The 55,390-nt window shown below is 64.1% G+C and carries 56 protein-coding genes (2 of these 56 cut by a window edge); 23 read left to right on the top strand and 33 right to left on the bottom strand.

Annotation, left to right across the window (positions count from 1 at the left end):
* Positions 1 to 15, bottom strand: partial view of a uroporphyrinogen-III synthase gene (locus tag VM94_RS05250; RefSeq protein WP_046682541.1) — the start only. Its footprint begins 768 nt before the window's first position; only the first 15 of its 783 coding nucleotides appear in the window; the start codon lies at positions 13 to 15; the stop codon falls past the left edge of the window.
* Positions 8 to 1,012, bottom strand: a complete 1,005-nt coding sequence (hemC, locus tag VM94_RS05245; protein ID WP_082127566.1) for a hydroxymethylbilane synthase — start codon at positions 1,010 to 1,012, stop codon at positions 8 to 10. The genes VM94_RS05250 and hemC overlap by 8 nt, the downstream gene beginning before the upstream one ends.
* A gap of 243 nt (positions 1,013 to 1,255) precedes the next feature.
* Here hemC and ppc point away from each other — a divergent pair, with 243 nt between their 5' ends.
* The 3 genes from ppc (at position 1,256) to VM94_RS05230 (ending at position 7,278) form a co-directional block, all read left to right on the top strand.
* The gene (gene ppc / locus VM94_RS05240) at positions 1,256 to 4,111 is read left to right on the top strand and encodes a phosphoenolpyruvate carboxylase (protein WP_046682488.1); all 2,856 of its coding nucleotides are present in this window, start codon (positions 1,256 to 1,258) and stop codon (positions 4,109 to 4,111) included.
* Positions 4,112 to 4,286: 175 nt separating this feature from the next.
* Positions 4,287 to 6,083, top strand: coding sequence for a PAS domain-containing sensor histidine kinase (locus VM94_RS27135; RefSeq protein WP_052755528.1), 1,797 nt, complete (start codon positions 4,287 to 4,289; stop codon positions 6,081 to 6,083).
* 55 nt (positions 6,084 to 6,138) lie between these two features.
* Positions 6,139 to 7,278 carry a hypothetical protein gene (locus VM94_RS05230; protein ID WP_046682487.1) on the top strand — a complete coding sequence of 380 codons (1,140 nt, stop codon included), beginning with the start codon at positions 6,139 to 6,141 and terminating at the stop codon, positions 7,276 to 7,278.
* A 57-nt stretch (positions 7,279 to 7,335) separates the two neighbouring features.
* On the opposite strand, the gene rpoD is transcribed toward VM94_RS05230, so the two are convergent.
* Positions 7,336 to 9,894 (bottom strand): RNA polymerase sigma factor RpoD, encoded by a 2,559-nt coding sequence (rpoD, locus tag VM94_RS05225; RefSeq protein ID WP_046682486.1) that lies wholly within the window; start codon positions 9,892 to 9,894, stop codon positions 7,336 to 7,338.
* 569 nt (positions 9,895 to 10,463) lie between these two features.
* On the opposite strand from rpoD, the gene VM94_RS05220 reads away from it, so the two are divergent.
* Genes VM94_RS05220 through VM94_RS05210 form a run of 3 tightly spaced genes read left to right on the top strand, consistent with a single transcriptional unit; the run spans position 10,464 to position 12,076 of the window.
* Positions 10,464 to 10,973, top strand: a complete 510-nt coding sequence (locus tag VM94_RS05220; protein WP_034758713.1) for a ProQ/FINO family protein — start codon at positions 10,464 to 10,466, stop codon at positions 10,971 to 10,973.
* A 9-nt stretch (positions 10,974 to 10,982) separates the two neighbouring features.
* On the top strand, positions 10,983 to 11,630 hold the full coding sequence (locus VM94_RS05215) for a 3'-5' exonuclease (protein WP_046682485.1): 648 nt from the start codon (positions 10,983 to 10,985) through the stop codon (positions 11,628 to 11,630).
* Positions 11,631 to 11,650: 20 nt separating this feature from the next.
* Positions 11,651 to 12,076: an SMI1/KNR4 family protein gene (locus tag VM94_RS05210; protein ID WP_046682484.1), complete on the top strand. Its 426-nt coding sequence runs from the start codon at positions 11,651 to 11,653 to the stop codon at positions 12,074 to 12,076.
* Positions 12,077 to 12,097: 21 nt separating this feature from the next.
* Here the strand turns inward: VM94_RS05210 and VM94_RS05205 are convergent, their stop codons facing one another.
* On the bottom strand, positions 12,098 to 12,445 hold the full coding sequence (locus VM94_RS05205; protein WP_046682483.1) for a DUF4870 domain-containing protein: 348 nt from the start codon (positions 12,443 to 12,445) through the stop codon (positions 12,098 to 12,100).
* Positions 12,446 to 12,535: 90 nt separating this feature from the next.
* Complete coding sequence (locus VM94_RS05200) at positions 12,536 to 13,957, bottom strand: aminotransferase-like domain-containing protein (RefSeq protein ID WP_046682482.1); 1,422 nt, start codon at positions 13,955 to 13,957, stop codon at positions 12,536 to 12,538.
* Positions 13,958 to 14,109: 152 nt separating this feature from the next.
* Between VM94_RS05200 and VM94_RS05195 the strand changes: the two genes are divergently transcribed.
* On the top strand, positions 14,110 to 14,811 hold the full coding sequence (locus VM94_RS05195; protein WP_235432832.1) for a c-type cytochrome: 702 nt from the start codon (positions 14,110 to 14,112) through the stop codon (positions 14,809 to 14,811).
* Positions 14,808 to 16,082, top strand: coding sequence for a c-type cytochrome (locus VM94_RS05190; RefSeq protein ID WP_046682480.1), 1,275 nt, complete (start codon positions 14,808 to 14,810; stop codon positions 16,080 to 16,082). The genes VM94_RS05195 and VM94_RS05190 overlap by 4 nt, the downstream gene beginning before the upstream one ends.
* A gap of 52 nt (positions 16,083 to 16,134) precedes the next feature.
* Here the strand turns inward: VM94_RS05190 and VM94_RS05185 are convergent, their stop codons facing one another.
* Positions 16,135 to 16,770, bottom strand: coding sequence for an SAM-dependent methyltransferase (locus tag VM94_RS05185; RefSeq protein ID WP_046682538.1), 636 nt, complete (start codon positions 16,768 to 16,770; stop codon positions 16,135 to 16,137).
* A 186-nt stretch (positions 16,771 to 16,956) separates the two neighbouring features.
* Here VM94_RS05185 and VM94_RS05180 point away from each other — a divergent pair, with 186 nt between their 5' ends.
* Complete coding sequence (locus tag VM94_RS05180) at positions 16,957 to 17,748, top strand: head GIN domain-containing protein (RefSeq protein ID WP_046682479.1); 792 nt, start codon at positions 16,957 to 16,959, stop codon at positions 17,746 to 17,748.
* A gap of 61 nt (positions 17,749 to 17,809) precedes the next feature.
* On the opposite strand, the gene VM94_RS05175 is transcribed toward VM94_RS05180, so the two are convergent.
* The 3 genes from VM94_RS05175 to VM94_RS05165 are packed head-to-tail and all read right to left on the bottom strand — an operon-like array spanning position 17,810 to position 19,530.
* Positions 17,810 to 18,352, bottom strand: a complete 543-nt coding sequence (locus VM94_RS05175) for a YaeQ family protein (protein ID WP_034786185.1) — start codon at positions 18,350 to 18,352, stop codon at positions 17,810 to 17,812.
* 39 nt (positions 18,353 to 18,391) lie between these two features.
* On the bottom strand, positions 18,392 to 19,273 hold the full coding sequence (gene purU / locus VM94_RS05170; RefSeq protein WP_034786194.1) for a formyltetrahydrofolate deformylase: 882 nt from the start codon (positions 19,271 to 19,273) through the stop codon (positions 18,392 to 18,394).
* Between the two features lie 38 nt (positions 19,274 to 19,311).
* Positions 19,312 to 19,530: a hypothetical protein gene (locus tag VM94_RS05165; RefSeq protein WP_046682478.1), complete on the bottom strand. Its 219-nt coding sequence runs from the start codon at positions 19,528 to 19,530 to the stop codon at positions 19,312 to 19,314.
* 102 nt (positions 19,531 to 19,632) lie between these two features.
* Here VM94_RS05165 and VM94_RS05160 point away from each other — a divergent pair, with 102 nt between their 5' ends.
* The 3 genes from VM94_RS05160 (at position 19,633) to VM94_RS05150 (ending at position 21,250) form a co-directional block, all read left to right on the top strand.
* Positions 19,633 to 20,130, top strand: a complete 498-nt coding sequence (locus tag VM94_RS05160; RefSeq protein WP_235432830.1) for a phasin family protein — start codon at positions 19,633 to 19,635, stop codon at positions 20,128 to 20,130.
* 48 nt (positions 20,131 to 20,178) lie between these two features.
* Positions 20,179 to 20,559, top strand: coding sequence for a KGG domain-containing protein (locus tag VM94_RS05155; protein ID WP_046682476.1), 381 nt, complete (start codon positions 20,179 to 20,181; stop codon positions 20,557 to 20,559).
* A gap of 178 nt (positions 20,560 to 20,737) precedes the next feature.
* Positions 20,738 to 21,250 carry a YgjP-like metallopeptidase domain-containing protein gene (locus tag VM94_RS05150; protein WP_034758768.1) on the top strand — a complete coding sequence of 171 codons (513 nt, stop codon included), beginning with the start codon at positions 20,738 to 20,740 and terminating at the stop codon, positions 21,248 to 21,250.
* 198 nt (positions 21,251 to 21,448) lie between these two features.
* On the opposite strand, the gene VM94_RS28850 is transcribed toward VM94_RS05150, so the two are convergent.
* From VM94_RS28850 to VM94_RS05090, 12 genes are all read right to left on the bottom strand, one after another.
* Complete coding sequence (locus tag VM94_RS28850) at positions 21,449 to 22,045, bottom strand: PEP-CTERM sorting domain-containing protein (protein ID WP_052755526.1); 597 nt, start codon at positions 22,043 to 22,045, stop codon at positions 21,449 to 21,451.
* Positions 22,046 to 22,392: 347 nt separating this feature from the next.
* Positions 22,393 to 22,938, bottom strand: coding sequence for a TIGR00730 family Rossman fold protein (locus tag VM94_RS05140; protein WP_046682536.1), 546 nt, complete (start codon positions 22,936 to 22,938; stop codon positions 22,393 to 22,395).
* An 11-nt stretch (positions 22,939 to 22,949) separates the two neighbouring features.
* Entirely contained in the window at positions 22,950 to 23,723 is a 774-nt protein-coding gene (locus tag VM94_RS05135; RefSeq protein ID WP_046682475.1) for a hypothetical protein, read from the bottom strand.
* Between the two features lie 41 nt (positions 23,724 to 23,764).
* Complete coding sequence (locus VM94_RS05130) at positions 23,765 to 24,436, bottom strand: TetR/AcrR family transcriptional regulator (RefSeq protein ID WP_034758777.1); 672 nt, start codon at positions 24,434 to 24,436, stop codon at positions 23,765 to 23,767.
* Positions 24,437 to 24,574: 138 nt separating this feature from the next.
* Positions 24,575 to 25,180 carry a phasin family protein gene (locus VM94_RS05125; protein ID WP_046682474.1) on the bottom strand — a complete coding sequence of 202 codons (606 nt, stop codon included), beginning with the start codon at positions 25,178 to 25,180 and terminating at the stop codon, positions 24,575 to 24,577.
* Between the two features lie 151 nt (positions 25,181 to 25,331).
* Positions 25,332 to 28,970, bottom strand: a complete 3,639-nt coding sequence (locus VM94_RS05120) for an EAL domain-containing protein (protein WP_046682473.1) — start codon at positions 28,968 to 28,970, stop codon at positions 25,332 to 25,334.
* A 301-nt stretch (positions 28,971 to 29,271) separates the two neighbouring features.
* Entirely contained in the window at positions 29,272 to 30,228 is a 957-nt protein-coding gene (locus VM94_RS05115) for an esterase/lipase family protein (protein WP_046682472.1), read from the bottom strand.
* The gene (locus tag VM94_RS05110; RefSeq protein WP_046682471.1) at positions 30,225 to 31,865 is read right to left on the bottom strand and encodes a GMC family oxidoreductase; all 1,641 of its coding nucleotides are present in this window, start codon (positions 31,863 to 31,865) and stop codon (positions 30,225 to 30,227) included. The genes VM94_RS05115 and VM94_RS05110 overlap by 4 nt, the downstream gene beginning before the upstream one ends.
* Positions 31,866 to 31,872: 7 nt before the next feature.
* Positions 31,873 to 32,400, bottom strand: a complete 528-nt coding sequence (locus tag VM94_RS05105; RefSeq protein ID WP_046682470.1) for a hypothetical protein — start codon at positions 32,398 to 32,400, stop codon at positions 31,873 to 31,875.
* 72 nt (positions 32,401 to 32,472) lie between these two features.
* The gene (locus tag VM94_RS05100; RefSeq protein WP_046682469.1) at positions 32,473 to 33,669 is read right to left on the bottom strand and encodes an MFS transporter; all 1,197 of its coding nucleotides are present in this window, start codon (positions 33,667 to 33,669) and stop codon (positions 32,473 to 32,475) included.
* 91 nt (positions 33,670 to 33,760) lie between these two features.
* On the bottom strand, positions 33,761 to 34,663 hold the full coding sequence (locus VM94_RS05095) for a LysR substrate-binding domain-containing protein (RefSeq protein ID WP_046682468.1): 903 nt from the start codon (positions 34,661 to 34,663) through the stop codon (positions 33,761 to 33,763).
* Positions 34,660 to 35,424 (bottom strand): RNA methyltransferase, encoded by a 765-nt coding sequence (locus tag VM94_RS05090; protein WP_046682467.1) that lies wholly within the window; start codon positions 35,422 to 35,424, stop codon positions 34,660 to 34,662. The genes VM94_RS05095 and VM94_RS05090 overlap by 4 nt, the downstream gene beginning before the upstream one ends.
* A gap of 195 nt (positions 35,425 to 35,619) precedes the next feature.
* Here VM94_RS05090 and VM94_RS05085 point away from each other — a divergent pair, with 195 nt between their 5' ends.
* Positions 35,620 to 36,402 carry an inositol monophosphatase family protein gene (locus VM94_RS05085; protein WP_046682466.1) on the top strand — a complete coding sequence of 261 codons (783 nt, stop codon included), beginning with the start codon at positions 35,620 to 35,622 and terminating at the stop codon, positions 36,400 to 36,402.
* Positions 36,403 to 36,454: 52 nt separating this feature from the next.
* Here VM94_RS05085 and VM94_RS05080 read toward each other — a convergent pair whose 3' ends face one another.
* The 4 genes from VM94_RS05080 to VM94_RS05065 all read right to left on the bottom strand — a co-directional run bounded on the left by VM94_RS05080 (position 36,455) and on the right by VM94_RS05065 (position 39,393).
* Positions 36,455 to 36,613, bottom strand: a complete 159-nt coding sequence (locus VM94_RS05080) for a XapX domain-containing protein (protein WP_046682465.1) — start codon at positions 36,611 to 36,613, stop codon at positions 36,455 to 36,457.
* The gene (locus tag VM94_RS05075; protein WP_046682464.1) at positions 36,610 to 36,801 is read right to left on the bottom strand and encodes a DUF1427 family protein; all 192 of its coding nucleotides are present in this window, start codon (positions 36,799 to 36,801) and stop codon (positions 36,610 to 36,612) included. The genes VM94_RS05080 and VM94_RS05075 overlap by 4 nt, the downstream gene beginning before the upstream one ends.
* A 9-nt stretch (positions 36,802 to 36,810) precedes the next feature.
* The gene (locus VM94_RS05070; protein WP_046682463.1) at positions 36,811 to 38,673 is read right to left on the bottom strand and encodes an amidohydrolase; all 1,863 of its coding nucleotides are present in this window, start codon (positions 38,671 to 38,673) and stop codon (positions 36,811 to 36,813) included.
* Positions 38,674 to 38,739: 66 nt separating this feature from the next.
* Complete coding sequence (locus tag VM94_RS05065) at positions 38,740 to 39,393, bottom strand: hydrolase (RefSeq protein ID WP_046682462.1); 654 nt, start codon at positions 39,391 to 39,393, stop codon at positions 38,740 to 38,742.
* 171 nt (positions 39,394 to 39,564) lie between these two features.
* Between VM94_RS05065 and VM94_RS05060 the strand changes: the two genes are divergently transcribed.
* From VM94_RS05060 to VM94_RS05030, 7 genes are all read left to right on the top strand, one after another.
* Positions 39,565 to 39,855, top strand: coding sequence for a hypothetical protein (locus VM94_RS05060; RefSeq protein WP_046682461.1), 291 nt, complete (start codon positions 39,565 to 39,567; stop codon positions 39,853 to 39,855).
* Between the two features lie 186 nt (positions 39,856 to 40,041).
* On the top strand, positions 40,042 to 41,412 hold the full coding sequence (locus VM94_RS05055) for a DEAD/DEAH box helicase (protein ID WP_046682460.1): 1,371 nt from the start codon (positions 40,042 to 40,044) through the stop codon (positions 41,410 to 41,412).
* Positions 41,413 to 41,545: 133 nt separating this feature from the next.
* Entirely contained in the window at positions 41,546 to 42,328 is a 783-nt protein-coding gene (otnI, locus tag VM94_RS05050; protein ID WP_046682459.1) for a 2-oxo-tetronate isomerase, read from the top strand.
* 88 nt (positions 42,329 to 42,416) lie between these two features.
* Positions 42,417 to 43,229, top strand: a complete 813-nt coding sequence (locus VM94_RS05045; protein WP_138828867.1) for a hypothetical protein — start codon at positions 42,417 to 42,419, stop codon at positions 43,227 to 43,229.
* A complete protein-coding gene (locus VM94_RS05040; protein WP_052755523.1) occupies positions 43,214 to 43,687 on the top strand; it encodes a hypothetical protein in 474 nt (157 codons plus the stop codon). Before VM94_RS05045 ends, VM94_RS05040 begins: the two co-directional genes overlap by 16 nt.
* Before the next feature lie 83 nt (positions 43,688 to 43,770).
* Positions 43,771 to 44,190: a VOC family protein gene (locus tag VM94_RS05035; protein WP_046682458.1), complete on the top strand. Its 420-nt coding sequence runs from the start codon at positions 43,771 to 43,773 to the stop codon at positions 44,188 to 44,190.
* Between the two features lie 110 nt (positions 44,191 to 44,300).
* The gene (locus VM94_RS05030) at positions 44,301 to 44,672 is read left to right on the top strand and encodes a TraR/DksA family transcriptional regulator (RefSeq protein WP_046682534.1); all 372 of its coding nucleotides are present in this window, start codon (positions 44,301 to 44,303) and stop codon (positions 44,670 to 44,672) included.
* Positions 44,673 to 44,848: 176 nt separating this feature from the next.
* Here the strand turns inward: VM94_RS05030 and phbB are convergent, their stop codons facing one another.
* Positions 44,849 to 45,595 carry an acetoacetyl-CoA reductase gene (phbB, locus tag VM94_RS05025; RefSeq protein ID WP_046682457.1) on the bottom strand — a complete coding sequence of 249 codons (747 nt, stop codon included), beginning with the start codon at positions 45,593 to 45,595 and terminating at the stop codon, positions 44,849 to 44,851.
* Positions 45,596 to 45,763: 168 nt separating this feature from the next.
* On the opposite strand from phbB, the gene VM94_RS05020 reads away from it, so the two are divergent.
* Positions 45,764 to 46,630, top strand: coding sequence for a universal stress protein (locus VM94_RS05020; RefSeq protein WP_034758861.1), 867 nt, complete (start codon positions 45,764 to 45,766; stop codon positions 46,628 to 46,630).
* A gap of 20 nt (positions 46,631 to 46,650) precedes the next feature.
* Here VM94_RS05020 and VM94_RS05015 read toward each other — a convergent pair whose 3' ends face one another.
* The 7 genes from VM94_RS05015 to VM94_RS04985 form a co-directional block, all read right to left on the bottom strand.
* Positions 46,651 to 47,004, bottom strand: a complete 354-nt coding sequence (locus tag VM94_RS05015; protein WP_046682456.1) for a hypothetical protein — start codon at positions 47,002 to 47,004, stop codon at positions 46,651 to 46,653.
* A 196-nt stretch (positions 47,005 to 47,200) separates the two neighbouring features.
* Positions 47,201 to 47,767, bottom strand: coding sequence for a glycine zipper domain-containing protein (locus tag VM94_RS05010; protein WP_046682455.1), 567 nt, complete (start codon positions 47,765 to 47,767; stop codon positions 47,201 to 47,203).
* Positions 47,768 to 47,872: 105 nt separating this feature from the next.
* Positions 47,873 to 48,616 carry an amino acid ABC transporter ATP-binding protein gene (locus VM94_RS05005; RefSeq protein WP_046682454.1) on the bottom strand — a complete coding sequence of 248 codons (744 nt, stop codon included), beginning with the start codon at positions 48,614 to 48,616 and terminating at the stop codon, positions 47,873 to 47,875.
* On the bottom strand, positions 48,613 to 49,305 hold the full coding sequence (locus VM94_RS05000) for an amino acid ABC transporter permease (RefSeq protein ID WP_046682453.1): 693 nt from the start codon (positions 49,303 to 49,305) through the stop codon (positions 48,613 to 48,615). Before VM94_RS05000 ends, VM94_RS05005 begins: the two co-directional genes overlap by 4 nt.
* Positions 49,305 to 49,982 (bottom strand): amino acid ABC transporter permease, encoded by a 678-nt coding sequence (locus VM94_RS04995; RefSeq protein WP_046682452.1) that lies wholly within the window; start codon positions 49,980 to 49,982, stop codon positions 49,305 to 49,307. The genes VM94_RS05000 and VM94_RS04995 overlap by 1 nt, the downstream gene beginning before the upstream one ends.
* Positions 49,983 to 50,002: 20 nt before the next feature.
* Entirely contained in the window at positions 50,003 to 50,833 is an 831-nt protein-coding gene (locus tag VM94_RS04990; RefSeq protein WP_046682451.1) for a transporter substrate-binding domain-containing protein, read from the bottom strand.
* Positions 50,834 to 50,928: 95 nt separating this feature from the next.
* Complete coding sequence (locus VM94_RS04985; protein WP_046682450.1) at positions 50,929 to 53,031, bottom strand: serine hydrolase domain-containing protein; 2,103 nt, start codon at positions 53,029 to 53,031, stop codon at positions 50,929 to 50,931.
* 164 nt (positions 53,032 to 53,195) lie between these two features.
* On the opposite strand from VM94_RS04985, the gene VM94_RS04980 reads away from it, so the two are divergent.
* Both VM94_RS04980 and VM94_RS04975 read left to right on the top strand, forming a co-directional pair.
* Entirely contained in the window at positions 53,196 to 54,857 is a 1,662-nt protein-coding gene (locus VM94_RS04980) for a histidine kinase (RefSeq protein WP_046682449.1), read from the top strand.
* On the top strand, positions 54,854 to 55,390 hold the 5' portion of the coding sequence (locus VM94_RS04975; RefSeq protein ID WP_046682448.1) for a LytR/AlgR family response regulator transcription factor. The gene runs 153 nt beyond the window's last position; the window shows 537 of its 690 coding nt (coding positions 1-537); the start codon lies at positions 54,854 to 54,856; its stop codon lies off the right edge, out of view. The genes VM94_RS04980 and VM94_RS04975 overlap by 4 nt, the downstream gene beginning before the upstream one ends.

Genomic DNA, 55,390 nt, shown 5'->3' with positions numbered 1-55,390 from the left:
CACGGTGTCAGGCATGCGGCGCCAGGCCTTCATGGTTGTCGGGCGTGACGGCGCACGAGGCGAGGATGCCGGCGGCGTCTTGCCCGCGCAGCAGTTCGGCCACTTGCTCGCCCAGCAGTTCGGGTGCCGCGGCCGGGCCACTGACGTCGGCGCTGGCCATGCGCGCGCCGTCCGGCGTGGCGACCATGGCGCGCAAACGCATCTGCTCGCCCTCGACGGTGGCGAACGCGGCCAGCGGAATCTGGCAGCTCCCGCCGAAAATCTTCGACACCTTGCGCTCGGCCGTGACGGCTTGCGCCGTGGCCGCGTGGTTCAGCGGCGCCAGCAGGCGCACCAGGTCGGCGCCATCCGCACGCCCGCTGCGGATCTCGATCGCCATGGCGCCCTGGCCGGCGGCAGGCAGGCTGTCTTCCGGCGCCAGCACGGCGCGGATGCGCGATTCGAGTCCCAGGCGTTTCAGGCCGGCGGCGGCCAGGATGATGGCGGCGTAATCGCCACGGTCCAGCTTGCCCAAACGCGTATCGAGGTTGCCGCGCAGGGGCAGTATCGTCAGGTGCGGATAACGGGCGGCGATCAGCGACTGGCGGCGCAGGCTGCTGGTGCCGACGACGGCGCCATGCGGCAGATCGGCCAGGCTGGCGTAATCGTTCGACACGAACGCGTCGCGCGGGTCTTCGCGCTCGAGAATGGCGGCCAGGGCAAATCCTTCAGGCAACTCCATCGGCACGTCTTTCAGCGAATGCACGGCCAGGTCGGCGCGGCCTTCTTCCATCGCCACTTCCAGCTCCTTGACGAACAGGCCCTTGCCGCCTACCTTGGACAGGGCGCGGTCCAGAATCTGGTCGCCGCGTGTGGTCATGCCGAGAATTTCAACGCTACACTGCGGATACAGGGCGGCCAGACGCGCACGCACGTGTTCAGCTTGCCACATGGCAAGACGGCTCTCGCGCGTGGCGATCACCAGGCGGGCAGGAATATTCAATTCGTTCGGGGTCAATTCGGATGCTTTCAAAACAAGTTCTTTCGCTGTGGCTGTCGTTGTCATTATCGTTGCCAATTCGCCCGTCCGATATCAATTTGTATCGGAATGGTGGCCGGCGTCGCTATAATCGTTATCCCTTGGCCTAGAAGGCCAAGTCAGGCTAGCGTCCATGTTGAAGACCACAAATTTTATCATGCGCCCCCTCCCCTCTGCGGCCAAACGCCCGGTGCGATCCACATTCCCTTGCTTTTACACTTACTTTGGTTCTTTATTATGCTCAATGACGCAGTAGCACCAGAAATAGTTCCAGCGGCCGGCTCCGACAAGGATGCGCCGCTGAAAGAAGACATCCGCCTGCTGGGCCGCCTGCTGGGCGACGTGCTGCGGGAACAGGAAGGCGACGCCGTCTTCAATGTGGTGGAAACCATACGCCAGACTTCCGTGCGCTTCCGCCGCGAAGCGGACGCGGACGCGGCCCTGGAACTGGACGCCATGCTCAAGGAACTGAGCCGCGAACAGACGATTTCCGTCGTGCGCGCCTTTTCCTACTTTTCGCACCTGGCCAACATCGCGGAAGACCAGCACCACATCCGCCGCCGCCGCGCCCACCTGCTGGCAGGTTCCCCTGCGCAAAAGGGCAGCGTCAGCTTCGCGCTGAAAAAACTGCGCATGGCCGGCGTGCCGCGCAAGACCGTCGACACCTTCTTCCAGGACGCCCTGATCGCGCCCGTGCTGACGGCCCACCCGACGGAAGTGCAGCGCAAGAGCATCCTCGATGCCGAGCACGACATCGCCCGCCTGCTGGCCGAGCGCGACCTGCCGCAGACGCCGAAAGAGCGGCAAGCCAACATGCAGTTGCTGCGCTCGCGCGTGGCCACCCTGTGGCAGACGCGCATGCTGCGCTATTCGAAGCTGACGGTGGCCGACGAGATCGAAAACGCCCTGTCCTACTACCGCATCACCTTCCTGCGCGAACTGCCGGGCCTGTATGACGACATCGAGGAAGACATCGCCGCCGAGTATCCGAACGGCGACGGCACCATCGAGCCGATCAACGCCGCCTACGTGCAGATGGGCAGCTGGATCGGCGGCGACCGCGACGGCAACCCGAACGTCAACGCGGGCACCATGCAGCACGCACTGGCGCGCCACGCCACCACCATCCTCGACTTTTACCTCGACGAAGTGCACGCGCTGGGCGCGGAATTGTCCGTCTCGACCCTGATGGTGGGCGTGAGCGCCGAACTGCAGGCGCTGGCCGACCAGTCGCCGGACGCTTCGCCGCACCGCAGCGACGAACCGTACCGCCGCGCCCTGATCGGCATCTATGCGCGCCTGGCCGCCACGGCCCGCGCGCTGGGCGCCACCAACATCCTGCGCAAGGAAGTGGGCGCGGCCGCCGCCTACCCTGACGCGGCCGCGTTTGTGGCCGACTTGCGCACCATCGTCGCCTCGCTCGAATCGCACCACGGTGCGGCCCTCGTGCGCCCCCGCCTGGCGACCCTGGCGCGCGCGGCCGACATCTTCGGCTTCCACCTGGCGTCGCTCGACATGCGCCAGACCTCGGACGTGCACGAGCGCGTGCTGGCCGACCTGTTCGCGAAAAGCGGCGTGGCCGCCGATTACACGGCCCTGTCCGAAGAAGACAAGCAAGCGCTGCTGCTGAACGAACTGGCCCAGCCGCGTTTGCTGTACTCGCCCTACATCGCCTACGCCACGGAAACGGATTCCGAGCTGGCGATCCTGCGCACGGCGCGCGACATCCGCCAGCGCTACGGTGCGCGGGCCATCCGCAACTACATCATCTCGCACACGGAAACCGTGTCCGACTTGCTGGAAGTATTGCTGCTGCAAAAGGAAACGGGCTTGCTGCGCACCGACTGGAAAGCGGGAGGCGACGGCGACGGCGACAGCACGTGCGAGCTGATGGTCATCCCCCTGTTCGAGACGATCCCCGACCTGCAGCGCGCGGCCGGCATCATGAGCCAGGTCATGGCCTTGCCACTGGTCAAACAGCTGATCGCCAAGCAGGGGCAGTTGCAGGAGGTCATGCTCGGCTATTCCGACTCGAACAAGGATGGCGGTTTCCTTACGTCGAACTGGGAACTGTACAAGGCGGAACTGGCGCTCGTGTCCGACTTTCAAAAGGCCGGCGTCAAGCTGCGCCTGTTCCATGGCCGCGGCGGCACGGTGGGTCGTGGCGGCGGACCCAGCTACGAAGCCATCCTGGCCCAGCCGCCGGGCACCGTCAACGGCCAGATCCGTTTGACGGAACAGGGCGAGATCATCGCGTCGAAGTTTTCCAACGCGGAAATCGGCCGGCGCAACCTGGAATTGCTGGTCGCCGCCACCCTGGAAGCGAGCCTGGCGCCGCAGGAAGCCAATCCGGCCCGCAACAGCCAGCTGGCACAGTTCGAAGCCGTGATGGCGGAACTGTCGGACCTCGCCTATCACGCCTACCGCCACCTCGTGTATGAAACGCCGGGCTTTACGGAGTATTTCTTCTCGGCCACGCCGATTGCGGAAATCGCCGAACTGAACCTCGGCTCCCGTCCCGCCTCGCGCAAGGCCAACCAGCGCATCGAAGACTTGCGCGCCATTCCCTGGGGCTTTTCCTGGGGCCAGTGCCGCTTGCTGCTGCCGGGCTGGTTCGGCTTCGGCAGCGCCATCGAGGCCTGGATCAACCAGGCCGACGGCGCCGCGAAGGACGACAAGATCGCCACCTTGCGCGCCATGCATGCCGAATGGCCATTCTTTGCCACCCTGCTGTCGAACATGGACATGGTGCTGGCCAAGACGGACTTGGCGATCGCCTCGCGCTATGCGGAACTGGTGGCGGACCAGGACTTGCGCGAACGCATCTACAAGCGCATTACGGACGAGCATGGCAACACCTTGCGCTGCCTGGAGCTGATCACCGGCAATACCGAACGCCTGGCGGGCAATCCGCTGCTGGCCCGCTCGATCCAGAACCGCTTCGCCTATCTCGACCCGCTGAACCATTTGCAGGTGGAATTGATCAAGCGCAACCGCGCGCTGTCCAGTGCCAGTAAAGTGGATGAACGGGTGCACCGCGGTATCCAGCTGTCGATCAACGGCGTCGCGGCAGGCCTGCGCAACACGGGCTGATCACGTCAAACTGCCATCGGCAGGCAGGGGCCGGCACCGCAAGGGCCGGCCTTTTGCTTTCCCAATGGAAAAATATTCTCAAGAAAACAACATTTGGTATTACACTGGCGGCTGACACTCCCCCTCTCCGGCGCCAGGCGCACGGCAGCGGCCAACCATGACGCCAGGAACGCGGATGAGCAAATGGTCGATTGAAACGCTGAGTGCGGCATGTGCCGCCCTCATCCTGATCATGCTGGGCTGGCTGGCGGGCGCGGCCTGGCAGGAGCTCGACTTCTGGGAACATGTCTGGCTGTCGCTGCTGCTGGCGACGTCCGCCAGCACAGCCATGTGGCTGATGCGCAAGCTGCGCGCCCACGTGGCCAACACGCGACTGCAGCTCGACGCCAGCGTCATGCGCTACCGCGACCTGAGCGAGACGGCGCAGGACGGCATGTGGCAAACGGACGCGCAAGGCACGATATTGCATATCAACCAGCGCCTGTGCGACATGCTGGGTATCCCGGCGGAAAAGCTGCTGGGCCACAAGATGAGCGAATTTCACGACGAAGCGACCTTGCTGCGCCTGTGCCCGCTGATGCGCGAGCAGGAGCGCAGCTGCATGGGAGAGCTGCAATACCGGCACGGCGACGGCTCGGAACGCTGGGCCATGATCAGCGGCCGCTGCCTGTACGACCAGCTGGGTACCCTGACGGGCGCGCTCGTGCTGGCCAGCGACATCACGGAACAAAAGCGGGCCGAACACGCATTGAGCGTGGCCCATACGGAGCTGGAAAACCGCGTGGCCCTGCGCACGGCCCAGCTGCTCGACGTGAATATCCAGCTGTCCGCGGAAATCGCCATGCGCGCGCAAACGGAAGCAGCCCTGGCGCGCAGTGAAGAGCGGCTGCAGGACATCATTTCCATGATGCCCCTGTCGCTGTTCCTCAAGGATGCCGATTCGCGCATCGTGCTGATGAACCAGGCCTGCGAACAGCAATGGGGCGTGCGCCAGCAGGACATCGCCGAGGGACGCGACCTGCAGCATTTCCCAAAGGAACAGAACATGGGCTTCCACGCGGCGGACCAGGAAGCGTTTGCCAGCCGCAAGGTGGTGATCCGCGAAGAATTGGTATGGAACGCGCAGTTGCAGGAAAACCGCCTGGTGCAGACGCACAAGAAACCCGTGTTTGACGCCGACGGCCGGCCGCAGATGATCATCGCCATGGCCATCGACATCACCGACAGCAAGCGCAACGAGGAAAACCTGGAGCGCACCCTGGCCCAGCTGCGCGAACTGACCGACCACCAGCAAACCATCAAGGAAGAGGAGCGGCGGCGCATCGCGCTCGACATTCATGACGACCTGGGCCAGAACCTGATGGTGCTGCGCATCGATGTGTCGCTGCTGCACGCGCGCACGGCCAAGGCCCACCTGCGCCTGCACCGCCACGCGCAGCGCGTGCTCGACACCATCGACGCCACCATCCGCTCCGTGCGCACCATCATCAATGACTTGCATCCCAGTACCCTCGAGCTGGGACTGGGCCCGGCGGCAGAATGGCTGATCCGCCAGATGGAGGGCCGCGGCGCCATCCGCTACCGGCTCTCGCTCGACAGCGAGGCGCCCGACCTGGGCCTGGACCAGCGCCAGACGTCGGCCATCTTCCGCGTGCTGCAGGAATCGCTGTCGAACATCGTGCGCCACGCCCAGGCCAGCGAAGTGGAAGTGGCGCTGGCGCAGGATACGGACGCCATCGTGCTGCGCATCAGCGACAACGGCATCGGCATGCAGCCGGGCGACCACGGCAAGCGGGCCGCCTTCGGCCTGAAAAGCATACGCGAACGTGTCCATGCCCTGGGCGGCGAACTGCGCATCGACAGCCAGGCCGGCCAGGGCACGGTGCTGGCCATCCACTTGCCGCAACCCAGGAAAGGCGCGCCGGCCGAGAATGACGAAATACAAAGATTAGTAAAAACAGTAGCAAATTGAGTATCAATTTTGAACATAAAAAAGTATAGTAAGTTTTTTCTTTGAGGAAACTATCATGCTGCCACGGTTCTCCCGCTTCCCCGCTCCACTGCTCGGCCTGTGCCTGCTGGCCGCCGTCTCCACCGCCAGCGCCACCATCTATGCCGAACGGGGCTTTGGTGAAAGAGATGGCAACGGCAGCATCGCGTCCGACCTGAACCCGGCCGGCCTGGTGGCCGGCATCATCATGGAAGAAGAAGGACGGCGCCGCGCCGTGACGTACCAGCATGGCCGTATCCGCGAGCTGGGCACCCTGGGCGGCGATGAAGGTTTTACCAAGGCCATCAATATCCATGGCGTGGTGGTCGGTTCGGCGCAGACGGCCAGCGGCGCCTGGCACGCCTTCCGCTACGACGCGGCGGGCGGCATGCGCGACCTGGGCACCCTGGGCGGCACCAGCAGCTATGCCACGGCCATCGCGCGCGGCGGCCAGGTGGCCGGCTATGCCGATACGAGCGGCGGCGATTTCCACGCCTTTGTGACGCAAGCCGACCACAGCCTGCAAGACCTGGGCACCCTGGGCGGCGCCAGCAGCTATGCCAGCGGCCTGAACAGCCATGGCGTGGTGGTGGGCACGGCCCAGCGCGGCGACGGCTACCGCCGCGCCTTCGTCTACCGGCCCGGCCCGGGCATGCAGGAAATCGGCACCCTGCCCGGCGGACGCATCAGCTCAGCCACCGCCATCAATGACGCGGGCCTGATCGTGGGCGCCTCGGAAACGGAAAAGCGCCGCTGGCACGCGTTTGCCTGGGACGGCAAGCGCATGCTCGACCTGGGCGCCATGATCGGCCAGGGCGACAGCTACGCCACGGCGGTCAACGCTGCCGGACACGTGGTCGGCAGCGTCAACATCAACGGCTATGAACCGATGACCTTTGTCTACAAGGAAGGCGTGATGACGGTGCGCCGCCGCGACGACGGCCTGTACCTGACCAACAAGATCACGGACGCCGGGCTGGTGGTGGGCGCCGTCTACACGGGGCATAAATTCCAGGCCTTCGCCGTGCCGTCGCAAGCGTCGCCGGCGCCCCCGCGCCGCAACCCGCTGGACTGGTTCTTCATGACCGTCATCGCCGCCGCCTGCGGCGCGGCACTGTACCGCGCGCGGCGCCACTTCCGCACCGGTCTGCAAGGCCAGCGCACGTATTTCATGTAAGCCAACGCTGGGGATGGACGAAAAAAAAGAGGCTTGCGCCTCTTTTTTTGTGACCACTTAGTTTTGCGTCAAGAACGTTTTCAGCTTGTCCGAACGCGAAGGCTGGCGCAGCTTGCTCATGGCTTTCGCTTCGATCTGGCGGATGCGCTCGCGCGTCACGTCGAACTGCTTGCCCACTTCTTCCAAGGTGTGGTCGTTCGACATTTCCACGCCGTAACGCATGCGCAGCACTTTCGCTTCGCGCGGCGTCAGGGAATCGAGCACTTCCTTGATCACGTTGCGCATCGATGCGTGCAGCGCGGCATCCAGCGGCGCCAGCGTTGTGTTGTCTTCGATGAAGTCGCCCAGTTGCGAATCGCCATCTTCGCCCATCGGCGTTTCCATGGAAATCGGTTCTTTCGCGATCTTCATGATTTCGCGCACCTTGTTTTCCGGCATCTCCATCTTGACGGCCAGGGTCGCCAGGTCCGGCTCGCTGCCCGTTTCCTGCATGATCTGGCGCGAGATGCGGTTCATCTTGTTGATCGTTTCGATCATGTGCACCGGCACGCGGATGGTGCGGGCCATGTCGGCGATCGAACGCGTGATGGCCTGGCGGATCCACCAGGTGGCGTAGGTCGAGAACTTGTAGCCGCGGCGGTATTCGAATTTATCCACGGCCTTCAGCAGACCGATGTTGCCTTCCTGGATCAGATCGAGGAATTGCAAGCCGCGGTTGATGTATTTCTTGGCGATCGAAATGACCAGGCGCAAGTTGGCGACCGTCATTTCGCGTTTCGCGTGACGGGCACGCTTTTCGCCGGCAGCCATCTGCTTGTTGATCTTGCGCAAGTCAGCCAGCGGCAGGGCCACGCGGGCTTGCAGGTCGATCATCTTCTTTTGCAGTTCCTTGACGGCAGGTACGTTGCGGCTGAGGATGGCGCTGTACGGATACTTGCAATCAACTTCGCGGTCGACCCATTCCAGGTCGCATTCATTGCCCGGGAACACCTTGATGAAGTGGGCGCGCGGCATGCCGCATTTGTTCACGCACAGTTCCAGCACGGCGCGCTCGATGTGGCGCACTTCTTCCATCTGGCCGCGCAGGGTGTCGCACAGCTTTTCCACGACCTTGGCCGTGAAGCGGATGCCCAGCAATTCCTGCGAAATGGCTTCCTGCGCCTTGATGTAGGCTTTCGAGTTGTAACCCTCTGGCGCCTTGCGCATCTTGTCGTACTGCGTCGAAATGACGTTGAATTTCTCCAACGCATTCTTTTTCAGCTGGGCCAATTGCTCGCTGGAGAAACCGGCCGCGCCGCCATTGGCGTCGCCGTCTTCTTCTTCGGCTTCTTCTTCCTCTTCCTCGTCGTCACCGCTGGCGGCGGCAGGCGCGGCGGCAGCGGCTGGCGCCGGGGCATTGCTTTCGTTCAAATCGACAAAGCCGTCGACCACTTCATCGACCTTGATTTCGTCGCGTGCGATTTTTTGCGACAGTGCAACGATTTCGCCGATCGTGGTCGGGCAGGCGGAAATGGCCTGGATCATGTCTTTCAGGCCGCCTTCGATGCGCTTGGCGATCTCGATCTCGCCTTCGCGCGTCAACAGCGCCACGGCGCCCATTTCACGCATGTACATGCGCACGGGGTCGGTGGTGCGGCCGAAGTCGGAGTCGACGGTCGACAAGGCGGTCGCGGCGGCCGCTTCCACTTCATCGTCGCTGGTGACGGTGGCGACGTTGTCAGTCAACAACAGGCTTTCCGCGTCAGGGGCGCGCTCGTAGACGGCGATACCCATGTCGTTGAAGGTGGCGATGATGCCTTCGATCGCTTCCGGATCGATGATGTTTTCCGGCAATTGGTCATTGATCTCGGCATAGGTGAGGAAACCGCGTTCCTTGCCCATGTTGATCAAGCCCGTGATCTGCTTGCGGCGGCGTTCCAGATCCGCTGCCGATGCTTCCGGATCGCCCAGTGCATCGGCCAGGCCGCCCTTGGCCTTGCGGTCGCGCGCTTTCGACACAGCCTTCAGTTCGGCGCGTTCGACGGCGTTCAGTGCTGCCACTTCATCGTTTTCCGGCGTGAATTCGCTAGGCTTGCGGCCACGGCGGCCCGGCACCTTGACGGTTGGCAGGAAGTAATTCGACGTATCGATGGCGGCCAGGGCATCGGCGTCCGTGGTCTTGCTGACCACTTGCGCGCCGGTGATGATGGTCACGGGCGCCGCTTCAGGCTTGGCGCGCACGACTTTCGAACGGGCTGCCGTCACCACCTTATTCGTGGCGGCGCTTTCGCTGACCTTGCGCGGCGCGGCCGCAGCCTTGGCGCCAGGGGCGATCTTCACGCTTGGCGTCTTGGCCGGTGCGGCTTCAGCGGCCTCGGTCACGTCGGCAACGGCCTCGGCGGCCGGCGCGCTGACGGCCGCTTCCGCTGCCGCATCGGCCGGTGGCACGGCGGCCAGGCGCGAGCGGCTTTTCTTCACCACGGTGACGACGGTCGGCGCCGTCGTGACGGTGGCTTCCGGATTCGCTTGCGCATTATCGATGAAGTAAGATAAAGTCGTTTTGGGTACGGCAAGTGGTGCCGCGGCTGGGCGTGGCGCCTTGGCGGACAACGTTAAAGTTTTTGGCGTATTCTTCATGAGATATCTCTTAATGCGAGACCAGATGGTGTCGGCGCGAAGTGAATGATTCCACCTAAGCCTGCGAAACCGGACTCGATGGAGCGTATTGTTGCGGCTACCGTGTTAACGGCAGCGGCGCCTGTCTATCAGGACGTTCAAAGCCCGCGCATCCGTCATGCGGAGCGGCGGGGCCGAAGCCGGGTCAGATAAATAAGCGATGTACATTGCGGAATGAAAAAAAGCCCGTACCAGAACGGGCTTGAATCTATTGTTGTTCAGTGAAGACACAGCGGAGAGCAAGATTATGCACGAAGGCCAGTTATCTGGATAATTGATAAGAGGAATATCCGATATCAAAAATACTAATAATTGGGGTCCTGTACCGCACTGCTCCTATCCCCTGCACACCTGAGCCAGACCGTCAAAAACGGGGTCCAGTCATCAGCGCAAGCCGACATTATACACATTTCCCGTATTTCGCGCTGCGTCCGCTGTAGTGCGAAGCCGCTTATCGCAGGTCAAGTTGCCAAAAAAGACAATGCACTTGCCTGTGGCGCGTGCTATGCTCCCCTTTTATAGCCCAACCAATGATGTCGATGACCAGCTCCACGCCAGACCAGCAAGCCACCACTCCTGACACGCCAGTCGATGCAGCCCCAGCGGCGGCACCGGCCGCAGCGACCACGCCGGCGCCTGCCGGCCTGACCGCACGCGCCCTGTTGAAGCAGTTCCAGGAGCAATTCCCGCCATTCCGCGATTGCCTGCCCTTGTCGATCGGTATCGACAAGCAGATCCTGGCGCGCCTGCCGGACCTGGACCGCAAGCTGATGCGCACGGCGCTGGGCATCCACACGGGTTCGCTGCGCTACCTGCGCGTGATGGAAAAAGCCAAGGTACGCTACGACCTCGATGGCACAGCCGGCGCGGAAGTGACGCAAACCCACCGCGACCACGCCACGCAAGTATTGCAGCAGCGCTTCAAGAAGGAAGCCGAGCGCAAGAAAGCCGAGCGCGACGCGGCCGCCGCCGAAGAAGCGAACCGCTTGCGCCTGGAAAAACTGAATCAGCTGACCGCGAAATTCTCGCGCAAAGGCTGATCCGGTTTCATGGACACAGCTGCCGCACCGCCACTGCCCCCGTATCAAGGCATCGCCCTCGAGCACGTCAAGCTGGTACGCACCAGCGACGATGCAAAAGCGGCCATGGCCGCCCTGCTGGCAGCGGACGCCATCGGCTTCGATACGGAATCGAAGCCGACGTTCGTCAAGGGCGAGTCCTCCACGGGACCGCATTTGATCCAGCTGGCCACCGACGACATCGCCTACCTGTTCCAGGTGGGCAGCACGCCGGCGCCGGCCCTGGCCGAACTCAAAGCCATCCTCGAATCGACCACCACCCTGAAGGTGGGCTTTGGCCTGTCCGACGACGTCAAGCGCCTGCGCAACAAGCTGGGCATCGCGCCGGCCCAAGTGCTTGACCTGTCCGTCGCCCTGCGCGGCGGCCAGCGCAACGACCTGGGCGCGAAGACGGCCGTGGCCAAGTTCTTCGGCCTGCACCTGCAGAAATCAAAAAAGATCTCCACCACCAACTGGGCCACCTCGCGCCTGACGGAAAAGCAGATACTGTACGCGGCCGACGATGCCCAAGTGGCCCTGCGCGTGTACCGCCGCTGGATCGCCGAAGGCGGTAAAGTCACGCCGCAAAAAGCCCCGCGCGCCAGCACACCGCCGGCCGCGCCGTCCGCACCCGCCTGAAACCGGCACCTTCCCGCAACATGAGCAAGAGCAAGTCCATCGGCACCACGCTTGAGGCGATCGCCGCCGCCGAACAGGCGCTGGGGCGAGCGCTGCCCGCGTCCTACGTAAAATGGTTATTGGAGAACAATGGCCGCGCGCTGGGCGCCTTGAACGTATTTCCCGTGTACGACGCGGCCAATGCGCGCAAGACGTGGGAATCAATCGAGCGCCACTACAACACGGGCTGGCAGGAATGGCTGGAAAACGTAGATGGCGGCAACGATGCCGCCAGCCTGCTGCCCTTCGCCCAGTTCGGCACGGGCGATTACTATTGTTTTGACTATGCGCACGCGGGGCCATCGGGCGAGCCGGTGGTCGTGCTGTGGTCGCATGAAACAGGCGTCACCAGCGCGGTGACGCCCGACTTTGCTTCATTCCTCATACTACCCGGCCGCCCGGGCTGAAACCCGGCGACCGGCGCAGCCTTATTTGACGAGGCGCAAAGTCAGCGGATAGCGGTAAGTGATGCCATTGCTGGCCTTGACGGCCGCCACGATCGAGCACACCAGGTTGGCCAGCGCCACGATCCAGAACAGGAACAGGCCGATCAGCACGAACGACAGAATGAAGCAGACGAAATACCAGATGATCAGGGTGATCTGGAAATTGAGCGCTTCGCGGGCGTTCTCGGCCGAGAATTTATCCGCGTCATCTTTCTTGATCAAGTAAATGATCAGCGGCGCCACCCAGCTGGTGAACAGGCCGCCAACGTGGGACAGGATGGCGATCGTCGTATCTTGCGTACGACCCACTTCCGGCTGCGTGTTATCCATTATCATTCCCATCATTAGTTATAGATACTTCAATATAACAGCAATATTTCTTTTTGGAATGAAACATGTGCTACCGCAAGGGACTTTTTTTCATGTACCGCTTGTTGCCGCCTGCGCCAGCCGCCCCAGCGTGGCAATCGCCTCTTCCAGTTGCAGACTCCACGGGTGGCCGTAATTGAGGCGGATGCAGTGGCGAAACGCGCGCGTGGCGGAAAAGATGGGGCCGGGTGCGATGCTGATGCCGGCCGCCAGCGCGCTGCGGTGCAAGGCCAGCGCATCGATACCGGCAGGCATCTCCACCCAGACGAAATAACCGCCCTGCGGCCGCGTTACCCGCGTGCCAGGCGGAAAATGCACGGCGATGGCTTGCAGCATGGTGTTTTGCTGCGCCGCCAGGGTCAGCCGCAGCTGGCGCAAATGGCGGTCGTAGCCGCCCTGCGCCAGGTAATCGGCCAGCGCCATCTGCAGCGGTATCGGTGCCGACAGGCTGGTCGTCAGCTTCAGGCGCTCGACCTGGCGCGCATAACGGCCCGCCACGGCCCAGCCCAGGCGAAAGCCGGGCGCCAGGGTCTTGGAAAACGAGCTGCAATGCATCACCAAGCCCGCGCTGTCGTGGCTTTTCGTCAGGCCGGGGCGCTGCTTGCCAAAGTACAGCTCGCCATACACGTCATCCTCGATCAGCGGCACGCCATGGCGCGCCAGCAGTTCGACCAGCGCGCGCTTCTTTTCCGGCGGCATCAGGCTGCCCAGCGGATTCTGGAAACTCGTCATCAGCCAGCACGCCTTGGGCTGGTGGCGCTGCAGCAACTCTTCCAGCGCGGCCAGGTCGACGCCGTCGCGCGGGCTGGTGGCAATTTCCACGGCCTTGAGTTCCAGCCGCTGCAGCGCCTGCAGACACGCATAGAAGCTGGGCGACTCGATCAGCACCGTGTCGCCGGGCCGCGTGACGGCTTGCAGGCACAGGTTCAGCGCTTCCAGCGCGCCATTCGTGATGACGATGTCCTCGCTGGAAACGGGCACGCCGTCGAGCTGGTAGCGCAAGGCGATCTGGCGGCGCAGCTCGGCATTGCCCAAGGATAAATCCGTGACGGTGCTCCACGGGTCGAGGCGGCGCATGCTGGCCGACACGGCCCGCGCCAGCCGTTCCATGGGGAACAGAAGCGGGCTGGGAAACGCCGAGCCGAACGGCACGATATCGCGCGCGCCCACGGCGCCCAGCACCTCGAACACCAGGTCGCTGACGTCGACCGTGGTACTGGCGGCCAGCGGATGCGAACTGTCCGGCTCGGGCGCCAGCGCGGCGCGCTGCGGCGCCACGTAGTAGCCGGAGCGGGGACGCGAGACGATCATGCCGCGCGCCTCGAGCAAGTAATACGCCTGGAACACCGTCGACGGGCTCACGCCCCTGCGCGCATGCTGCTGGCGCACGGACGGTAATTTATCGCCTGGCAGCAACAGCTGCGTGCTGATCATGGCGCCGACTTCTTCCGCCAACTCTTCATATCGTTTCAACCCTGCTCCTCAAACTGATCCGTGGTTTTATGGCACAACTGATCCTGTCACAGTGACAGCACCCGGTATATGCTAGGGTAACAACATCCGGGCAGCAACACCGGCACGCGACACAGACCGACGAGACAGGTGATTTCCCCATGCGACTTTCCATGCTACTGCATTCCCCCCTCGTGCTGATGCTGGCCATAGCCGCGCCCGCTGCCATCGCCGCCAGCCACGACAGCCTGGAGCAGCGCATCAAGGCGTGCACGTCCTGTCATGCGCAACAGGAAAAGCACGATGCCTTCTTTCCCCGCATCGCCGGCAAGCCTGCCGGCTACCTGTACAACCAGCTGCTGAACTTTCGCGAGGGCCGGCGCCAGTATCCGATGATGAACTATATGGTCGAGCACTTGCCTGACGATTACCTGCGCGAAATCGCCGAGTATTTTGCGGCACAGCACCCTGCCCCGCCGCCGGCCCAGCCCAGCGGCGCCGGCACGACGGCCCTGGCGCGCGGACAGCAGCTGGTGCTGCGCGGTGACGCCGGCAAAAAGATACCCGCCTGTATCGCCTGCCACGGCCAGCAACTGGCCGGCGTGGCGCCCGCCATCCCCGGCTTGCTGGGCTTGCCGCGCGACTATATCAATGCCCAGCTGGGCGCCTGGAAGAACGGCATCCGCCGCGCCCACGCTCCCGACTGCATGGCGCAAGTGGCGCAGCGCCTGTCGGACGCCGACGTGGGCGCCGTCTCGGCCTGGCTGGGCACGCAGGTGGCCAGCGCCGATGCGCGGCCCGCCAGCAGCATCGCCCTGCCCTTGCCGTTGCATTGCGGCGGCGTACCCGGCTCCAGCGCGCAGGTGGCACCATGAAAAAATGGATGATCGCGGCCGGCTTGCTGCTGATTGCCGGCGGCAGCGCTAAATTCATTCTGTGGCCGGCGGACGACCTGGGACCGCCCGCCGTGGCCAGCACCCTGAGCCAGGAACAGCTGGTCGCGCGCGGCGCCTACCTGGCCAATGCGGGCGACTGCATGGCCTGCCACACGACGCGCGGCGGCGTGCCGTATGCGGGTGGCCGGGCCCTGCAGACGCCGTTCGGCAAGGTGCTCTCGCCCAACATCACGGCCGACAAGGAAACGGGCATCGGCAGCTGGACGGCCGACGATTTCTGGCGCGCCATCCACAATGGCAAGTCGAAGGATGGTAGGCTGCTGTATCCGGCCTTTCCCTACACCAGCTATACCAAGGTGCAGCGTGAAGACAGCGACGCCCTGTACGCGTATTTCCAGAGCGTGCCGCCGCACAAGCAGGCGAATGCGCCGCACGCGCTGCGCTTCCCCTACAACCAGCAGATCGCGCTGGCCGCCTGGCGCGCCCTGTATTTCAAGCCCGGCGTGTACCAGCCGCTCACAAACAAAAGCATGGAATGGAACCGCGGCGCCTATTTGGTGCAGGGCCTGGGCCACTGCAGCGCCTGCCATAGCAGCCGCACGACCCTGGGCGGCAGCGACGACGGCCTGTCGGGCGGCCTGATCCCCGTGCTGGGCTGGTACGCGCCCTCGCTGACGTCGGATGCGGAAGCGGGCCTGGGCGACTGGGACACGGCGCATATCGTGCAATTGCTGCAAACGGGCGTGTCGCCGCGCGCCACCGTCTTCGGCCCCATGGCGGAAGTCGTGCGGCAAAGCTTGCAGCACATGAGCACGGCCGACGTGCAGGCGATGGCCGTCTACCTGAAAAGCCTGCCCGGCCCCGCGCAGCCCGCACAACGGGCGCCGCGCGACACGTCGGAGCAAGCGAGGCAGCAACTGGCGCTGGGCGCGAAACTGTATGAGGCGCAATGCGCAAGCTGCCACCAGGCCGATGGCAAGGGCGTGCCGCCCGGCTACCCGCCGCTGGCCGGCAACCGCGCGCTGACGACGCAGTCGGCCGTCAACGCCATCCGCCTCGTGCTCAACGGCGGCTTCGCGCCCGGCACCCGCGGCAACCCGCGCCCCTACGGCATGCCGCCGTTCGGCCCCGTCATGGATGACGCGGAAGTGGCGGCCGTGGTCACGTACCTGCGCGCGTCGTGGGGCAATGATGCGCCGGCCGTGTCGGCCCTGGAAGTCAATAAATACCGCAGCGTGCCGCTGGAATAGGAGACATGAAAAAGCCGGCTTGCGCCGGCTTTTTCATGAACCACAGCAATCCTCAGCGGAACTTGCTCTTGTGCCCCGTCTTCAAATCCAGCGCATAGCGCACGCCATTGTCCGTCAGCATGACTTCATCGGGCGGTTCCTCGCCGGCCAGGGCGCCGTCGATCAGGGGCAAGCCTTCGCCTTTGCGCATCAGGTCGTCGCAGCGCTCGTACACGTTGACGCAGCCGGTGGAGGCCATCAGCGATTGCACGATGGCCACTTTCCACGCGTCGACGCCGCCGGCGTTGAATTCGCAGATCAGATAGCCTTGCACGCCGCCGAACAGCTGCACCACCAGGCCGGGCAAGCCCTCGTCCTCGCCCTTGATCAGCGTCAGCAGCTGGTTTTCACCGGCCTTCTTGATGGCTGGCAGTTTCTTCTCGATGGCGGCCTTGACCCGGCGTTTGATCAGCGCGTGGTCGACGGGTTCGTCTTCCTTGAAGCTCCAGATGCGGGCGCGGATCTGCGACTTCGAATTGTAGGCGGCACGGGCGATGAATTGCTTAGCCGAGCTTTGCACGATGGCCGTCGAGCCAGGCTTCATTTTTTCCTGCGGCTTGCCTTCGACTTTTTCAATCGCGGACGCGTAAATCCACGATTGGCCCAGCAAGCTCTTTTCCTTGCCCTGTTTGATGGTGATGATCAGCATGTAATTCCAGTAGTGTGAGCGGCGCGTGCCGGTCGTCGTATGTCCCACCGACATGATACCTCATGCCATCCTGTCGCAGCCTCCTGCATTCCATGCCGCCGCTGGCGCAGTCTGTCGCAGGGCGGTACGCAGGCGCGGCCGGCTGACATACCATGCAAGTATACCAATTCAAAACAGGGAGCAAGAATGACACAGCCACTTTTCCACCGCCACCGCCGCCACGCCAGCGCCGCGACCGCCCTGCTGCTGGCCGCCTGCGCGCTGGCCATCCCGGCCGCGCCGGCGCTGGCGTCGCCGCTCGACTGGATTTCCGGCAACAGCATCCAGGGCAGCGGCAAGCTGCAAAAGCAGACGCGCGACGTGGGCAGTTTCCATGCCGTGGCGCTGAACGTGCCGGGCACGGTCGAACTGCGCATCGGCAACACGGACAGCGTCACCATCGAAGCGGACGACAATATCCTGCCGCTGATCGACACGGCCGTGGAAAACGGCACCCTGCGCATCCGCCCCGCCAAGCGCAACGCCAATTTCCGCCAGAGCAGCCTGACCATCGTCATCCAGGCGCGCCAGGTGGAACGCGTCAGCGTGGGTGGCTCGGGCAACATCACGGCGACGGGCTTGCGCGCCGAGAACCTGCGCTTCGACGTGGGCGGTTCCGGCTCCATCCATGCGCGCGACCTCGACAGCCGCCAAGTCTCCATTGCCATCGGCGGCAGCGGCAGCTTCAAGGCCAGCGGCAAGACGGAGCAGCTGACGGCGTCGATCGGCGGCTCGGGCAATATCCAGGCCGGCAAGCTGGCGGCGCGCGAGGTGCAGGTAAGCATCGGCGGCTCGGGCGAAGCGCAAGTGTGGGCCAAGGACGACTTGACCATCAGCATCGGCGGTTCGGGCGAAGTGAGCTACTACGGCGACCCGCGCATCAGCCGCAGCATGCAGCGTTCGAGCAGCATCCGCCGCCTGGGCGCAGCACCGAATTGATCAATCACAAGGAAAAAAAGCCCGGATCGCTCCGGGCTTTTTTGCGTTTCAAACAGTCAAATCAGCGTGCCGGCTTGACCGGTTCGCGATCGATCAGGACCGTGTTGACGCTGTCCGTCAGCCAGATCTGGCCATCCTGGATCGTGCATTGCAGCTGCATGCTGCGCTGCGCCAGCTTGCTCATGTCTTGCGCCGCCTCGGATGGCAGGTTGATCACGGTCAGGTTTTTCGCCCGTTCCAGTTTATTCGCGATCTGCTTCCACCAGATGTGGCTGGTTGCGCCATAGCTGTAGACGATGACCTGCTCCGAACGGCCGCACGCCTTCAGGATGCGCTTTTCGTCGGGCTGGCCCACTTCGATCCACAGCTGGATGGCGCCCGTCAGGTCTTTCTGCCACAGATCGGGCTCTTCCGTGTCGAACAGGCCCTTGGTGAACGTCAGCGCCTCGTCGGCATGGATGGCGAACGCCAGCAGGCGCACCATCATGCGCTCGTCCGTTTCGGACGGGTGGCGCGCCAGGGTCAGCGCATGATCCTGGTAGTAATTGCGGTCCATGTCGGCGATCTGCAGATCGGCTTTGAAAATTGTTGCTTTAAGGGCCATCGTGTTTCTGTCTCGGTAAAGTGAATAGTGAAGTCTGTATCAGCGGAAAACCACCGTCTTGTCGCCATTTTTCAAAATGCGGTGCTCGACGAACCATTTCACGGCGCGCGCCAGCACCACGCACTCGACGTCGCGGCCGATGGCCGTCAGGGTTTCCGCATCCATCGCATGATCGACGCGCTCGACGTCCTGCTCGATGATCGGGCCTTCGTCCAGGTCGCCCGTGACGAAATGGGCCGTCGCGCCGATCAGCTTGACGCCGCGGTGATGCGCCTGCGCATACGGCTTGGCGCCCTTGAAGCTGGGCAGGAAGGAATGGTGGATATTGATGGCGCGGCCGTCGAGCGCCTGGCACAGGCCGGGCGACAGGATTTGCATGTAGCGCGCCAGCACCACCAGGTCGATCTTGTGCGTATCCATCAAGTCGATGATCTTCGCTTCCTGCGCCAGCTTGGCCGCTTCCGGCGCGCCGGCCGCCAGCGGCAAATGGTGGAAGGGAATATTGTAGCTGGCCGCCAGCTGGTAGAACTCCATGTGGTTCGACACGATGGCGGGAATTTCCACGTTCAGCAAGCCGCTCTTGTAGCGGAACAGCAAGTCGTTCAGGCAATGGCCGATCTTCGACACCATCAGCATGACGCGCGGCTTGACGCGCGCATCGTGCAACTGGCCGTGGAAGGGGCCATTCAACTGCATGGCTTGCGACAGGTCGGCGAAGTCGCTGCGCAACTGGGCGTCGCTGACGGCGCCGTCTTCCAGCGCGAAATGCACGCGCATGAAGAACAGCTGGGATTCCTGGTCGCCGAACTGGGCGGAATCGAGGATGTTGCAGCCGCGTTCGGCCAGGAAGCCGGAGACGCGGTGCACGATGCCGCGCTGGTCCAGGCAGGACAGGGTCAGGATGTATTCGGGATGCGTCATGGTCGCGGAATCAGGTAAAAAGTAAGGCGATGCTCGGCTCAGCCACGCGCGCCGGCCATCGGCTGCGCTGCCGCGAGCCGGCTATTGTCGCACGGCCGGGCCTGTAAACATGCATTTTCCACACAAGCGGCATGGCTGCCCAGTGCGCCGACCTGATTGGCGTTCATTTGATCCAGCACAAAGTCATCACGTTTTTCCACCTGCCAGCCCCCATTCTCGCGCCAAACCGGCATCTGCCATGGAACCTGGCGCGCCATTGGGCGTCTATCCCTTTGCTTGTTTCACCATACGCCGCATCCGGTGCACCGGGTGTTTTCTGGATCCGCTTTTCATTGAGGTAGAACATGTTCCCAAACAGTATGTCCCCCAGTCTCAGCCCCGCCCTGAAGTCCCATCTCGAGGCCCAGTGCAACTTCGCCACGGAACTATCGCGCAAGATGTTCGATACGGTGCAGCAATTAAGCGAGCTGCATCTACGGCTGGCGCAAGACTTGCTGCAGGAGTGGAGCAGCGCCAGCCAGCAACTGCTGTGCGCGCGCGACACGGGCGAGCTCATGTCGCTGGCCGCCGGCCAGTTGCAACCAAGCGGCAACACACTGCGCCAGTACCAGCAGCAACTCGGCAATCTCGTCGCCAACGCCAATGTGGAAATGAACCGCACGGCAGAGAACCACCTGCCCGAAGCGAGCCGCACGGCCGTGGCCTTCGCTGACGAAGTGGTGCGCAAGACGGCCGAAGAAACGGAAAAAGCCACGCAGCGCCAGCGTGAAATGATCGAAAAAATGCACGCCACGGGCCACCGCGACGGCGCGGGCAGCAACCGCGATACCAGCAGGCAATCCGATCAGGCGCATTGAGCGCCTGTATCGACCACTTGATCCCCACTCGACAGCAAGGAGAGCGACATGGCTAGCAATCAAGGTAATGAACAGGGCAAAGGCGCTGGCAGCAGCCAGAAAGCCAGCGAATCGGGCAGCGCCAAAGGCACGAGCAAGCGCGGTTTCGCCGCCATGAATGAAGAGCAGCAGCGCGAAATTGCCAGCAAGGGCGGCCAGGCAGCCCATCAAAAGGGCACGGCGCATGAATTCGACTCGGAAGAAGCACGCCGTGCCGGACAGAAAGGCGGCGAAGCCGTCAGCCGCAACCGCGAACACATGGCGGAAATCGGCCGCAAGGGCGGCGAAAGCCGGCAATCGGCCCAGCGCGCCAATGAAAACCGCGGCAGCACGACGGCGCGCAGCAGCACTGGCCGGCAGGGCGGCAAGGACGAAGACGACAAGGGCTGACCGGGGCTGGCGGGACCGGCCGGGCTGAGCGAGTTGGCCCGGCCGCGCGCGGCTTGACGCAGGAAGGCACGGGGCGGCCCTGGCGGCCCCGTGCAAGGCCTGGCGCAGCGCGGGGGGCGGCGGTATGGTACATTCTCGCCTTACCGACACCTCCGCGCCCCGTCCCGCCCTTCCCCGCATGCAGCCATCCCTGAAATACCTGAGCGCCTATTCCGAACAAACGCAAGCGCAAGTACAGCAACTGATCGCACAGGACAAGCTGGGCGACGTCCTGTTGAAACGCTATCCGAACGCACACGATGTGCGCAACGACAAGGCTTTATACCAGTATGTGCAGGATTTGAAGAATGAATTCCTGCGCAATGCCGAGCCCATCAACAAAGTGGCGTTCGACAGCAAGATCCATGTGATCCAGCATGCGCTGGGCTTGCATACTTCGATCTCGCGCGTGCAAGGCGGCAAGCTCAAGGCCAAACATGAAATTCGCGTGGCCACCATGTTCAAGGAAGTGCCGCTGGAATTCCTGCGCATGATCGCCGTGCACGAACTGGCGCACGTCAAGGAAAAGCAGCACGACAAGGCCTTCTACAAGCTGTGCACGTATATGGAACCGCAGTACCACCAGTACGAATTCGACGTGCGCCTGTACCTGACCCAGCTCGACCTGTCAGGCCAGCGCCTGTGGTCGTAACGTCCTGTTCGTAACGTCCTGGTCATGCAGGCAGGGTTATGAAGTCAGGGGAAATCAGATCATGAAGTCCACGTAACAATGCCGCCCGGCATCCACCGGGCGGCATTGTTCGTGTGTGCTGGCTTGTCAGCATCGCCGCCCCGTAAAACGGGCGGCTTTTTTACATGCGCGCCGGCATGGCCGGCAACATGTTCAGGCTCAGGCGGCGTTCTTGCGGCGAAGCATGAAGCCCAGCAGGCCCAAACCGCCCAGCAGCATGCCGTAGGTGGCCGGTTCCGGCACGGCGCTGACAGTGGCGGCGATATTGTCGACCTGGAAGGTGTGTAAGGCGCCCTCCTTCCACGTTGCCGACAGCAGATTGCTGAAACCCGTAAACGTGTAATCGGCAAAGGTGTGGCCGCCACCGAGGGTGAAGGTCTGGCTCACCGTGCCGCCGCCTACCTGGTGGCCGACGAACGTCACGTCAAAGGAACCGGGCAAGCTCACGAAGTCGGCCAGGCTGATCGAGCTCAGCGAGAAAGCGGCGCCATCGGCACGGCTCAGGGTGGTCGTCGACAGCGGTGTCGCACCGAGACCGGCCGAGCCGGCATAGGCGAAGCTATCCTGGTGTGCCGAGCTCAGCAACCCGAGGAAGCTGCTGTCGAAGTTGTAGCCGCCTTCGGAGTAGGAATTGAACACGGAACCGAAGTAGCCCGGTTGTTCCAGCGAATCGAAGCCGATCGTGGTGGTTTGTGCCTGGGCGCCGCCAGCGGCAGCCAGAATGGCGGCGACGGCGGCCGCTCGCATGAAGGTCATAGGTTTCAAAATAGCATCCTTTCGAGATGATGAAGTAGCGTGGTTGGGGCAACTTGAAACGGGTCGGCACCTTTTTTAGGGAGTCTGTACAACGCTCGTCGGTGTCCGTTATTCCTAACTTTTGAACCATGACAGTAGACCACACCAATGCTTAAAAATCATCTTCATTTTCAAAAAAACATGCCATCACGGCAATTTTATGGCCATATTTTTATTAATTAAGTCAACCAGCCCGATCAATTTTCCTGTGTGGAAATAAAAAAGCCATGCAGTGCGCACTGCATGGCTTTTCAAGCGACAGGAAACAGCTGACTGGCGGCGCGGCGACCATCCAGCCAGACATGGAACTATGGCGCGCACTCCTTCAGGCGCTGCACCAGCGCCGCAGGATCGGCGTCGGCATTCAGGAAGGCCGCGTGCTGCGGGCGGATGAAGCCCTGTTCCTTGCCGTTTTGCACGAAAGCGATCAAGCCGTCATAAAAACGGTCGACATTGAGCAAGCCGATGGGCTTGGCGTGCAAGCCCAGCTGGGCCCACGTGAGCATCTCGAACAGCTCTTCCAGGGTGCCATAGCCGCCGGGCATGGCGATGAAGGCGTCGGACAGGCTGGCCATCATCGCCTTGCGCTCATGCATGTCCTTCACGATGAACTGGCGCGTCAAGCCCATGTGGCCCACTTCGCGCTCGACCAGCTGGGTGGGGATCACGCCCGTCACCTCGCCGCCCAGGCGCAGCACTTCATCGGCGATCACGCCCATCAGGCCCACCTTGCCGCCGCCATACACGAGCGAAATATTTTCCGCCACCAGCACGCGCGCCAGTTCGCGCGCCGCCACGGCATAGTCCGGCGAGACGCCCGCGTTGGCGCCACAGTACACACATAAAGCCTTGATCACAGTAATCCCTACCCTTTCAATTCGTCGATCGCCGCCTCGACCTCGAGGCGTTCCTTGGCGTCCAGTGCCACGCACTCGGCCGCCTTTGCATACAGTGCCAGCGCTTCCGCCAGCTTTTTCTTTCCATCGAGCATGTTCAAGGCGCGCGCATATTCGCTGTGCGCCAGTGCCGAATACGGCGTCAGGGCCAGCGCCGTCTTGAAGTGCTGGTAGCCGTCTTCCTTGTTGGCGCCGTAGGTCAGGCCGCCTATCATGGCGCCGACCTTGTCGATAATTTCCGTATGATAAATCCCAAATGCGATATGCGCTTCCGCATGCATGGGCGCTATCGTCATCGTGCGGTCCAGGCTGTTGCGCACGCGCGCGCCCATGCCCTGCGCCAGGGCCTTGACGACGGACGTGCCCAGCGCATAGCGGCCCAGGCTGTAGGCATGCCAGTAGTAGCCGGCCGGATTGTCCGGCTGCTCGCTCTGCTGGCGCTCGCAGCGCTCGGCCACTTCCTCGTACATGTCGAGTTTCTGGCTGTCGTTTCCTTCCAGGTGCGTGGCATAGATACAGGTGGCCTTGTGCGCCACCGCATAGCCGGGCACGCCGACGGCCAGGCCCAGCTTCACGGCGCGCTCGAAGTCGCCCGCATGGAAGGCCAGCCAGGCTTGCACCAGCGCAGGGTGCGTGGGAAACGGTTCCACATCGCCCGCATGCAGGCGCGCCCAGGCCGCTTCCAGGGTTTGCGGCGTGTAACTATATGCTTCGTCCGGATAGGGGAATTGTTTCCAAGCCATATCTCTCTCCTGTAATTGACGACGTGGCGCCAGCAGCCGCGTCAGTCGTTCTTGAGTTTGGTCACATACTCTTCCGACAGTTTGCGAAACAGCAAATGCGTTTCATTGCGCAGGTACGGTCCGATCAGCGACAGCACCTGGTAGCAGCCGCGCGCCAGCGCATCGGACATCGATTGCTGCTCGCTGTACTTGCGCGGATTGCGCACATACTCGTACGACAGCCAGTAGGTGGCGACGACGACCATATTCGTCGCCATGGCAGCCACTTCCATGTCCGACGCTTCAAGCGACTGTTCGCTGCGCAAGTCTTCGCACAGCTGCGTGGCCACCTTGATCTTGTGCGCCAGGATCAGCTTGAAGTGCAGTTCCAGCTTGCGGTTGCGCGACAGCAAATCGTTGAGGTCGCGATAGAAAAAGCGGTAGCGCCAGATCAGTTCGAACATCAGGTGCAGGTACAGCCAGACGTCCTCGATATTCGAACGGCGCCCGTCGGGCACGGTCAGGATGCGTTCGATTTCCGCCTCGAACTGGACGAAGATCGAGTTGACGATGTCGTCCTTGTTACGGAAGTGGTAATACAGGTTTCCCGGCGAAATGTTCATCTCTTCCGCAATCACGGTCGTCGTGATATTCGGCTCACCAAACTCATTGAACAGGCGCAGCGACAACTCCAGGATGCGTTCGCGGGTACGGCGTGGTGCTTTTTGTAGCATGGCGGGCAATCTCTCTGTGTTCTGCCTCAAGCATACCACCTAAGATAGCCGTAATGAAACACTCCGCCCACTGGCGCCGGCGAAAACCGCGGGCAAAAAAAAGCCTGCGCGAGCAGGCCGGAGGAATGCGGCGCCAGCTCAGGCGGCCGGCGCTTTTTTCTTCGCCGCCGGTCTCGCGGCGGGTTTGCTCACCGCTTTGCTCGCGGGCTTGCTCACCGGCTTGCTTGCGGCGCGCGGCGCGGCCTTGGCCGCCGGCTTGGCGGCAACTGCTTTCGGCGCAACTTTCGGTGCGGCTTTCGGCGCCGCCTTCACGGCGGGCTTGGCGGCAGCCTTCCGCTTGGACGCCGGCGCGGCCTTGACCGACAGCGCCGCCACTTGCCGGCTCAAGGCATCGATCTGCGCGTGCAACGCGGCGATGTCCTGCTGCGTGGGCACGCCGATGGTGGCCAGCGCGCGCGCGACGCGCTCTTCAAACACCTGTTCCAGCTTGTCCCAGGAACCGCTGGCCTGCTTGCCCACGCCATCGGCCAGTTTGCCGACGCTGTCGCTGACGTTGGCCACCTTGTCTTCGGCCCGCTTCTGGAATTCCGTGCCTTCCTTCACCAGCCGGGAAAACACGCGCCCCCCCTCTTCCTGCGCCTTCGCAAAAGCGCCGAGGCCCGCTTGCCAGATCTGCTGCGCGGACGAGCGCGCGGCGCTCGCCAATTCCGTGTCTTCCGTCAGCTCCTTCAATTTCTTCACCATCGCCAGCTCCCGTCATGTGAAAGGCCATGCCACTTCATGGATGCGTTTTATTCTAGAGAGCAAAACTAGAGACGGGAGTCTAATTCGATGGAAAGCTGCTCCCCAACGTGCGCCAGCGCACGCGGGGGCCAATTGCCTGTGCGGCAAGCGCCTAGGCTGCCGCTTTCACCTGGCCATGCAGCAGCTTGTGCAGGCGGAAGCCTTCGCGGATATTCTCGCGCAGCACGGCGCCTTTCCACGGCTTGGTATAGAAGCGGTCGACGGCGCCGCGGTTGATGGCCGCCATGATGGGCGTCAGGTCGGCAAAGGCGGACAGCATGATGCGGAAGGTATCGGGGCACAGGTGCTTGACCCGCTCCATGAATTCGGTGCCGCTCATGAGCGGCATGCACTGGTCGCACAGGATCACCTGCACCTTGTGACGCGCCAGGATGTCGAAGCCCTCGGCGGCCGTCTGCGCCGTCAGGATGCGGTAGCCGTCCTGCGCCAGGAAGTCGCTGAGCACGTCGAGCATAAAAACGTCGTCATCGACGATCAGCAAGGTTTGCTGCTCTTCGCTGCCGGCATCCTGCGGCGCCTGCAGCAGCTTGCCGCCCATCAGCATCTGCTCGAATTCTTCCTGCGGCACGGGGCGGCTGAAATAATAGCCCTGCATCTCGTCGCAGCCGTGGCGCCGCAGGTAGGCCAGCTGCGCATCGTTTTCCACGCCTTCGGCGATCACTTCCAGCTTCATGCTGTGCGCCATGCTGATGATGGCCAGCACGATGGCCGCGTCGTCCGGGTTGCTCGTCACTTCGCGCACGAAGGCGATGTCGATCTTCAGCTTGTCGATGGGGAAGCGTTTCAGGTAGGCCAGGCTGGAATAGCCGGTGCCGAAATCATCGATGGAAATCTGGATGCCCAGCGCCTTCAGGTTGCGCAGCACGGCGATGGTTTCCTCGGCATTCGACATCAGCGAGCTTTCCGTCAGCTCCAGCTCCAGCAGGTCGGGCGCGATATCGTGCTTGCGGATCGCCTTGAGCACCTCTTCTTCCAGGCCGCCGACGAAGAACTGGATGCCCGACACGTTCACCGACAGGTGCACGGGGCCGATGCTGCTGGCGCCCCACTCGCTGATCTTCTTGCAGGCCTCGTCGAGCACCCAGTTACCGACGCGCACGATAAGACCCGTTTCTTCCAGCAGGGGGATGAACAGGGCCGGCGAGACCATGCCGTGGCCGGGACGGCGCCAGCGTATCAGCGCCTCGGCGCCGCTGATGCGCCCCGAGATGATATTCACCTTGGGCTGGAAGAACAGCACGAATTCCTCATTGTCGATGGCGCGCCGCAAGGCATTTTCCATGTCCAGCCGCGCCATCGACTGCGCGTTCATCTCCGCCGTGAAGAAGCGGAAGGCGTCGCGGCCCGCTTCCTTGGCGCGGTACATGGCCGTGTCGGCATATTGAATCAGGGTGTCCGCATCGGCCGCGTCATCGGGGAATACGGAAATGCCGATGCTGACCGTCACCGTCACCTCGTGGCCCTGCAAGTCGAAGGGCTTGCGCATCGCCTCGCGGATCTTGTCGACCACGCCCACGGCATGCTGGGCGCCTTCAGGCAGCAGCAGGATGGTGGCAAATTCGTCGCCGCCAAAGCGGCCGATGGTGTCGCGCACGCGCAGGCAATCGACGAGGCGGCTGGAAAACTGGCGCAGCAGGTCGTCGCCGATGGTATGGCCCAGGGTATCGTTGATATTCTTGAAGCGGTCGATATCCATGAACAGCACGGCCACGGCCCACTGGTGTTCGGACGCCTGGGCCAGCGAATGGGTCAGCGAGGCGTAGAACTGGCTGCGGTTCGGCAAGCCCGTCAAGGTATCGAAATGGGCCAGCTTCATCAGGCGCTGTTCGGCATCCTTGCGTTCCGTGATGTCGCGCGCCACGGCCACCAGGATCCAGCTCTGCCCCGAACGCAAGGTGCGCCGCTGCACTTCCACCGACAGGGGCGAACCGTCCTTGCGCTGCAGCTGCAATTCCGTCATCGGGCCGCCCTGGTCGCCGGCCAGCAGCTTGTTGTACAGATCTTCCAGCGGGGCTTCGCCCTCGTGCGCGCGGCCCGGACCCACGCGCAGGAAATCCTCGCGCTCGAAACCGAGCATGCGGCAAGCCGTCTGGTTGACGTCGACGAAGCACATGCCGGCGCGGTCGACGAGGAAAATCGCATCGGCTGTGGCGTCCATCGCCAGGCGGAAGCGGCGCAGGTCTTCGTCGAGGCGGATGCGCGCCGCCATGTCCAGGGTCAGCTGCTCATGGTGGCGCTTGATTTCGTCGTACAGCAGCAGGTTGTCGTAGGCGACGGCGATCTGCGCCGCCACCGTGGCGGCGACCCGCTCGTCGACTTCGGAAAATTCATTCGCGCCCAGCTTGTCGACCAGGTACAGCCAGCCGTGGCTGCGCTCGCGCGAAGCGATGGCCACCCCCAGGAAGGAGTGCACGGGCGGGTGCGTGTCGGGCAGGCCCAGTGCAGCGGGGTCGCCCTTCAAGCCGTTGACCCGGTAGGGCTGGCGCTGCTCCAGCAAGCGGTTCAGGATGCCCATGCGCGGCGTGCTGGCGATGCGCTCGAGGTTTTTCTCGGTACCGCACGAGGAAAAATAGCTGAGCTTTTCGGCGCCCTCTTCCAGCACGCCGATGCAGGCGTACTTCGAGACGCAGATATTCTGCGCCACCTTGCAGCCCGCCTCGATCAGGGCGCGCGGATCGCGTTCGGCGCCCAGCTCGATACCGAGTTCGATCAGGGCCGTCAGGCGCAGGCTTACCGCCTGCAGGCTCGACAATGAGCGCGATAAGCGCTCCGTCATGACACCGAGGTCTTCGGGAATGGCGGCCTGGCCTTCGCGCTGGCTGGCCAGTTGCGAAATCTGCTGGCTGCTCGATTCGAGTTCGTCGAGGTAGCCGCTGACCTGGTGCTCGATACCGGCCAGCTTGCCCGTGGCGGGAAGTGCCGCAGCGCCGCTGTCGCCCGACGGCGCCGGCACCTGGGCCGTCGCCGGCATCAGTCCCAGCGCCTCGTTGACGGTGCGCACGATAACCTCAGGGTCGGACGGCTTGGGCAGCACCCAGCGCACGCCGCACGCCTGCGCCAGCAAGATCGCTTCCTGCTCGCGGTAGGTGGCCGTATAAAAGATGATGGGCACGTCGGTCAGCGCGGGGTCGGCATGCACGCGCGTGACGAATTCGTAGCCGTCCATGTTCGGCATGAGGATGTCGGAGATGATCAGGTCCGGCCGCTCGGTGCGCAGGATTTCCAGCGCGTCGGCGCCATTGGCCGCTTCCAGCAGGCGGTGGCCGCCGTAGCCGAGCAGCGCCGTCAGGAACTCGCGGTTCAGCACATGATCATCGACGATCAGGATGGTGGCTATGTCGTTTTTAACTGGCGTCGACGGCGCCCCGGGTAAAAAAGACTCCAGCTCCGCGACGAACAGATCGGGCTCGATCGGCTTGCCGATGTATCCATTGAAGCCCGCTTCGAGCAGGCGTTCGCGGTCGCCCACCATGGCCAGCGCCGTCACGGCCAGGGCCGGGATCTTGCGCAGCTGCGGGTCTTTCTTCAATTCAGCCACCACGCCATAGCCGTCAAGCTTGGGCAAATGCACGTCGCAAATGATCAAGTCCGGCAATTCGCTGCGCGCCATGCGCACGCCCTCTTCGCCGTCATAGGCGGCCAGCGGCGTGTACCCGAAGGCGCGCAGCAAGTACACCATCAATTCCATATTGGTGGCGTTATCTTCGATAATCAGGATACGTGCGGACAATTAGCGCCCCCAATAAAAACTGCATGAATCATTTTCCGCCTGCGTTCATCTTTCCGCATGCGCGGCCAACATAACAATCCTACAACATCTTGCCATACATTCAGAGAAATATCTGGCTACCGTGCGCCTGCGGAACGGCGCAAGCGGCCTCAAGAACAAACTTTTTCCGACTGTCTTCCGACGTTAGCTTAATACAGTACGCCAGTGGAAAACAGCATTTTCTGCCCCTTGCTCTGTTAAACACGAGCAACAGCAGAGTCAAAAGAGACAGTCTTGCCATGCAGACAAAACACAACAGGACTCAGGCGAAATGGGGAGCGGAGGGGGGCTGGACGACTTCGTTCTTGATAGTGATTTCTTCCAGCAGCTGGCGCAGCACGCGCGCATCGCTGGCCAGCGCCACGTGGCCGATGCCGCAAAAGGCGATATTGCGCGCGCCGGGCAGCTGCGCCGACGCTTGCGGCGCGACGATATTGTCGTGATGCGAATACATCGAGGTCATCAGCGCGCGCGTCTCCGGCGTCTCGCTGGCGGCCAGCTGCGCCAGCCAGCCGCTCGGTGCGCCATCGATGCGGCTCATCTGCCGCGCATTGGCGCCCGCCGCCAGGTTGGCCAGCGCCGTGCCGTGGTGCGGCGTGCCGATGGTGACGATGCGCGCCACGCGGGCCGCGCCGTAATGGCGCAGCCAGGCGCGCGCCACCAGGCCGCCCATGCTGTGGGCGACGAGAATCACGCGGTCGCTGCCCGTGCGGGTGCACAGCTCGGTGATGGCTTGCTCGACCTGCGGCACGAACGCCTCGATGTCGCCGTTGATCGGTTCCAGATCGATCGCCTTGTGCACGATACCGGCCCGTGCCAGCTGCAGGCTCAGCTTTGTCCAGTAGCCGCCGTTGCACACATAGCCGTGCACCAGCAGCACGGGCAGGCCCTGGCCAGTGATGGTGTCGGCCGCATGCAGGCGCGGACGCAGCATGCCCCATGAAGAAGTCCACAGGGTGGCGCGCAATTCGCCAAAAAACAGGCGCGCCGCGCCCATGGCGCCCAGCTGGTATTCAGGCGGCACGGGGCTGCCCAGGCGCCGGCTCTCCCAGAAATTGCGCACGACGATCAGCGCGCGCACGGCCAGCAGTATGGCCAGCGCCAGCAGCACGGCCAGCAGCGGCGACGCGATGCCCCACGCGTGCATGGCCAGGTACGCCAAGCCCAGCACGGCCAGTACTTGCAGCAGCATCAGCCACTTGAGGATGCGCGCGATCATGCCGTCGTCGCAGCAGAGACGGGAACGGGCGCGGGCTTGCCCGTCAGCTCCCGCGCCAGGCCGCTGGCCAGGCGCGCTGTCAGCGCATAAATCGTCAGTTGCGGATTGGCGCCGATCGAGGTGGGGAACAGCGAACCGTCGTGCACGGACAGGTTGCGCACACCGTGATAGCGTCCATCGGCCCCCGTCACGCCCAGGCGCGCATCGTCCGACATGGCGCAGCCGCCCATCACGTGGGCCGACACCACGCGCGCCAGCAGCGCCTTCATCGGCAAGTCGCCGATGGCCTGCTTCGCCTGCGCCCAGCTCGTGTAGTGGCTGGCCAGCTCATGCACGGGATAGACGCTCCTGGCGCCGGCCGCGAACTGGATTTCCGCCATCGACAGCAGCGCGCGCCGCACGCCATCCCAGAGAAAAGGCGTGAGCGGATAGTCGAGCACGGGCGCGCCGAAACTGTCGATGGAGACGCTGCCGCCCGCCGCATCATGGTGAAAGCCATCGCGCAGCAGCGCCAGCAAGGCATGCGCATGGGGGAATTCGCGCATGGTGCGCGCATGCTCGTCGCCGAAGCCGCCCATGGTGGTGGCCATCAGCAGCGGGTGCAAGGGCGGCGCTTCGAGCTTGTAGCCGATGGGGCCATCGATGGGCGCCGTATGCAGGAAATGGTCGGAATAAATCGTCTGCGGCGCGCCCGCATAGGCGTCGACTCGCTGCTGGAACAGGCCCGCCGACACCACGGTCGGATGCAAGAAGGTGCGCCGGCCCAGCAAGCCGTGCGGATCGGGCGCCTGCGAGCGCAGCAGCAGTGCGGGCGAGTTGATGGCGCCGCCGGCCAGCACAAAGTGTTTGGCGCGCAGCGTCAGGCGCACGCCCGTGGGAACTTGCCCGGCGGCGTCCAGCGCCGTCACCTGCAGGCTGTCGACGCGCTCGCCCTTGAAGATGAAACGCTCGGCGCGTGCATGCACGAGCAGGCCCGCGCCCAGCGCCAGTGCCGACGGGATCGTCGTCACCAGCATCGACTGCTTGGCGTTCGTCGGGCAGCCCATGCCGCAGTAGCCAAGGTTCCAGCAGCCGTTCACGTTGCGCCGGATGGCGGCCGTGGGAATGCCCAGCGCCGTGGCGCCACGGCGCAACAAGTCGTTGTTTTCATTGGGCGGCGCGGCCCAGTCGCTCACGTGCAGGCGCTTTTCCATCATGGCGAACCAGGGCGCCATGGCATCCACGCCATAGCCGGACAAGCCGAAATGCTTGCGCCAGTATTCGAGCGTGCCGGGCGGCGTGCGAAAGCTCGAGGTCCAGTTGACGGTGGTCGAACCGCCGACCGTGCGCCCCTGCAAAATGTTGATCGCCTTGTCGCGCGTCTTGCGCGCGGCCGATTCCTGGTACAGCGCGGGATAGGCCTGCGCTTCGCGCATCTTGAAGTCTTGCGACGACTTCAAGCCGCCCTCTTCGACGATCAGCACTTTGAGGCCGGCCAGCGCGAGGATTTCCGCCGTCACGCCGCCGCCGGCGCCGCTGCCGATGACGACAACATCGGCCTCGAAGCTGCGGTCGTTGCCCAGGGTGCTGGCGTCGGTGACGTTCCAGCCTGCGGCCAGGCCGGCGGCAATCGGATCGGGTATGGGGGATGTGCTCATGGATGCCTTATGCGCTCAGTTCGGGCAGCGGTCCCGGATAGCCGATGGCGGCCCAGTGGGCGGCATCGGCATACCAGGCGCCGAGGATCAGGTCGTGCAGGGCCAGGTAAGCCGTCTGCAGTGTCGCCAGGCGGTGCGTGCGCCACGACTGCAAAAAGGCGGCCACCTGGGCCGGCTCGGCGTCAAGCCAGCCGCCATGCACGCCGGCGACGAAGCGCCGCGCGGGCGCCAGCGCCAGCAGGCCAAACAGATCCTGCACTTCCTGTTGCGCCGCCAGCGGCAAGCCGCGGATGGCCGTGTCCACGCCGGCGATGGCGCCGTCCAGCGCCGCAGCCCGCGCGGTGGCGTCCCGAGTCAGTGCGCTGCCCAGCATGGCCGGCACGATGGCCGCCAGCGCCGCACGCGCTTCGCCATCGAGGACGAATCGTCCCGGCGGCGCCGGTCCGCGCACGAGCCGGTACACGGCGCCGCCGGCGGCCAGCACAGCGGCGCCGAGCACGCCCAGTTTCAGAAACGATCTGCGTCGCATCCCCATGTCTCCCCTTGTCTTGTACGGCCTTTTGCAGGCCAGTGTACGCCAAAGGGAGCTGCGCTCCGCGCGCAAAAACTAGAGCGACCCGTCTAGTTCGCGCGACGGGAACCACAGCAGCAGCATGGCCAGCAGCGCCGCCAGCGCGCCGCCGATGGCGATGCTGGGCAAGCCAAAGGCGACGATCAGCGCACCGCCGAGCACGCCACCGGCCGCCGTGCCCGCATTAAAGGCGGCGATGTTCAGGCCCGCCGCCACGGCATCGCTGCCCGGACAATGCCGTTGCGCCAGGCGCAGCAGCCGCATGGTCGACAGGGTGACGAGGGCAAAGAACAGCAAGCCCAAGGTGCCGCACAGGGCCAGCATGGCCAGGGGCTGGGCGCGCAACACATGAAACGCCAGTAAATTGAGCGCCAGCGCGGCCAGTGCCAGCACGGTGGAACGCAGCGCGTGGGGCCTATCGGCGCACCAGCCGCCCAGCAGGTTGCCGCCGATGGCGCACGCGCCAAAGCACAGCATGGCGGCGCCCAGCCAGCCCGCATCGAGTCCGCCCAGCTGCAGCAGGAATGGCGAGATATACGTGAAAAAACTGAAGGTGGCCACGCTGACCAGCGCCGCCACGCCGGCCGCCAGCAGCAGGGGCGGCTGCAAGATGGCGCGCAGGCTGGCCAGCGCCGATACGGCGGCAAGCTGCTGACGCGCGGCGGGCATGGCGAAGCGCAGGCCGGCGCCGCCGCACAAGGCCAGCACGCCGATGGCCGCAAATACCCAGCGCCACGACGAGACGGCGCCCAGCCACGTCCCCAGCGGCACGCCGCCGGCCAGCGCCAGGGTCAGGCCCAGCCAGACGATGGACAGCGCCCTGCCCGCGCGGGACGGGTCGACCAGGCTGGTGGCCGCATGCGAGGCGACGGCCATGAACACGCCATGCGCGAGGCCCACGGCAAAGCGCACACCGAGCAGCGCGCCCAGTGCCGGCGCGGCCGCCATGGCCACGCTGCCGAACGCCAGCACCAGCATGGTGCCCACCAGCACCTGGCGCGTGGGCCGGCGCGCCAGCATGGCCGTCAGGATCGGTGCGCCAATGGCCGCCCCCAGCGCATACGCGGCAATGGCGCCGCCGGCCGCCGCCACGCTGGCGTGCAAGTCGCGCGCCATGGGGGTCAACAGGCCGGCGGCGATGAATTCGGACAAGCCGAAGGCGAAGCTGCACAGGGAAAGAAGATAAATGGCGGGCGGCAGGGAAGCCGCGGCGCGGACAGAAACAGGGGACATGGAGGTTCCAGTACAGGCAAAACGCCATGCTGGCCCCTGGATCACCATCTGTAAAATATCTTATTTATCTTGAAATAAGACCTTACAAGTCTCAATGCGAGGCAGACAGCCGCAACTGCTCCAGCAGCCGCTCGCGCACGGGCGATGGGCGCTGCGGGTCCCACGCCATGTACAGGTCGAGCTGACGCAGCGCTTCGGGCGCGCTGCTTGCCAGCGGCAGCATGACCACGCCCGCTGGCGCCGAGGCGGCGAGGCTGGCCGGCAGCAGGGCCACGCCAAAACCGGCCGCCACCAGGCCCAGCACCGTTTGCAAACGGCGCGCCTGCTGCACCACGTGCGGCACGAAGCCCGCATGCAGGCACAGGCTGGCCAGCTGGTCGTGGAAACCCTGGCCCAGGTCCCGCGGGGAAGCGACGAAATCGTCGTGGGCCAGGTCCGCCAGGTCCACCCGCGTCAGCCCCGCGCAGCGGTGGTCCAAGGGCAGCGCGATCATGATGTCTTCGCCGGACAGGCGCTCGAAGCGCAAGCCCGGCGTGCTGCGGCCCGGTGCGCGCAGCAAGGCGATATCGATCTCGTTTTTTTCCAGCCACTCGACCTGCTGCTGCGTCGACGCTTCGCGCAAGGTGAATTGCACGGCGGGCGAGGCGGCGCGAAACGCGCGCAAGGCGCCCAGCACGTGGGCATACGGCGTGATGTGGATGAAACCGAGGCGCAAGTGGCCCTCGATGCCCTGCGCCACGCGGCGCGCAGCGGCCACGCCCTCTTCCAGGCTGGCCAGCACCTGGCGCGCCGTGGCCAAAAAAGTGCTGCCGGCCGGGGTCAAGGCGACCTTGCGGTTGGTGCGTTCGAATACGGGGTAGCCGAGCACCTCTTCCAGCCGCAATATCGCCTGCGACAACGGCGGCTGCGCCATGTGCAGCCGTTCTGCCGCGCGCCGGAAATTGAGTTCCTCGGCGACGGCAATGAACTGGCGCAGCAGCCGGGTCTCTATCATGGGCCTTTTTTGGCTACCGCCAGGATATGCCGGGCAATGCCGCGCAGGATGTTGACTTCTTCCGTTTCCAGTCCCGTGCGCGAGAACAGGCGTTTCAAACGGGGCATGAGTTTTTTCGGGTTGTCGGCGTCGAGGAAATCGATGGCGACCAGGGCCTGCTCCAGATGCGCATACATGCCGTCGACCTGCGCCAGGCTGGCCGCGTCGCCATGGAAACCGACGGGACTGGCGGCTTGCCCATCGCCGAGGGCCGCCACGCGGCATTCATAGGCAACGACCTGCGCCGCCTGCGACAGGTTCAGCGAGGAATACTCGGGATTGGCGGGAATGTTGATCAGCACATTGCACTGCTCGACGATCTCGTTGGGCAAGCCGAAGCGCTCGTTGCCGAAGATGACGGCCGCGTGCAAGTCTGCACCGGCCGCCAGCTGGGCCGCGATGGCGCGCGGCGCCGTGACGGGCGGCGAAAATTCGCGCAACCGGGCCGACACGGCGGCCGCGTAATTGCAGCCTTCGAGCGCCTCGGCGATCGAGCCGACGATGCGCGCGCCCGACAAAATATCCTGCGCGCCGCTGGCGAAGGCCACCGCTTCCGCATCCGTCAAGGCGTCGGGAAAGCGGGGGTTGACCAGCACCAGATCGGAAAAACCCATCGTTTTCATGGCGCGCGCAACGCCGCCAATGTTGCCAGGACGACTAGTTTCGACAAGAATAAATCGCAGGCGTTTGAAAAGAGACGTGTTGATTTCGGGCAGATTCATTTAAAATAGCGCTATTGCGCGGTATCGATACAGGAAATTTCGGGAAACGGAGTCACAAAACGCTGACGCCAGGCCGGGATTTTAACCACTTCGGCACCGCTCCGCTCTTTAATTCATTCTTGCACTCTATCGTACCGGCGCCGAAAGGCGACGCTGGGCGGTCGCGTGCTTTTAACGGAAGCTCACATGCACCCAATGCTCAACACGGCGATCAAAGCCGCCCGCCGCGGCGCCGCCGTCATCAATCGCGCCTCTTTTGACCTCGACCGCGTCGTCGTCACGGAAAAACAACATAACGATTTCGTCACCGACGTCGACCAGGCGGCCGAACAAGCCATCATCGAGGTGCTGTCCAAAGCCTACCCGGACCACGCGTTTCTGGCTGAGGAATCGGGAGCTTCCGCCAACTCGCACGACGAGAATGAATATCAGTGGATCATCGATCCGCTGGACGGCACCACCAACTTCATCCACGGTTTCCCGCAATACTGCATCTCGATCGCCCTCGCGCATCGCGGCGTCGTCACGCAAGCCGTCATCTACGACCCGGTACGCAACGACCTGTTCACGGCCACCAAGGGCGCCGGCGCCTACCTGAACGAAAAACGCATCCGCGTCACCAAGCTCGACCGCATCTCGAACGCCCTGCTGGGCACCGGCTACGTGGCCGGCAGCGCCCGTGCGCTGGACGAATACCTGAAGATGTACGCGATCATGGGCGAACGCAGCCAGGGCGTGCGCCGCGCCGGCTCGGCCGCGCTGGACCTGGCCTACGTCGCTTGCGGCCGCCTGGACGGCTTCTACGAAAAAGGCTTGAAGCCTTGGGATATCGCCGCCGGCGCCCTGATGATCACGGAATCGGGCGGCATCGTCGGTGAATTTTCCGGCGAATCCGAATACCTGTACAAGGGCGACGTCATCGCCGCCAGCCCGAAGATCTTTGGCCAGATGATCACCCTCTTGACGCCATTCGCATAAGGTTGCGCACGCGGCATCCATGAAAAAACCGGCCTTGGCCGGTTTTTTGCATTCAGGGGCTGACCTGCCCCGCCACGACAAAGCCCAATGTCATTGCCACCACCATCGCCGCGCCCGTCGGCGTGGGTGGCGTGGGCGACGGCAGGTCGAACCAGCGGCACACGGCGCCCACCAACAAGCCCAGCAGCGACCCTGCCAGCATCACGTTCATGGCGCCTCCCGTTTCATGTCACGGCGCTGCAGGTACAAGCCCGTGAGCCAGTAGCCACAACTGGTCAAAAACACCAGCAGCGCGGCGCCCAGCACGGGCGGCGCCGGCACGGGAATGTGCGTCAGCTGGCAGATGAAACCCACGACAAAAGCCAGCAGCAGGCCCAATATCACTTTTTTGTAATACATAACGTTCTCCTAGAAGGCAAAGCAGCTGCAGCCCAGAGTGCCCCAGAAGCCGGAAAAATCACTGATCGGCACGGCCGACTTGCGCGCCCGGTCGTGGGCGTGCCCATGCACGCCGCAGGCGCCTGCGCACTGGTGCGGCAGCATGGTTTGCGTTTGCGTTTGCGCTTGCTTGGCCACGGGCCGGTAATGGCCGGGCACCGTGCGCACGGGCGACCACTCGGGCAGCACGGGAATCGGTGGCGGCGCCAGATTGGTGAACTCCGCCTGACCGTAGACGACCTTGCCGCCCACCATGGTCAGCACGGATTCGATGGACTTGATCGCCTCTTCCGGCACCGTGAAATAATCGGCCGACAGCACGGACAGGTCGGCCAGCATGCCCTCGCGGATGCGTCCCTTCTTGCCTTGCTCGCTGGAGAACCAGGCGCTGCCCGCCGTCCACAGTTCCAGCGCCGTGTCGCGCGACAATCGCCCCGCCGCATCCGTCAGGGCCAGGCCGCCCACGGTGCGCCCCGAAACCAGCCAGTACAGCGCCGTCCACGGGTTGTAGCTGGCGACCCGGGTCGCATCCGTGCCGCCGCCCACGGGCACGCCCGCGTCCAGCATGCGCTGCACGGGCGGCGTGGCCTTGGCCGCTTCCGCGCCGTAACGCTCGACGAAGTACTCGCCCTGGAACGCCATGCGGTGCTGGATGGCCAGGCCGCCGCCCAGCGCCTTGACGCGGTCGATATTGCGCGGGCTGATGGTTTCAGCATGGTCGAACAGCCAGTGCAAGCCGCCGAACGGCGTGTCGCGGTTGACCTTTTCAAACACGTCGAGCATGCGGCTGATCGATTCGTCATAGGTGGCGTGCAGGCGGAACGGCCAGCGCTGCTCGACCAGGTGGCGCACGACCTTTTCCAGCTCGTCCTCCATGCCGGCCGCCAGCTCGGGACGCGGCTCGAGGAAATCCTCGAAGTCGGCGGCGGAAAACACGAGCATTTCGCCGGCGCCGTTATGCCGGTAAAAGTCCGTACCGTCGCCGGGCTTGATCATGCCCGTCCACTTCTGGAAGTCCTGCAGTTCCGCGCCCTTGTTTTGCGTGAACAGGTTGTAGGCGATGCGGATGGTCAGCTGATCTTTTTGCGCCAGCTCGTCGACGACGGCGTAATCCTCGGGATAATTCTGGAAGCCGCCGCCCGCGTCGATGGCGCTGGTGATGCCGAGGCGGTTCAATTCGCGCATGAACTGGCGCGTGGAGTTCACTTGCAGTTCGCGCGGCAGGCTTGGGCCTTTCGCCAGCGTGGCATACAGGATCATGGCGTTCGGGCGGGCGATCAGCAAGCCGGTCGGGTTGCCGGCCGCGTCGCGCACGATTTCGCCGCCGGGCGGGTTCGGCGTGTTCTTGTCGTAGCCGACGGCGCGCAGGGCGGCGCGATTCAGCAGGGCGCGGTCGTACAGGTGCAGGATGAAGACGGGCGTGTCAGGCGCGGCCGCGTTGATTTCATCGAGGGTGGGCATGCGTTTTTCCGCGAACTGGAATTCCGTCCAGCCGCCGACCACGCGCACCCATTGCGGGTTCGGCGTGCGCAAGGCCTGTTCCTTCAGCATGCGCAAGGCGTCGGCCAGCGAGGGCACGCCTTCCCAGCGCAATTCCAGGTTGTAGTTCAAGCCGCCGCGGATTAGGTGCAGATGCGAGTCGTTCAGGCCGGGAATCACCGTGCGGCCAGCCAGGTCGATCACCTGCGTGGCCGGGCCGCGATGACGCATCACGTCTTCCACGTCGCCCACGGCGAGAAATTTGCCATCGGCGATGGCGACGGCGGACGCCAGCGGCTGCGTCCTGTCGACCGTGTGGAAACGGCCGTTGAGCAAGATGGTGTTTGCGTGCATGGGAACTCCCGGATCAAATGAAAAAACGGCCCCGCCGGCGGGCGGCGAAGCCGGAGTCAGTGAAAATCAATGGCCTTCGCTGGCGTTGAACATCGATTTGGCGTAGATCAGGCCCAGGCCATAACCGCCGCCGTGCGCCACGGCCGTCGCCACCGTTTCATTGTAGGTCTCGCCGCGGGCCCAGTCGCGCTGCAGTTCCAGCAAGTATTGCACGGACGTCATCGGCTGCGCACCCGCCTGTATCATGCGCTGCATGGCCATCGCATGGGCTTCGTCGGAGACGTCGCCGCTGGCGTCGGCGATCACGTAGACGTCAAAACCCTGTTCCAGCGCCGACAGCGCAGGTCCCACGATGCAGACTGACGTCCACAGGCCGGCCAGCACGATCTTGCCCTTGCCGTAGCCATTCACCTTGTCGGCGATGCGCGCATCTTCCCAGGTGTTCATGCTGGTGCGGTCGATCGGCGCCTGATCCGGGAAGACGGACTGGATTTCGTCGAAGATCGGGCCGGAGAACGACTTGGCGGCTACCGTCGTCAAAATCGTCGGCACCTTGAATTCCGCCGCCGCCTTGGCCACCAGGGCCGCATTGTTGCGCAGCAGGGCCAGGTCGATGGAGCGGGTGGCGAAGGCCATCTGCGACTGGTGGTCGATCATGATCAGGGTATGATCGTTCGGGGTCAGCAGTTTTTGGGCAGCTTGGGCGGTGGCGATAGGCATGATGTTTTCCTTAGTGAAAATAATTGAATATAAAAAGTGGGTGTCGTTATACGGCGCTTCTGCTCCTGCCCTTGCGTCACGCTGTGTGTGCCGGGCCAGTGCTATGCAGTATGGACGAGATACTTTGAAAACAAAAACGGAAAGAATGCCAAGCTATGTGCAATTTTTTCGATGATACAAAATAACCGCGGCGGCGACCTGACCATCAAGGGAGAAAACATGGGATTTGAATTCAGGGTCACGGCCAGCCTGGCGCCGGAACAGCGCCAGCACATCGCGCAGCTGCTGGCGGCACGGCCGCAGGCGTCCGGGACCATGTCCGACACGGACGCCAGGCTGACGGATGCGGGCCTGTATATATGCCAGTACCTGCGCCCGGACCCGTGGCATGGCCTGGACGCCGTGCGCGCCCGGCTCGATGCGCAGGGCGTGCGCTACACCGTCGACGAGATCGACGACTAAACGCCTTTTCTTTACTTGCGACATTGCAAACCTGAAACAAAACAGGCGCGTTTTTGCCAGGCTGTTATACTTCGCGTGTGCGGCACATATGACCAGTCCCCTTGCCGCTGTCTTTCGACCCCTAATCTGATTGCCTGCGACTGGCGCCCCACGATGGCGACAGGCCGATCTCACAATAAAGTTACCATGTCCTTTTCCTCCCTCGGATTGTCCGACGCTATCGTACGTGCCGTTACCGAACACGGCTACACCGTGCCGACCCCGATCCAGTCGCAGGCGATTCCCGCCGTGCTGGCTGGCGGCGACTTGCTGGCCGGTGCACAAACCGGTACCGGCAAGACGGCCGGCTTCACCCTGCCCGTGCTGCACCGCCTGTCGACGGACGCCAATGGCGCATCCATCACCAGCAACACCTCGACGCGCCCGATCCGCGCCCTGATCCTGGCCCCGACGCGCGAACTCGCCGCGCAGGTCGAGGAAAGCGTGCGCGCCTACAGCAAGTACACCAAATTGAACTCGACCGTGATCTTCGGCGGCGTCGGCATCAACCCGCAAATCAAGCAGCTCAAGCATGGCGTCGACATCCTCGTCGCCACGCCGGGCCGCCTGCTGGACCACATGGGCCAGGGCACGGTTGACCTGTCGAAAGTGGAAATCCTGATTCTCGACGAAGCCGACCGCATGCTGGACATGGGTTTCATCCGCGACATCAAGAAAGTGCTGGCAGTACTGCCGCCAAAACGCCAGAACCTGCTGTTCTCGGCCACGTTCTCGGAAGAGATCAAGGCCCTGGCCGACGGCCTGCTGAACAAGCCAGCCATGATCGAAGTGGCGCGCCGCAATTCGACCGTGGAAGTGATCAAGCAAAAGATCCATCCGGTCGACCGCGACAAGAAGCATCCGATGCTGTCCTACCTGATCAAGTCGAACAACTGGACGCAAGTACTTGTATTTACGCGCACCAAGCATGGCGCGAATAAACTGGTCGAACAGCTGGGCGCGGACGGTATCGGCGCCCTGGCCATCCACGGCAACAAGAGCCAGTCGGCGCGCACGCGCGCGCTGTCCGAGTTCAAGGATGGCACCCTGCAAGTGCTGGTCGCCACCGACATCGCCGCGCGCGGTATCGACATTGACCAATTGCCGCACGTCGTCAACTACGACTTGCCGAACATTCCGGAAGACTATGTGCACCGTATCGGCCGTACGGGCCGTGCCGGCGCCAAGGGCGAAGCCGTGTCGCTGGTCTGCGTGGATGAGCACGAAATGTTGAAAGACATCGAAAAGCTGATCAAGCAAACCCTGCCACGTGAAGTCATCGAAGGCTTCGAGCCTGACCTGAACGCCCGCGCCCAGCCTGTGCAATTGCGCAGCGGCACCGGCGGCCACCGCAACAACAGCCGCGCGCCAGCCGGCGCCGTCGTGCGCGTGAAAACCGGCGGCAGCGGCGCCAAGCCACGCAGCGCCGGCCCATCGGGCGGCGGTGGCGGCGGCAACCGTTCGGGCAATGCGCCGCGTTCGGCAGCCAATCACAGATCTGGCGGCCGCGGTCGTTAATACCCGCGGGTAAGCGCATATCGCAGCAATCAAAACCGTTCCAGAACTTGTTTCTGGAACGGTTTTTTCATGCCCGCCACCAATTGCCGATTTGGGCTAGGATAGTGTCCATTGCCCTCACCTGCGTGCCGCCATGCCGAACTTCGCTGCCAACCTCAGCATGATGTTTACCGAACTGCCCTTCCTCGACCGCTTTGCCGCCGCCAGGGAAGCGGGCTTCGATGCCGTCGAATTCCTGTTCCCCTATGCCGTCGAGGCGCGGCAGATTGCCATGCGGCTGGAACGCCACCAGCTGCAGCTGGCCGTCTTCAACTTTCCGCCCGGCGACTGGGAACACGGCGAACGGGGCATTTCCTGCGACCCGCGCCGGGGCGAGGAATTCCGCAGCAACGTGCAGCTGGCCCTGAATTATGCGCTGGCGCTGGGGGCGAAGCAGCTGCACTGCATGTCCGGCATCGTGCCGCCCGGCATGAGCCTGGAACGGGCGCGGCAAAGCCTGATCGGCAACCTGCAATTTGCGGCCGACGCCTGCCGTCCGCATGGCATCAACGTGCTGATCGAGCCGATCAACCACCACGACATGCCCGGTTACTTTCTGAACCATAGCCAGCAGGCGGCCGACATCATCGCCGACTGCCAGCGCAGCAATATCTTCCTGCAGTACGACGTTTATCACATGCAGCGCATGGAGGGCGAGCTGAGCAACACCATCCGCGCCATGCTGCCCCTGATCCGCCACATCCAGATCGCCGACACGCCGGGCCGCCACGAACCGGGCACGGGCGAGATCAACTACCGCCACGTGTTCAAGCTGCTGGACCAGGTCGGCTACGCAGGCTGGGTCGGCTGCGAATACCGCCCCGCCAGCGACACCGTTGCCGGACTGGGCTGGCGCGAGCAATTGACGGGCGCCTGATCGCAGCCTGCTTGCGCCCGCACAAGGCGGGTAGCGCAGGCCGGCACGACAATACCTTTCCATACAGTATTTCCTGTCGAGAGGTGACGTGTCCGCCCTGCCCGCCCGCCATCGCCGCGCCCTTTATCTTTGCATCCACCTCTGCCTGGCTGCCGTGCTGTGCGGCTGCGCCACCGCGCGCCCCGAGCTTGCGCAAGTGCGCGCCCTGGCCGCCGGCAACGAGGCCTTGAGCGCCTTCAGCGAACTGTCGCAACGCCACGTCGACAGCTACCAGCGCGCCCGCCCCTATCTGTCGCCCGCCGAAGACGCGCGCGAACGCCTGCTCGATGCGCAGCGCCGCGCCGCGCAGGCGGACGCCGCGCGCCTGGCGCAGGCCGTGCGCCTGTACCTGCAGGCTCTGGGCCGGCTGGCCGATGCCGACGGGTACGACGTGCGGCCGGAACTGGCCGGCGCCGGCGCCGCCCTCCGCGCCTGGCCGGGCAGCGGCATCGACGACCGCCATGTGAGCGCCTACACTTTGCTGCTGCAACAACTGTCGCGCCTGAGCGGCGAGGCCAGCCAGCAGACACACCTGGCACAAGTGCTGCACGATGGCGACGCGCCGCTGCAAGCCCTGCTGGCCGCGCTCGACAGCTTGCTGGCGCTGTACGACAAAAGCGGCGACAACGAGCGCGACATGGTGCTGGGCTTGCTCGACGTGGAAATCGCGTATGCGGACACGCCGCAGCAGCGCCTGCTGGCCGTGCTGGCGAAAAACATGCAGCAAAGCAAAACCGAGGAATACCGCCTGGCTGGCTTGCGCCATACCCTGGCGCGCCGGCAACTGGCGGCACTGGGGCGCGAGCACGCCCGGCTCGCCGCCACCCTCACCACCACGGAGGCAAGATGGACGGATCGGTAGGCAGGAGCAACAACAGCGAACGCCGCGAAGCGGCCCTCAGCAGCGCCATGCGCGTCGAGCAACTGGCCGACAGCCTGTCGCAGGCGGCCGTCACCCTGCACGGCGCCGTCATGCGCGCCATCCGCAAGCGCGCCAGCCAGGGCGCCGACGGCATCAGCCACAGCCAGGCGCAAGCCGTCTTCGCCCTGGAAGTGGCCTTGCGCCAGCAAGCCAACCAGCTGTATGCCGATGCGGCCGGACACACGGTGGCGGGCCTGGAAACGGCGCAGCGCCAGCTCAGCGGCCTGCTCGACACGGTGCGCCTGCGCATCGCCCGCAACGACGACGTGCGACACTGGATCAGCCTGGCGACGAGCTTGTTGCACCTGGGCAGCGCCGTGCTCGCAGGCAACCCCGAACGCATCCTCAGCACCCTGGGCAAGGTGCGTGAGCGGCTGCAAGAGATGGCGCCGGAGTGATTGAAATCGGCCGGCGAGCGCCTATACTGGGACCTCCCCGCCTGGCAATCGTGCCTGCGGGACGATGACCAGAGGAGACCAAGATGCGTATCGAACCGTATTTGCAATTCAATGGAAACTGCGCGCAGGCGCTCGAATACTACCGCCAGCACCTGCATGGCACCGACTTGTGCCTGATGCCATTTCGGGGCACGCCGGGGCAGGAGCAAGTCAAGGAAGACTGGTATGACAAGATCATGCACGGCTCCGTGCAGCTGGGTCCCACCATGCTGATGGGCTCGGACGGCGGCTGCACCGAGGATGGCGCCAAGGGCATGAGCGGCTGCTCGGTCTGCCTGACCGTCGATACACCGGAAGAGGCGGAGCGGGTCTTCGCCGCACTGGCGCGTGACGGCGCCATCCAGATGCCCATGGAAGAAACGTTCTGGGCCAAGCGCTTCGGCATGCTGAAAGACCAGTTCGGCGTCGCCTGGATGGTCAACTGCCTGAAAGAGCCAGCATAGAACGGCCGCTGCCAGCCTGCGCCGCGTCAAACGCGGCGCGGGTGGTAGCGCAAGCAGAGCCGCCAATCTTGGACTACCATGATGGAAGTAACCTCTACCGGGTGATGGCCATGAATGGATTGCCGCAAGACCAGCTGCAGCGCCTGCAAGGCGTGCTGGAGCAACGCAAGCTTGCGTTGCTGGAACAGATCGAGAACGAAGCGGCCGAAGCGGACGCGCGCGCCTCGCTGCTCAATGAAGTCGAAGCCTCGCCGGCCGACAATGCCAGCGTGCGCACCTTGAACGCCCTCGTCAGCGAAGCGGCCGAGCACAACCTGGCGCAGCTGGCCATCATCAAGCACGCGCTGGCCAGGTTTGCCGATGGCAGCTACGGCCTGTGCGACAACTGCGGCGAAGCCATCGGCCTGTCGCGCCTGAACGCCCGCCCCGAAGCACGGCTGTGCATCGATTGCCAGACGCGGCTGGAAAAAAGCCAGCGCTGACTAACACGCTGAGCACCATGACGGCGGCGCAACAACAAAGGGCAAGGCATCGCTGCCCTGCCCCCTGTATTACAGCGTGACTGCCATTGCCTGACGTCCGCCGCCAGCGTCTGTGCGCCAGCTGGGTGGACGGGTCTCCTCTACTGCCATTGCCTCTGTGCAAGCTGTACGCTTGCTTAACTCATGTGCTGTCCGCCATTGATGGCGATGTTCGCGCCCGTGACAAACGCGGCCTCGTCCGACGCCAGGTAAGCGACCAGGGCCGCCACCTCGTCCGGCTCGCCCAGGCGGCCCAGGGGAATTTGCGGCAGGATCTTCGTTTCCATGATATCGGCCGGCACGGCCGTCACCATCTGCGTACGCAGGTAGCCGGGCGAGACCGTGTTGACGGTGATGCCGTGGCGCGCCACTTCCAGCGCCAGCGCCTTGCTGAAGCCATGCACGCCTGCCTTCGCGGCCGCGTAGTTGCACTGGCCAAACGCGCCCTTCTGGCCATTGACGGACGAGATATTGATGATGCGGCCCCATTTATGTTCGAGCATCGGTTCGAGCACCTGCTTGCTCATGTTGAACAGGCTGTCGAGATTGGTACGCATGACCTCGGACCAATGCGGCAATTCCATCTTGCGCATGCTCTGGTCGCGCGTGATGCCGGCGTTGTTGACCAGCACGTCGATGCGGCCGAACTGCGCCAGCACGCTGGACACGGCCTCGCTGCAGGCAGCGAAATCCGTGACGTCGAGGGACAGCGGATGAAAATAATACTGCTGCGCCTGCTGCTCGTCGAGCCAGCTTGCCACCCGCGCATTGCCCGGCGTATGCGCGGCCACAACGGCAAAGCCCGCCCCATGCAGGCGGCGGCACAAGGCCGTCCCCAGGCCGCCCATGCCGCCCGTGACCAGCGCTACTTTTTGCTCCTTCATGACTGTCTCTCCCCGCTTGTTATGGTTGTTCTGCGTGGCATCAAGTGTAGGAGCAGTTTTTATAGCCAGCCTTGCGCCAGATCAAGTGCTCAGCCTGATGCAGTCGTGCGCGGCCGGCACCCCGGACTGTGCCAGAATGGCCGCTACTGCACAGCGAGAGGACAGGCCATGACATACAAGACCGTATTGCTCCACATCGACGACAGCGCCGGGCGCGCCGCCCGCATCGAAGCGGCAGCCAGCATCGCCCAGGCTTGCGGCGGCCACCTGACGGGCGTGGCGCTGACGGGCGTGTCGCGCCTGCTGTACCAGAACCAGCCCGACCTCGATGCGGACCCGAACCTGAGCTTGCATCTGAATTTCCTGCGCGACCGGGCCACGCGCGCCCTCGACGGTTTTGAAGCGCAAGTGCGCGCGGCCGGCGTCGCTTCGTTCGAACAGCGCGTGCTCGACGACGAGGCGGCGGGCGGCATCAGCCTGCTGGCCCGCTATGCGGACCTGGTCGTGATCAGCCAATACAATGCCAAGGATAAATCGCCGTCCGTGATGCGCGACTTTCCCGCCTATGTGCTGCTGCATTCGGGCCGTCCCGTGCTGATCGTGCCGTATGCGCCGCCGCTGCCCCTGCTGGCGCCGCCGGCGGCCGCCCGCAATGTGCTCATTTCCTGGAATGCCAGCAAGGAAGCGAGCCGTGCCGTGAGCGCCGCCCTGCCCCTGCTGCAGCGCGCCGGGCAAGTCCACGTGGCCATCTTTGACGCCCAGGTGCATGCCGCCGAGCACGGCGAACAACCGGGCGCGGAACTGACGCAATACCTGGCGCGCCACGGCGTGGAAGCGCGGCTGCATTTGCTCGATGGCGGTGGCGTGCGGCGCGGCGATATCGGCGAAGCGCTGCTGTCGCAGGCTGCCGACCTGTCGGCCGACTTGCTGGTGATGGGAGCGTATGGCCATTCGCGCCTGCGCGAAACCATCCTCGGTGGCGTCACGCGCACGATTCTGCAAAGCATGACGATCCCCGTGCTGATGGCGCACTAGGGATTATTCAAAGGGGCGGGCTAGCCGCCCTGCCAGGGCTGGCTGCGGATCTTCGCCACCTGGCGCTGCGCCAACCACTGCCACAGCTGCAGGGCGTCGTCCTGCGGCAGGGCCGACATGTGGCGCGGCGTGGCCAGGGCGATTTCGCAATCGCGGTCCGACCATTCCTCGAAAGTGACTTCGCCTCCGCTAGCGACCTCGACCTGATACATCAAACCATCGTCGTAGCCGAAGCGCAACAGGACGGCGGCTGGGCTGCCGTCCGGCGCACCACCACGGTAGACCTCGGCCAGCGCATCGGCCAGCTGTGCCGGCGAGGGCGCGCAGATGTCGCGCCCATCGGCCCGTGTCAGAATGAACCATGCCTGTGTCATGACGCGACCTCCTATTCATACTCGTTAGCATGCGAGGCAAGTACTACAGGCAGTCACCTTGGTCCAGTGTCACTTGGGGCGCGCGGAAACTATCCCTGTCGGCATTGTTTACCAATAATTACGAATACTAACAAGGATCATACCTAAATTTCATGCAGCGCGGAATTTATGCATATTCCACGGCTGGTGCGCCGGTTCACGCCACCAGCACGGGTATGCTGAGCGGGTCGAAATCATGCCAGTCGCCATTGGCGATCGTGCCTTCCGCTTCCTCGATATGCTCGGCGCCCAGCCGGTGCAGCGCCTCGAGCGCCCGTTCGCGCTCGTCGGGACCGCCCAGCGCGACGGCGATCAGCATGCCCGGATGACGGGGCTGGCGGCGGTTTTCGCCATTCCCCTCGCCATTTTCTTCGGACTCGCCCGCATCCTTCATCTTGTTGAAACTGTAGAGCGAACCCACGTGGGCGCCCACCAGCGCTCCCACCACCGGGCCCAGCGGCCCTGTCGCCAGGGTGGTGGCCGCGCCGATGCCCGCACCCACGGCAGCCCCGACGGCCACGCCTTCGGCGACGCCCTCCGGCGTCTCTTTCGCGCCCGGCGACATGTCGCGGTCGCCGCCGAGCGCATGCAAGTCGTGCTGACCCGGCTGGTTGACAAAGAAGGAACTGATGCGGCTATCGGGAAAGCCCGCCTGGTTCAGGGCCGCGCGCGCGGCGTCTATCTGTTCCTGCAACTGAAAATGACCTGCGATGATGCGTGACATGGTACGGCCCTCCTGGTCGGCTGCTGGCGCACCGTGCGCCGCTTGCCTGGCTAGCGTGCGCTTGCCGCCGGCGAAATACCGTTCGCTTGCGCACACAGCCGCCAATCATGCGGCCGCGCCGAACGGGCTGCGGATATCGGACAGGAATTGTTGTGCGCGCGCATGTTGCGGCCGCACAAAGAAATCCCCGGGCGTGGCCCGTTCCAGCACTTGCCCGTGGTCCATGAACCAGACCCGGTCCGCCACGTCGCGCGCAAAGCCCATCTCATGCGTCACGCACACCATCGTCATGCCGCCCTGCGCCAAGTCGCGCATCACTTGCAGCACCTCGCCCACCATTTCCGGGTCCAAGGCGCTGGTCGGTTCGTCGAACAGCATCAGCGGCGGCTGCATGGCCAGCGCGCGGGCGATGGCCACGCGCTGCTGCTGGCCGCCCGACAGGGCCGCCGGCATGGCGCGCGCCTTGTGCGCGAGGCCCACCCGTTCCAGCAAGGCCAGCGCCCGCTCTTCCGCCTCGCGCCGGGTCAGGCCGCGCAGGCGCTGCGGCGCCAGCGTGCAATTGTCCAGCACGGACAAATGCGGGAACAGGTTGAATTGCTGGAACACAAAACCGATATGCGAGCGGAAGGCATTCACGTCCAGCCCCGGCGCGTAAATGTCCTGGCCCGCCACCGTGATACGGCCCGAAGCAATCGCTTCGAGGCGGTTGAGGGTGCGGATCAGGGTCGACTTGCCGGAGCCGGACGGCCCGCACACGACCAGCACCTCGCCCTTGGCCACATGCTCGTTGATGCCATTCAAGGCGTGATAATCGCCATAGTATTTATTGACGTTGTCAAAGTTGATCATGCTGCCGCTTTCAAGAGACGCGCCTGGCGCCGCTCGAGCCAGAAGGCGGCGCGCGACAGGCTGAAACATAAAGCAAAATACGTCATGCCCAGCAGGAAATACACTTGCACGGGTTTCGTCAGCACCAGGCCATTGACTTGCGTAGCGATGAACGACACTTCAGCCAGGCCGATGATGGTTCCCAGCGACGTTTCCTTGATGGTCGAGACGAACTGGTTGACCAGCGAAGGCAGCATGTGGCGCAGCGCCTGCGGCAGCACGACCTGGCGCATGCTGTCCAGATAAGTCAAGCCCAGGGAACGGGCCGCCTCCACCTGCCCCTTGGGCACGGCTTGCACGCCGGCCCGCACGATTTCCGCCAGATAAATGCCGTCGAAAATGACGAGGGCCGCCAGCATGGTGCCGAACTGTCCGCTTTCATGGCCGGTAATGCTGGGCAGGAAGAAATAGGCCCAGAAGATGACGAGCAGCAAGGGGATGCCCCGTACCACGTGGATCAGCGCGGCGACGGGCCAGCGCAGCAGCCGCCAGGGACTGAGGCGCGCCAGCCCCAGCAGCAAGCCGAACGGCAGACTGAGCACCAACGCCAGGCTGGCCAGCAGCACCGTCAATGCGAGGCCGCCCAGCGGCCCCTCGGGATAGCGGCCGACGAGAAAATACAGCCAATAATCGTGGAGCAGTTCCAGCATCAGGACACCTTCTTTTGCAGCAAGGCCGCCAGGCCCGCGATGAGCAGCGAAACGGCCAGATACGCCGCGCTGGCGAAGACAAACGCGTCCACGCTGCGGAACGAGGCCGCTTCCACGCGCTGCGTCTGGTACATCAGCTCGGCCACGCCGATGACGGTGGCGATGCTCGTGTTTTGCCACAGGTTCAGGGTTTGCGACAGCAGGGGTGGCGCGGCCAGGCGCAGTGCCTGCGGCACGATGCACAGGCGCATGGTGGCAAGAAAACCGAAACCCAGCGCCCGGCCCGCTTCGAATTGCTGGGCTGGTATGGCGCGGATGCCGCTGCGGATGTCTTCCGCCATGTAGGCGGCCGTGTACAAAGTCAGGGCCGCGATGGCGCTGGCGGCTTCGATATTGCCGGCATACAAGCGCTCCTTCCACGTGTCGGGCAGCAATTCGGGCGCGCCGAAATACCAGAACAGGAAGTGGGCCAGCAAGGGCACGTTGCGGATCAGCTCGACATACGCGGCGCCCAGCCCGTTGAGCAGGCGCGACGGCGCCAGGCGCAGCATGGCCACGCCGCACGCGAGCGGCAGGGTCAGGAGCAAGGTGATGCCCATCAGTTGCAATGACAACAGCAGGCCGGACAGCAGCCAGTCGCGGTAGTCGCCGGCCAGCAAGAAGTTCAGATCAAACATGCGGAAGAGCCAGGCAAGGTTCAGGCGTCGATCTTGTCCGATTCAATCCTAAATGTGCGTTTCTGGAATTTCACATTGCTCGTCGGGCCATACCATTTGAAGAACAGCTTTTCCGCCTCGCCGGATTTTTCCAGTTCCCGCAGCACCTTGTCGACGGCTGTTTTCACGCCCGTCTCGCCCTTGCGGATGCCGAAGGCAAACACTTCCTGGCTGATGTTTTGCGGCAGCACGATATAGTCTTTTTGCGCGGCGCCCAGCTTGGCGTAGTTGTTGAGCAGCGAGACTTCATCGTCGACATAGCCGGCGCCTTTTCCCTGCTGCAAACCCAGGTACGCCTGGCCCGCCGTCTCGAACGTCACCACGTCCACGCCGGGCACGGCCTTGCGGATATTCGGCTCCTGCGTGCCACCCTTGACGGTCAGCACTTTCTTTCCGGCCAGGCCAGCGACCGTCGTGATATTGCTGCTCTTTTTGACCAGCACGCGCTGGCCCGTGTAAAACGTCGACAGGGAAAAATCGATCAGCGCTTCACGCTCCTTGTTGTGCGTCAGTGATGCCGTCAGGATGTCGATGCGGCCCTGCTGCAATTCGGGAATGCGGGCGGCCACGGCCAGCTGCTTGATCACCGGTTTGACGCCGAGGCCCTGGGCGATGGCGCGGCACAAGTCCACTTCATAGCCGACCAGCTGGCGCGACCTGGCGTCGATGAAACTGTTCGGCTCGTCCGTACCCAGGGTGCCGCAAACCAGCTCGCCCTTCGCCTTGATGCTGGCCAGCTGGTCCGCTTGCGCCACCTGGGTGAAGGCGATGGTGGTGAAAAGAAGCGCGGCGAAGTGAAGACGGGTCTGCATGGGATTCCTCTGGTGGATAACGAATGCCGCCATTAGACCGCGGCGCTCTTATTTCCAAAAAGGAATCTTTTCACCCATGTTTATGCAGATTTCATCTATGGCGCCAGCGCCTTCGTCTCACCGCCAAGACGGATGATCGCCGCTTTGGCTCCCACGGCGCCCGGATAGCGGGGGTCGAGCTGCAGCGCCTGGCGGTACTCTTCGATGGCCTGCGGGCGCAAGCCTTGCTCCACATAAAAATCGGCCAGGCTGTCGTGCAGATTCGCGTCGCGCGGATGCAGGCTGACGGCCGCTTGCAGCACGGCCATGCCTTGCGCCACGGCGCCGCTGCCTTTCAACCGATAGGCTTCCAGGTTCAGCGCCGCCGGACTGGCCGCACCCAGCGGATCGCGCTCCAGCGCCAGGCGCAGGGCCGCGAGGGCCGCTTCCTTCTTGCCGGCGCGCAGCAGGGTCAAGCCTTGCAGCGCATGCGCGCGGTCGCTGAGCGGATACAGTTCCACGGCCAGGCGGCTGGCCGCCAGCGCCGCCTCCGCCTCGCCGCGCGCGGCCGACGCTTGCGCCAGTTCCTGCAGCTCGGGCACGAAATCGGGATAGGCGCGCTGGCCGCGGAAGGCCGTGCGCAGCTGGCCATCGAGTGCGTCGATGGAGGCGGGCGCGGCCGGCCAGGCGATGCCGGCCGTGCGGTCCCAGCTGCCAGCCAGGGCCACGATGGCTTGCTCGAAAACGGGATCGAAGCGGGGCAAGGCACCGGCCTTTGTGCCTTGCGACAACAGGACATAGTCGCGCGCAAACGCCAGCGCGCCGCCGCGCGCGTATTGATTCAGGTCGACGCCCGCCTCGCGCAACTGCCTGGCCATGCTGGCGCCGGCCGTGAGAAACACGCGGCCGCCTGCGGGATGGCGGGCCGCGTCGATGAAGGCGCGCGCCGCCCTGGCCTCCGGCGCCAGCGCTTGCCGGTTGATTTGCGTAAAGGCTTCGCGCGTGGCGGCCGCATCGGCATACGGCTGATCCGTGCGCTCCGCGTATGACCTGCCTTCCTCGAACAGGCCTTGCGCCACCTGGTACGCGCGCTGCGCGTCCTCATCGGCGATATACGTGTTCAGCTGCCACGGTTCGCCCGTAACCACCTCGAACAGGCGCTGCACGAACGCCTCGGGATTGACGCGCTCGAGGTTGGCGGCGACGGCAAGGGTCAGCTTGCGCGATGGAAAACTGTACAGATAGGTGACGGTTTCCGGCTGCTGGCCGCTGTGGGCGATGGCGTAGCGCCCGCCCGTCGGGACGACTTCCCAGCCCATGCCATAGTCCGTCAAGCGGCCGGCGCGCGTGGCCATCGGCTGCACCATGGCAGCCACGCTGGCCGCCGACAGTACCTTGCCTTCATGCACACCCCTGCCGAACGCCAGCATGTCAGGCACGCTGGCGCGCGTGCCGCCGGCGGAAAAGCGGCTGCTGATGTCGACAAATTCCGCATTTTTCCACTCCTTGCCGGCCAGCCGGTAGCCGCGCACGCGATGGGCGATCACGGCGTCCGGGTCATCCATCACGATGGTGTCCATGCCCAGCGGCCCCCACACGTGGCGCCGCATGTAGCCGCCATAGCTTTCGCCCGAGGCACTCTCGATGACGGCGCCCAGCAGGTTGTAGCCATAGCTGGTGTAGCGGAAGCGCGTGCCCGGTTCGGCGATCAGGTCGAACTGTTCGAAGACGGCGATGGACTGGCGCGTATCCTTGTGTTCCTTGAAGTGCTTCTCCGCCTTGCTGTTGCGGTAAGCATCGATGCCGCCCAGGTGGCCCAGCAACTGGCGCACCGTCACGGGAAACGGTTTGACGGGGAAATACGGCACATAGGTTTGCACGGGTGCATCCAGGTCGATCTTGCCCTGTTCGACCAGTTGCAGGATGGCCACCGCCGTCATGGGCTTGGTGACGGACGCCAGCCGGTAGCTGGACCGGGCCGTGGCCGGCACACGGTTTTCCAGGTCCGCATAGCCATAGCCTTTGACCCACTCCACGTCGCCCTGGCTGAAACCGACGGTGACGCCCGGGATGCGTGCCTTGTCCATGCGTTGCGCCACCCAGCCGTCGAAGTCGGCCAGGCGCGCGGCCAGCGCCGGAGAGGGAGCGGAAGCGGCCTGCGCCGCACCGCAGAACAGCGCCAGCGCGCCGGCGAAACCGTAGTATTTGCTGCTTTGCATAATCAATATTCCATGGTGAGGGCCGTGTCCACAGCACGGCACTGATGCATGGTAAGTGTCTTTTACACACCGTTGGCGGGCCGTGCACGAACTGCACGTGGCCAGCACGAACGGCACCGAAGTCGATGAAAATGTTGCAAAGGGGTAGCACATGAGCAGCTACAATGCCCGCCATGCCCTCCTGCTTCCGCTACCTGCTGCTGTGCTGCCTGGCCGTGCCCCCTTTCGCCTTGGGCATGGACAGGCTATCGCTGGCCGAAGGCTGGCGCGCCTGCGGCGTCAGTGCTGCGACGCCCGCCGCCTCGCTGCGCCAGCTGCTCAAGCCTGGCCAGCTGCTGTGCGCCGAACGCGATATCACCCTGGCCGCCACGCCCTCGTCGACCCAGCTGCTGGTGCTGTCGGCGCTGGCCGCCAGCGAATTCTGGCTCGATGGCAGCTTGATCGGCAGCAATGGCCAGCCGGCCAGCCAGGCCAGCGGGGAGCGCGCGGGCGACATCGATTTCGCCATCCACCTGACGCCACAGCAGTTGTCCACGGGCACGCACCATCTGCGCCTGCTGCTGTCGACGCAGCAGGCGCCGGCCCGCCTGGCGTCGCCATTGTATGCACTGTACCTGGTCGACCGGCAAGACTACCGCACGGCGCTGGCCTGGTACCGGCTGCCGCCGTTGCTGCTGGCCGGGGCCTTGGGCGCCGCCGCCCTGCTCTTCCTCGCCTTGACGGCGCTGTACCAGCGACAGCGGCACTGGGCCATGTTTGCCGCGCTGTGCCTGGTGGCGGCGCTGCTGCTGGTGGTGGAACTCTGGCGCAGCGTTGCCGGCTATGCCTATCCCATGCATTTGCCGCGCCTGTACGCCGTCAGCGCCCTGACCTGGCTGTTTTCCGCCCTGCTGCCCCTGTATTTTTATACGGCATACCGGCTGCCGCACTGGCCGCTGGCGGCGGCCGTGCTGCTGGCGGGCATCGCGCTGGCTGGCGCGCTGCCCGCGCATTTCGACTCGCGCTGCTGGTGGATGTTTTTGACGGGCCTGGCAGCGAGCCTGGCGCTCAACCTGGGCGCCCTCTGGCGCCGCCTGCCGGGCAGTCACGGCGGCACCTTGATCGCGCTGGCCTCGTGCGCCCTGTTCCTGCTGACGGGCAGCCAGTTTGCCGAAGGCGGCTTCGCCCTCGTCGTGTGCTTTTTGCTGCTGCCCCTGTGCGCGCAATTGCTGGCCCAGCTGCTGCGCGAACGCAGCAAGGCGGCGCGCGCCCAGCAGCTGGAAAACCAGCTCTTGCGCAAAAGCATGCAACCGCATTTCCTGATGAATTCCCTCAGCCTGATCGGCGAACTCAACGCGCAGTCGCCGCAGGCGGCCGAAACCTTCATCGAGGCGCTGGGTGCGGAGTTGCGCATGCTCAACGAATTCGCCCAACAGCCCAGCATTGCCCTGACGCAGGAACTGGCCCTGTGCGAGAATTACCTGAGCATCATGGGCACGCGGCTGCAGCAGCCGTGCAGCCTGCAACTCGATGGCGAAGCGGCGGGCATCACCGTGCCGCCCGCCATCTTGCTGACGGCGCTGGAAAATGCGTTCAGCCATAACCGCTACCGCCACGGCGCGGCCTTTATCCTGCGCATCGCACGCCATGCGCAAACGCAGGTGCTCACCGTAATCTTGCCCGAAGGCGAAGCGCGCGCGCATGCGGGCGGCGGCATGGGCGAACAGTACATCCGCGCCAGCCTGCACGCCGTGTTTGGCGATGCGGCACGCTATGAGTCTGAATATGCCGGCGAACAGCAGCAAACAGGCTGGCGCCTCACCTTTACCTTGCCGGCGGCGCCATGAATGTGTTGATATTGGAAGATGAACCGCTGATCGCGCAAGGCCTCGAACGCGAAGTGCGCGCGCATTTCGGCGTGCGCCTCGGCAATCTCGTGCTGCATGACAATGTCCCGCAAGCGCTGACCGCCCTGGCCCAGGAGCAGGTCGACTTGCTGCTGCTGGATCTGAACCTGCACGGCGCCGACGGCTATGACTTGCTGCGCCTGGCCCAGGCAGCCCCGTTCCAGACGATCATCGTCTCGGCCCACGCGGAACGCTCGATCACGGCCTTCGAATTCGGTGTGCTCGACTTCGTTGCCAAGCCTTTCAGCCGCGAGCGCCTGCACAAGGCGCTGCAACGCTATACGGGACGGCATACGGAAGCGGCCTCGCTGGCCGTCAAGAAACGCGGTGCGCTCGAATGGATCGCCATGGCCGACATCGACCATGTGCAAGCCGATGGCCACTACAGCAACATCGTGCTGCGCAGCGGCGAACAGTGTTTTCATGACTTGCCTATCGACAAGCTCATGGCCCTGCTGCCGCCCCACTTCCTG

The sequence above is a fragment of the Janthinobacterium sp. KBS0711 genome (assembly GCF_000988085.1).
Lineage (GTDB): Bacteria > Pseudomonadota > Gammaproteobacteria > Burkholderiales > Burkholderiaceae_D > Janthinobacterium > Janthinobacterium lividum_E.
The sequence above is the reverse complement of the archived record's forward strand: the minus strand, read 5'-3'. Positions and strand labels throughout refer to the sequence as shown.

What these genes read in the sequence shown, in the direction of transcription:
- VM94_RS05080 (WP_046682465.1), bottom strand. Translation starts at nt 36,613, where the DNA reads ATGAACGTGATGCTGGCAGGGTCGCTGCTGGGCTTGTTGGTGGGCGCC.
- VM94_RS05005 (WP_046682454.1), bottom strand. Translation starts at nt 48,616, where the DNA reads ATGATCAACTTTGACAACGTCAATAAATACTATGGCGATTATCACGCC.
- VM94_RS04990 (WP_046682451.1), bottom strand. Translation starts at nt 50,833, where the DNA reads ATGCAGACCCGTCTTCACTTCGCCGCGCTTCTTTTCACCACCATCGCC.
- VM94_RS05035 (WP_046682458.1), top strand. Translation starts at nt 43,771, where the DNA reads ATGCGTATCGAACCGTATTTGCAATTCAATGGAAACTGCGCGCAGGCG.
- VM94_RS05065 (WP_046682462.1), bottom strand. Translation starts at nt 39,393, where the DNA reads ATGCCTATCGCCACCGCCCAAGCTGCCCAAAAACTGCTGACCCCGAAC.
- purU (WP_034786194.1), bottom strand. Translation starts at nt 19,273, where the DNA reads ATGACGCATCCCGAATACATCCTGACCCTGTCCTGCCTGGACCAGCGC.
- VM94_RS05095 (WP_046682468.1), bottom strand. Translation starts at nt 34,663, where the DNA reads ATGATAGAGACCCGGCTGCTGCGCCAGTTCATTGCCGTCGCCGAGGAA.
- VM94_RS05015 (WP_046682456.1), bottom strand. Translation starts at nt 47,004, where the DNA reads ATGACACAGGCATGGTTCATTCTGACACGGGCCGATGGGCGCGACATC.
- VM94_RS05165 (WP_046682478.1), bottom strand. Translation starts at nt 19,530, where the DNA reads ATGGCGCGCCAGGTTCCATGGCAGATGCCGGTTTGGCGCGAGAATGGG.
- VM94_RS05085 (WP_046682466.1), top strand. Translation starts at nt 35,620, where the DNA reads ATGCTCAACACGGCGATCAAAGCCGCCCGCCGCGGCGCCGCCGTCATC.
- VM94_RS27135 (WP_052755528.1), top strand. Translation starts at nt 4,287, where the DNA reads ATGAGCAAATGGTCGATTGAAACGCTGAGTGCGGCATGTGCCGCCCTC.
- VM94_RS05110 (WP_046682471.1), bottom strand. Translation starts at nt 31,865, where the DNA reads ATGAGCACATCCCCCATACCCGATCCGATTGCCGCCGGCCTGGCCGCA.
- VM94_RS05030 (WP_046682534.1), top strand. Translation starts at nt 44,301, where the DNA reads ATGAATGGATTGCCGCAAGACCAGCTGCAGCGCCTGCAAGGCGTGCTG.
- VM94_RS05215 (WP_046682485.1), top strand. Translation starts at nt 10,983, where the DNA reads ATGGACACAGCTGCCGCACCGCCACTGCCCCCGTATCAAGGCATCGCC.
- VM94_RS05100 (WP_046682469.1), bottom strand. Translation starts at nt 33,669, where the DNA reads ATGTCCCCTGTTTCTGTCCGCGCCGCGGCTTCCCTGCCGCCCGCCATT.
- VM94_RS05125 (WP_046682474.1), bottom strand. Translation starts at nt 25,180, where the DNA reads ATGGTGAAGAAATTGAAGGAGCTGACGGAAGACACGGAATTGGCGAGC.
- VM94_RS05130 (WP_034758777.1), bottom strand. Translation starts at nt 24,436, where the DNA reads ATGCTACAAAAAGCACCACGCCGTACCCGCGAACGCATCCTGGAGTTG.
- VM94_RS04980 (WP_046682449.1), top strand. Translation starts at nt 53,196, where the DNA reads ATGCCCGCCATGCCCTCCTGCTTCCGCTACCTGCTGCTGTGCTGCCTG.
- VM94_RS05105 (WP_046682470.1), bottom strand. Translation starts at nt 32,400, where the DNA reads ATGGGGATGCGACGCAGATCGTTTCTGAAACTGGGCGTGCTCGGCGCC.
- VM94_RS05210 (WP_046682484.1), top strand. Translation starts at nt 11,651, where the DNA reads ATGAGCAAGAGCAAGTCCATCGGCACCACGCTTGAGGCGATCGCCGCC.
- VM94_RS05010 (WP_046682455.1), bottom strand. Translation starts at nt 47,767, where the DNA reads ATGTCACGCATCATCGCAGGTCATTTTCAGTTGCAGGAACAGATAGAC.
- phbB (WP_046682457.1), bottom strand. Translation starts at nt 45,595, where the DNA reads ATGAAGGAGCAAAAAGTAGCGCTGGTCACGGGCGGCATGGGCGGCCTG.
- otnI (WP_046682459.1), top strand. Translation starts at nt 41,546, where the DNA reads ATGCCGAACTTCGCTGCCAACCTCAGCATGATGTTTACCGAACTGCCC.
- VM94_RS05185 (WP_046682538.1), bottom strand. Translation starts at nt 16,770, where the DNA reads ATGCTGATCATCACCATCAAACAGGGCAAGGAAAAGAGCTTGCTGGGC.
- VM94_RS05220 (WP_034758713.1), top strand. Translation starts at nt 10,464, where the DNA reads ATGATGTCGATGACCAGCTCCACGCCAGACCAGCAAGCCACCACTCCT.
- VM94_RS05000 (WP_046682453.1), bottom strand. Translation starts at nt 49,305, where the DNA reads ATGCTGGAACTGCTCCACGATTATTGGCTGTATTTTCTCGTCGGCCGC.
- VM94_RS05060 (WP_046682461.1), top strand. Translation starts at nt 39,565, where the DNA reads ATGATACAAAATAACCGCGGCGGCGACCTGACCATCAAGGGAGAAAAC.
- VM94_RS05020 (WP_034758861.1), top strand. Translation starts at nt 45,764, where the DNA reads ATGACATACAAGACCGTATTGCTCCACATCGACGACAGCGCCGGGCGC.
- VM94_RS05190 (WP_046682480.1), top strand. Translation starts at nt 14,808, where the DNA reads ATGAAAAAATGGATGATCGCGGCCGGCTTGCTGCTGATTGCCGGCGGC.
- VM94_RS05195 (WP_235432832.1), top strand. Translation starts at nt 14,110, where the DNA reads ATGCTACTGCATTCCCCCCTCGTGCTGATGCTGGCCATAGCCGCGCCC.
- VM94_RS05115 (WP_046682472.1), bottom strand. Translation starts at nt 30,228, where the DNA reads ATGATCGCGCGCATCCTCAAGTGGCTGATGCTGCTGCAAGTACTGGCC.
- ppc (WP_046682488.1), top strand. Translation starts at nt 1,256, where the DNA reads ATGCTCAATGACGCAGTAGCACCAGAAATAGTTCCAGCGGCCGGCTCC.
- VM94_RS04985 (WP_046682450.1), bottom strand. Translation starts at nt 53,031, where the DNA reads ATGCAAAGCAGCAAATACTACGGTTTCGCCGGCGCGCTGGCGCTGTTC.
- VM94_RS05175 (WP_034786185.1), bottom strand. Translation starts at nt 18,352, where the DNA reads ATGGCCCTTAAAGCAACAATTTTCAAAGCCGATCTGCAGATCGCCGAC.
- VM94_RS05150 (WP_034758768.1), top strand. Translation starts at nt 20,738, where the DNA reads ATGCAGCCATCCCTGAAATACCTGAGCGCCTATTCCGAACAAACGCAA.
- VM94_RS05135 (WP_046682475.1), bottom strand. Translation starts at nt 23,723, where the DNA reads ATGGCTTGGAAACAATTCCCCTATCCGGACGAAGCATATAGTTACACG.
- VM94_RS05090 (WP_046682467.1), bottom strand. Translation starts at nt 35,424, where the DNA reads ATGAATCTGCCCGAAATCAACACGTCTCTTTTCAAACGCCTGCGATTT.
- VM94_RS05230 (WP_046682487.1), top strand. Translation starts at nt 6,139, where the DNA reads ATGCTGCCACGGTTCTCCCGCTTCCCCGCTCCACTGCTCGGCCTGTGC.
- rpoD (WP_046682486.1), bottom strand. Translation starts at nt 9,894, where the DNA reads ATGAAGAATACGCCAAAAACTTTAACGTTGTCCGCCAAGGCGCCACGC.
- VM94_RS28850 (WP_052755526.1), bottom strand. Translation starts at nt 22,045, where the DNA reads ATGACCTTCATGCGAGCGGCCGCCGTCGCCGCCATTCTGGCTGCCGCT.
- VM94_RS05055 (WP_046682460.1), top strand. Translation starts at nt 40,042, where the DNA reads ATGTCCTTTTCCTCCCTCGGATTGTCCGACGCTATCGTACGTGCCGTT.
- VM94_RS05070 (WP_046682463.1), bottom strand. Translation starts at nt 38,673, where the DNA reads ATGCACGCAAACACCATCTTGCTCAACGGCCGTTTCCACACGGTCGAC.
- VM94_RS05040 (WP_052755523.1), top strand. Translation starts at nt 43,214, where the DNA reads ATGGACGGATCGGTAGGCAGGAGCAACAACAGCGAACGCCGCGAAGCG.
- VM94_RS05160 (WP_235432830.1), top strand. Translation starts at nt 19,633, where the DNA reads ATGTCCCCCAGTCTCAGCCCCGCCCTGAAGTCCCATCTCGAGGCCCAG.
- VM94_RS05205 (WP_046682483.1), bottom strand. Translation starts at nt 12,445, where the DNA reads ATGGATAACACGCAGCCGGAAGTGGGTCGTACGCAAGATACGACGATC.
- VM94_RS05155 (WP_046682476.1), top strand. Translation starts at nt 20,179, where the DNA reads ATGGCTAGCAATCAAGGTAATGAACAGGGCAAAGGCGCTGGCAGCAGC.
- VM94_RS04995 (WP_046682452.1), bottom strand. Translation starts at nt 49,982, where the DNA reads ATGTTTGATCTGAACTTCTTGCTGGCCGGCGACTACCGCGACTGGCTG.
- VM94_RS05075 (WP_046682464.1), bottom strand. Translation starts at nt 36,801, where the DNA reads ATGTATTACAAAAAAGTGATATTGGGCCTGCTGCTGGCTTTTGTCGTG.
- VM94_RS05180 (WP_046682479.1), top strand. Translation starts at nt 16,957, where the DNA reads ATGACACAGCCACTTTTCCACCGCCACCGCCGCCACGCCAGCGCCGCG.